The 57,671-nt window shown below is 69.8% G+C and carries 46 protein-coding genes and 1 pseudogene (1 of these 47 running past the window's edge); 22 read left to right on the top strand and 25 right to left on the bottom strand.

The window, feature by feature from the left end; translation table 11 throughout:
• On the top strand, positions 1-133 hold the 3' end of the coding sequence (locus tag VF632_RS17220) for an FAD-dependent monooxygenase (RefSeq protein ID WP_331024165.1). 1,004 nt of this gene lie to the left of the window's left edge; the window shows 133 of its 1,137 coding nt (coding positions 1,005-1,137); the start codon falls outside the window, past its left edge; the stop codon is at positions 131-133.
• A gap of 444 nt (positions 134-577) precedes the next feature.
• Here the strand turns inward: VF632_RS17220 and VF632_RS17215 are convergent, their stop codons facing one another.
• From VF632_RS17215 to VF632_RS17190, 6 genes are all read right to left on the bottom strand, one after another.
• A complete protein-coding gene (locus VF632_RS17215; RefSeq protein ID WP_331024164.1) occupies positions 578-916 on the bottom strand; it encodes a hypothetical protein in 339 nt (112 codons plus the stop codon).
• On the bottom strand, positions 916-1,575 hold the full coding sequence (locus VF632_RS17210; protein ID WP_331024163.1) for a hypothetical protein: 660 nt from the start codon (positions 1,573-1,575) through the stop codon (positions 916-918). The genes VF632_RS17215 and VF632_RS17210 overlap by 1 nt, the downstream gene beginning before the upstream one ends.
• Positions 1,576-1,597: 22 nt before the next feature.
• The gene (locus VF632_RS17205; protein WP_331024162.1) at positions 1,598-3,166 is read right to left on the bottom strand and encodes a bifunctional metallophosphatase/5'-nucleotidase; all 1,569 of its coding nucleotides are present in this window, start codon (positions 3,164-3,166) and stop codon (positions 1,598-1,600) included.
• 627 nt (positions 3,167-3,793) lie between these two features.
• Positions 3,794-4,192 (bottom strand): hypothetical protein, encoded by a 399-nt coding sequence (locus tag VF632_RS17200; RefSeq protein ID WP_331024161.1) that lies wholly within the window; start codon positions 4,190-4,192, stop codon positions 3,794-3,796.
• A 61-nt stretch (positions 4,193-4,253) separates the two neighbouring features.
• On the bottom strand, positions 4,254-4,733 hold the full coding sequence (locus VF632_RS17195) for a hypothetical protein (RefSeq protein WP_331024160.1): 480 nt from the start codon (positions 4,731-4,733) through the stop codon (positions 4,254-4,256).
• 167 nt (positions 4,734-4,900) lie between these two features.
• On the bottom strand, positions 4,901-5,752 hold the full coding sequence (locus VF632_RS17190; RefSeq protein ID WP_331024159.1) for a phosphatase PAP2 family protein: 852 nt from the start codon (positions 5,750-5,752) through the stop codon (positions 4,901-4,903).
• Positions 5,753-5,820: 68 nt separating this feature from the next.
• On the opposite strand from VF632_RS17190, the gene VF632_RS17185 reads away from it, so the two are divergent.
• The 3 genes from VF632_RS17185 (at position 5,821) to VF632_RS17175 (ending at position 10,706) form a co-directional block, all read left to right on the top strand.
• Complete coding sequence (locus VF632_RS17185; protein ID WP_331024158.1) at positions 5,821-6,765, top strand: ABC transporter ATP-binding protein; 945 nt, start codon at positions 5,821-5,823, stop codon at positions 6,763-6,765.
• A complete protein-coding gene (locus VF632_RS17180) occupies positions 6,762-7,481 on the top strand; it encodes a hypothetical protein (RefSeq protein ID WP_331024157.1) in 720 nt (239 codons plus the stop codon). Before VF632_RS17185 ends, VF632_RS17180 begins: the two co-directional genes overlap by 4 nt.
• A gap of 288 nt (positions 7,482-7,769) precedes the next feature.
• Positions 7,770-10,706, top strand: coding sequence for a PAS domain-containing sensor histidine kinase (locus VF632_RS17175; RefSeq protein WP_331024156.1), 2,937 nt, complete (start codon positions 7,770-7,772; stop codon positions 10,704-10,706).
• 234 nt (positions 10,707-10,940) lie between these two features.
• On the opposite strand, the gene VF632_RS17170 is transcribed toward VF632_RS17175, so the two are convergent.
• Entirely contained in the window at positions 10,941-11,351 is a 411-nt protein-coding gene (locus VF632_RS17170; RefSeq protein ID WP_331024155.1) for a DUF5615 family PIN-like protein, read from the bottom strand.
• Positions 11,330-12,034, bottom strand: coding sequence for a hypothetical protein (locus VF632_RS17165; protein ID WP_331024154.1), 705 nt, complete (start codon positions 12,032-12,034; stop codon positions 11,330-11,332). Before VF632_RS17165 ends, VF632_RS17170 begins: the two co-directional genes overlap by 22 nt.
• A 267-nt stretch (positions 12,035-12,301) precedes the next feature.
• Here VF632_RS17165 and VF632_RS17160 point away from each other — a divergent pair, with 267 nt between their 5' ends.
• The gene (locus VF632_RS17160) at positions 12,302-13,645 is read left to right on the top strand and encodes an HD domain-containing protein (RefSeq protein ID WP_331024153.1); all 1,344 of its coding nucleotides are present in this window, start codon (positions 12,302-12,304) and stop codon (positions 13,643-13,645) included.
• The gene (locus VF632_RS17155) at positions 13,642-14,772 is read left to right on the top strand and encodes a sensor histidine kinase (protein WP_331024152.1); all 1,131 of its coding nucleotides are present in this window, start codon (positions 13,642-13,644) and stop codon (positions 14,770-14,772) included. The genes VF632_RS17160 and VF632_RS17155 overlap by 4 nt, the downstream gene beginning before the upstream one ends.
• A gap of 303 nt (positions 14,773-15,075) precedes the next feature.
• Here VF632_RS17155 and VF632_RS17150 read toward each other — a convergent pair whose 3' ends face one another.
• Genes VF632_RS17150 through VF632_RS17140 form a run of 3 tightly spaced genes read right to left on the bottom strand, consistent with a single transcriptional unit; the run spans position 15,076 to position 18,260 of the window.
• Positions 15,076-15,459 carry a response regulator transcription factor gene (locus VF632_RS17150; RefSeq protein WP_331024151.1) on the bottom strand — a complete coding sequence of 128 codons (384 nt, stop codon included), beginning with the start codon at positions 15,457-15,459 and terminating at the stop codon, positions 15,076-15,078.
• On the bottom strand, positions 15,456-16,433 hold the full coding sequence (locus VF632_RS17145) for a HAMP domain-containing sensor histidine kinase (RefSeq protein ID WP_331024150.1): 978 nt from the start codon (positions 16,431-16,433) through the stop codon (positions 15,456-15,458). The genes VF632_RS17150 and VF632_RS17145 overlap by 4 nt, the downstream gene beginning before the upstream one ends.
• A gap of 39 nt (positions 16,434-16,472) precedes the next feature.
• Positions 16,473-18,260 (bottom strand): ABC transporter ATP-binding protein, encoded by a 1,788-nt coding sequence (locus VF632_RS17140; RefSeq protein WP_331024149.1) that lies wholly within the window; start codon positions 18,258-18,260, stop codon positions 16,473-16,475.
• Between the two features lie 118 nt (positions 18,261-18,378).
• Here VF632_RS17140 and VF632_RS17135 point away from each other — a divergent pair, with 118 nt between their 5' ends.
• The 5 genes from VF632_RS17135 to VF632_RS17115 all read left to right on the top strand — a co-directional run bounded on the left by VF632_RS17135 (position 18,379) and on the right by VF632_RS17115 (position 24,907).
• Entirely contained in the window at positions 18,379-19,266 is an 888-nt protein-coding gene (locus VF632_RS17135; protein WP_331024148.1) for a hypothetical protein, read from the top strand.
• A gap of 181 nt (positions 19,267-19,447) precedes the next feature.
• Positions 19,448-20,206, top strand: coding sequence for a Rad52/Rad22 family DNA repair protein (locus tag VF632_RS17130; RefSeq protein ID WP_331024147.1), 759 nt, complete (start codon positions 19,448-19,450; stop codon positions 20,204-20,206).
• A gap of 703 nt (positions 20,207-20,909) precedes the next feature.
• Positions 20,910-22,091, top strand: coding sequence for a hypothetical protein (locus tag VF632_RS17125; RefSeq protein ID WP_331024146.1), 1,182 nt, complete (start codon positions 20,910-20,912; stop codon positions 22,089-22,091).
• Between the two features lie 322 nt (positions 22,092-22,413).
• Positions 22,414-23,817, top strand: a complete 1,404-nt coding sequence (lpdA, locus tag VF632_RS17120) for a dihydrolipoyl dehydrogenase (protein ID WP_331024145.1) — start codon at positions 22,414-22,416, stop codon at positions 23,815-23,817.
• A 145-nt stretch (positions 23,818-23,962) separates the two neighbouring features.
• Entirely contained in the window at positions 23,963-24,907 is a 945-nt protein-coding gene (locus VF632_RS17115) for a tyrosine-type recombinase/integrase (protein WP_331024144.1), read from the top strand.
• 104 nt (positions 24,908-25,011) lie between these two features.
• On the opposite strand, the gene VF632_RS17110 is transcribed toward VF632_RS17115, so the two are convergent.
• The gene (locus VF632_RS17110) at positions 25,012-25,824 is read right to left on the bottom strand and encodes a DUF4105 domain-containing protein (protein WP_331024143.1); all 813 of its coding nucleotides are present in this window, start codon (positions 25,822-25,824) and stop codon (positions 25,012-25,014) included.
• Positions 25,825-26,066: 242 nt separating this feature from the next.
• On the opposite strand from VF632_RS17110, the gene VF632_RS17105 reads away from it, so the two are divergent.
• Together VF632_RS17105 and VF632_RS28275 are read left to right on the top strand one after the other, a co-directional pair.
• Positions 26,067-26,822, top strand: coding sequence for a glycosyltransferase (locus VF632_RS17105; RefSeq protein ID WP_331024142.1), 756 nt, complete (start codon positions 26,067-26,069; stop codon positions 26,820-26,822).
• Positions 26,734-27,270: pseudogene (locus tag VF632_RS28275) on the top strand (glycosyltransferase family 4 protein); the annotation flags it as partial. The gene VF632_RS17105 and the pseudogene VF632_RS28275, both read left to right, overlap by 89 nt.
• Before the next feature lie 1,111 nt (positions 27,271-28,381).
• On the opposite strand, the gene VF632_RS17095 reads toward VF632_RS28275, so the two are convergent.
• From VF632_RS17095 to VF632_RS17075, 5 genes are all read right to left on the bottom strand, one after another.
• Positions 28,382-31,909, bottom strand: a complete 3,528-nt coding sequence (locus VF632_RS17095; RefSeq protein ID WP_331024140.1) for an AAA family ATPase — start codon at positions 31,907-31,909, stop codon at positions 28,382-28,384.
• Positions 31,910-32,081: 172 nt separating this feature from the next.
• Positions 32,082-32,675, bottom strand: coding sequence for a large conductance mechanosensitive channel protein MscL (gene mscL, locus VF632_RS17090; protein WP_331024139.1), 594 nt, complete (start codon positions 32,673-32,675; stop codon positions 32,082-32,084).
• A 46-nt stretch (positions 32,676-32,721) separates the two neighbouring features.
• Entirely contained in the window at positions 32,722-33,144 is a 423-nt protein-coding gene (locus VF632_RS17085) for a hypothetical protein (protein WP_331024138.1), read from the bottom strand.
• Between the two features lie 24 nt (positions 33,145-33,168).
• Positions 33,169-33,681, bottom strand: coding sequence for a DinB family protein (locus tag VF632_RS17080; protein WP_331024137.1), 513 nt, complete (start codon positions 33,679-33,681; stop codon positions 33,169-33,171).
• 103 nt (positions 33,682-33,784) lie between these two features.
• Positions 33,785-34,513: an arylesterase gene (locus VF632_RS17075; protein WP_331024136.1), complete on the bottom strand. Its 729-nt coding sequence runs from the start codon at positions 34,511-34,513 to the stop codon at positions 33,785-33,787.
• Here VF632_RS17075 and VF632_RS17070 point away from each other — a divergent pair.
• From VF632_RS17070 to VF632_RS17060, 3 genes are read left to right on the top strand one after another with little or no spacing between them, the layout of a single operon-like run.
• Positions 34,506-35,183 carry an ABC transporter ATP-binding protein gene (locus VF632_RS17070; RefSeq protein WP_331024135.1) on the top strand — a complete coding sequence of 226 codons (678 nt, stop codon included), beginning with the start codon at positions 34,506-34,508 and terminating at the stop codon, positions 35,181-35,183. The genes VF632_RS17075 and VF632_RS17070 overlap by 8 nt on opposite strands.
• Entirely contained in the window at positions 35,180-37,816 is a 2,637-nt protein-coding gene (locus VF632_RS17065) for an ABC transporter permease (RefSeq protein ID WP_331024134.1), read from the top strand. Before VF632_RS17070 ends, VF632_RS17065 begins: the two co-directional genes overlap by 4 nt.
• Before the next feature lie 40 nt (positions 37,817-37,856).
• On the top strand, positions 37,857-38,633 hold the full coding sequence (locus tag VF632_RS17060; protein WP_331024133.1) for an SDR family oxidoreductase: 777 nt from the start codon (positions 37,857-37,859) through the stop codon (positions 38,631-38,633).
• A gap of 178 nt (positions 38,634-38,811) precedes the next feature.
• On the opposite strand, the gene VF632_RS17055 is transcribed toward VF632_RS17060, so the two are convergent.
• Complete coding sequence (locus tag VF632_RS17055) at positions 38,812-39,687, bottom strand: hypothetical protein (protein WP_331024132.1); 876 nt, start codon at positions 39,685-39,687, stop codon at positions 38,812-38,814.
• Positions 39,688-40,064: 377 nt separating this feature from the next.
• Between VF632_RS17055 and VF632_RS17050 the strand changes: the two genes are divergently transcribed.
• Positions 40,065-42,944, top strand: coding sequence for a 2-oxoglutarate dehydrogenase E1 component (locus VF632_RS17050; protein ID WP_331024131.1), 2,880 nt, complete (start codon positions 40,065-40,067; stop codon positions 42,942-42,944).
• Positions 42,945-42,985: 41 nt separating this feature from the next.
• Complete coding sequence (gene odhB / locus VF632_RS17045; protein ID WP_331024130.1) at positions 42,986-44,260, top strand: 2-oxoglutarate dehydrogenase complex dihydrolipoyllysine-residue succinyltransferase; 1,275 nt, start codon at positions 42,986-42,988, stop codon at positions 44,258-44,260.
• Between the two features lie 130 nt (positions 44,261-44,390).
• Here the strand turns inward: odhB and VF632_RS17040 are convergent, their stop codons facing one another.
• On the bottom strand, positions 44,391-45,488 hold the full coding sequence (locus VF632_RS17040; RefSeq protein ID WP_331024129.1) for an aromatic ring-hydroxylating oxygenase subunit alpha: 1,098 nt from the start codon (positions 45,486-45,488) through the stop codon (positions 44,391-44,393).
• A 557-nt stretch (positions 45,489-46,045) separates the two neighbouring features.
• On the opposite strand from VF632_RS17040, the gene VF632_RS17035 reads away from it, so the two are divergent.
• The 4 genes from VF632_RS17035 to VF632_RS17020 all read left to right on the top strand — a co-directional run bounded on the left by VF632_RS17035 (position 46,046) and on the right by VF632_RS17020 (position 50,108).
• Entirely contained in the window at positions 46,046-47,335 is a 1,290-nt protein-coding gene (locus VF632_RS17035) for an APC family permease (protein ID WP_331024128.1), read from the top strand.
• Entirely contained in the window at positions 47,332-47,826 is a 495-nt protein-coding gene (locus tag VF632_RS17030) for a PH domain-containing protein (protein ID WP_331024127.1), read from the top strand. The genes VF632_RS17035 and VF632_RS17030 overlap by 4 nt, the downstream gene beginning before the upstream one ends.
• A complete protein-coding gene (locus VF632_RS17025; protein ID WP_331024126.1) occupies positions 47,816-49,420 on the top strand; it encodes a PH domain-containing protein in 1,605 nt (534 codons plus the stop codon). The genes VF632_RS17030 and VF632_RS17025 overlap by 11 nt, the downstream gene beginning before the upstream one ends.
• 139 nt (positions 49,421-49,559) lie before the next feature.
• Positions 49,560-50,108, top strand: a complete 549-nt coding sequence (locus tag VF632_RS17020) for a Uma2 family endonuclease (protein WP_331024125.1) — start codon at positions 49,560-49,562, stop codon at positions 50,106-50,108.
• Between the two features lie 281 nt (positions 50,109-50,389).
• On the opposite strand, the gene VF632_RS17015 is transcribed toward VF632_RS17020, so the two are convergent.
• The 6 genes from VF632_RS17015 to VF632_RS16990 all read right to left on the bottom strand — a co-directional run bounded on the left by VF632_RS17015 (position 50,390) and on the right by VF632_RS16990 (position 57,439).
• A complete protein-coding gene (locus VF632_RS17015) occupies positions 50,390-50,599 on the bottom strand; it encodes a cold shock domain-containing protein (protein WP_331024124.1) in 210 nt (69 codons plus the stop codon).
• Between the two features lie 326 nt (positions 50,600-50,925).
• The gene (locus VF632_RS17010; RefSeq protein ID WP_331024123.1) at positions 50,926-51,636 is read right to left on the bottom strand and encodes a hypothetical protein; all 711 of its coding nucleotides are present in this window, start codon (positions 51,634-51,636) and stop codon (positions 50,926-50,928) included.
• Positions 51,633-53,342, bottom strand: coding sequence for a methyl-accepting chemotaxis protein (locus VF632_RS17005; protein WP_331024122.1), 1,710 nt, complete (start codon positions 53,340-53,342; stop codon positions 51,633-51,635). The genes VF632_RS17010 and VF632_RS17005 overlap by 4 nt, the downstream gene beginning before the upstream one ends.
• Positions 53,343-53,433: 91 nt before the next feature.
• Positions 53,434-54,894 (bottom strand): pyridoxal phosphate-dependent decarboxylase family protein, encoded by a 1,461-nt coding sequence (locus VF632_RS17000; protein ID WP_331024121.1) that lies wholly within the window; start codon positions 54,892-54,894, stop codon positions 53,434-53,436.
• A 169-nt stretch (positions 54,895-55,063) separates the two neighbouring features.
• A complete protein-coding gene (locus tag VF632_RS16995; RefSeq protein ID WP_331024120.1) occupies positions 55,064-55,249 on the bottom strand; it encodes a hypothetical protein in 186 nt (61 codons plus the stop codon).
• A gap of 684 nt (positions 55,250-55,933) precedes the next feature.
• Positions 55,934-57,439, bottom strand: coding sequence for a response regulator (locus tag VF632_RS16990; RefSeq protein WP_331024119.1), 1,506 nt, complete (start codon positions 57,437-57,439; stop codon positions 55,934-55,936).
• Between the last annotated feature and the right edge of the window lie 232 nt (positions 57,440-57,671).

Below are 57,671 nucleotides of genomic sequence, written 5' to 3'. Positions count from 1 at the left end.
GGCCTACGGCCGCATCGGGCAGTGGCAGAACGCCGCGGCGGTGCGGCTGCGCGAGACGGTGTTTCGCCTGACGCCGCCGTCCGTCACCGAGGCCTCGTTCCGCCGCCTCTTCGCGTTCGACCCGGTGGGGTGACGGGCGCCCCTCACCCGGCCCCTCCCCGCACGGTACTGCTGTGCGGAGAGGGGAGAACGTCGGGGCGGTGAGGCTGGCTCGGGCGCATGCCGCGTCGCCCCCCATCCCCAGCCCTTTCCCCGCAATGCGCGGGGGAAGCGAGCTACGTCGGTGCGCGCCGCTAATCCATTGACGCGCAAAGGCTTGTCATCCTGAGGCCCAAGCTCATGGCACTCACCCCCACACGCCACTTCGCGGGCCGAAGGATCTAGCGTGGGGCACGTAATCGCTTGGGCGCGGCAGCGGTCACGATTGCGTGGGACTCGGCTAATCAGGGCTGCGGTGGAGCGTTTCGGCTCGATGCCGCGGGTTTACCCGCTTTAGGACCCCTCGGCGAAACCGGCCGCCCTCCCACGTACGGAAGGCGGCCGGTCTCGTCCGATTCGGACCCCGTGGATCCACCCGTCAGCTGCCGCACTTGTGGTCGGCGGTGTAGAGCTTGTGGTCCTTCGGGTCGGCGGGGTTGTAGCACACCTTGTACTTCTTCGCCGGATCGTACCAGGTGATCTCGTCCATCCTGCGGCTGTGCACGTTGTTCTGCCCGTCGACGAACGCAAAGGTCAGCGTGTGCCCCCCCTCGTTCTCGTCGCCGTTGAACCACGTGGCCGGCGTCGCCACGAACCCGACCGCCTCGGCCTCGGCGGTCTGGCGCCGGCGGGCCGCCTGGTTGTCGCGGAGCACGAAGAACACGATGCCGCCGGTGATGGCCGCCACCAGGCCCAGCACGATCACGTAGCTCTTCATCAGTCGCTGTCCTCCGTCATCTTCACCCGCGCCGAGTCGATGGCCTTGTCTACCGCCTTGAACAGCTCCGGCTCCTTCTGCTCTACCTCCGCCAGCAGCTGCTTGATGGGTTGCACCGACTGCCGCGACGCCAGCTCGCGCGTGGAGGCGGGAAGCACGTACCTGATGGAGGTGAACACCATCAACGTCTTCTCCTCCACCACCTCCAGCAAACCGCGGCCGTAAAGCCCCCGCTTCATCAGCCCGATGGCGCGCGCGGGGGGATCGTGCGAGTCCTGGCCGATGAACGCCGCGAGCACGCCATCCAGCTCGTTCTCCATCCCCGCCGCCTCCACCAGGTGCGCCTCCAGCGAGCCCCCGGGATAGCTGGCGGAGGCCGTGCCCCGCACCAGGTGCAGCTTCCGCGTCCTGATCAGCCCGAACAGCGCCTTGCCCTGTCGGATCTCCAGCCGGACGGCGCCCGCGCGCTGCAGCGTCCACACGGCCGCGTGCATGGCCTTTTCCATCAGCGTCTGCGAGTTGACGCGCACGCCGCTGGTGAGGATTTCCTCCTTGCTGGACAGCATCGACGCGTCGGGCACGAACTGGTCGCCGAAGAGCACCACCAGCTCGCTGGAGGAGAACGCGTTGGCAGCGGACGCAGGAGTAGCCTGGCTCACGTTTCGCTCCGGGTGTGGGATGTCATGGACGCGCGGCGCCGCGCTCGGTGATGCGGCCTTCCACGGCCGGGCTGATGGGCTGCCCGGCGGCGTACGCGGCGGCCAGGGCGTCGAACGCCATCAGCCGCAGGTCCGGCCCCGGCGGAATGCTCATGACCGCGCGGTTGTGAAAGGTGTACGTGTCGCCGCCACCCATCAGGTAGTCGGGAACCGCCACCACGTAGACGCGGTTGTCGTCCAGCGGCTCCCACGCGTCGCCGCGCCGGATGTCGACCGAGGTGACCCGCTGCCCAGGCGCGCGCGAGCGGTCATAGCTGAAGCGCATCCCGGAAACCTGCAGGAAGCTCCCCTCGCCCCGGCCGCCCGAAACGCCGCGCTCCAGCACGGCTTCCCGCAGGTCGCGCCCGCGCAGCCACACCAGCCCCACCCGCGTGGGAAAGCCGAAGGTGCGCGCCAGGTGCTCCCAGCGGATGTCGCCCTGGATTCTGTCGTCGATGCGGATGGCGCCGCCGTTCAGGATGCCGACGTCGGCGGGGATGTCGGGGTAGGCGCGGCGCATCACGTCGGCCAGCCAGTTGCCCCAGGCGCTTTCCTCGTTGCGCACCACCTCCTCCGACGCGTCCATCCGCGTGGCGGCGCGCCCGATCACCTGGTCGAAGAAGGGGATCTTGGCGCGCATGCTGTCGGCCCACTTCGCCTGCACCTGGCGCTGGTACGCGGGATCGACGGCCACCGTGGCGTCGAGCACGATGGAGTCCGCGCGCACGGCCGGCGCTCCGCCGCGGCGGCCCAGCACCACCTGCCAGATGCGGCGCGCGTTGCTGTCGCCCTTGGTGATGGCGGCGGTGCTGTCGGTGAGCGGATGGTGGATGAGGAAGTGCTCGTGCCCGCCCGCGATCCACACCAGCTTGGGGTGTGTGGCGCGCAGCGCGGCGATCTGCTGGTCCTGCCCCAGGTCCAGGTGCGTCAGCCCGATGATGGCCTCGGCCCCCTGCGACTCCAGCTCGCGGATCTGGCGCTCGGCGATGGCCACGTACGCGGTGTCCACGGACGCGTACTCGCGGGGCGCGTCCACAAAGGTGAGCGTAAAGATGCCCACGCGCATGCCGCCGGCGTCGATGATGGTGTCGGTGCCCAGGCGCCGGTCGGCCCCCGCGTCGCCGGTGTTCAGGCGGACGTTGGCGGCCAGCCAGGGAAAGCGCGACGCGTTGATGGCGCCGGCCAGCATGCCCGGGCGGCGCTCGTCGAACTCGTGGTTGCCCGGCACGACGATCATCGGCGCGCGGGCGTGAAGGAAGTTCAGCGCGTCGATCATCTGCAGCCCCGCGAAGTACCGACTTTCAATTGAGGGCGCGATGAAGTCGCCGGCGTGCAGCACGCGTACGGGCACGCCCGTCCTGCGACGCGCGGCCTCGGCGGCGGTCACCACGCGGCCCAGCCCGCCCACGCGCCCGCCCTCCACCGCGTCGATGCGGTAGACGTCGTTCACCTGGATGAAGGTGGCGGCGGGGCGAAACTCCTGGGCGTGCAGCGCGGGCGCGAGCAGGACGGCGGCAGCGAGCGCGCGAACGGTCGGTCTGCGGAAGATCATCGGGGCGGACGGGGTCGCGGGGCGTTGCGGATTCCGGGCGGCGGTGAGGATACGCGGAAGAACGGGGAAAACACAAGATCTCGCGCCGCCCCTCCCCGCACAACCGCGTGCGGAGAGGGAGAACGTCGATCGCACGCCGCACCTGCCGCAGCGCGATGTCATCCCGAACGAGCGGCCCCGTCGGAATCCTCCCCTGCGCCATCGCCCGCAGCTACTGAGGGATCCGCCACACCTTCAGGGCGTGCACCACGGTCCTGCCCACACGAGAACAGGCCAGTCCGCGCAGGCGGACTTCGTGTGGTTGTTGCAGCGAATTCATTCGCCCGGCAGAGCCGAGGCCTCGGGCTTGTGACCGCTGCCGCGCCCGGGCTGAAAGGCATCCGCGGCGAGATCCTTCGCCCCGCAGAGACTTGCGTACGGGCAGGTTCGGTGCGCCTGGGGCTGAATAGAAAAAGTCCAGTTCGTCCAAATCATAAACGGCGCCCGCGAGCCCTTTTCATCCCTCAGGGTCGGCCGGAGGACGGTGAAAGACTCAGGATGACAGCCCCGGGGTGAGAGCCCAACGTACGAAGGGCGGCCCCGTCGGAGCCGCCCTCGCGTCTGCTCATCCGCACCCGTCCGAAACGCCTACGCCGCCTCGCCCTCGCCCGCATGCGGCTCCTGTCCCGGGTAGTGGCGGCGCAGCGTATCCAGCCGCTCCATGTCCTCACGCCACACGGACTTGAGAATGGGGTGCCGCTCCATGTACACGCGAAGCCCGTCCACCAGCGCGTCGAGGTTCACGTCCACGAAGTCCTCGGCGAAGCTGGGAGCCTCGTCCGCGGGGTCCGGCGCCAGCGCCGACGTGGGCGCGTCGCCCAGCCACACCACGCGCCCGTCGGTGAACTGGATGCCCACGCGCTCGCCGTCGGTGGCGTAGCTCCGGGCGCCCTCCCACGGCATCACGTCGTGCACCTCGCGGCCGTCGGGGCCGGGGCGCGGCAGGTAGAAGCGGTCCGGAAGGCGAATCTCGCGTGCGGCAGCCATCACTGAAGCTACGGGCGGTGGGTTCAGGATGCGAAATGGGCGCCCGAAGGCGCCCATGGGGTCAAGCGACGAATCCGGCGGGCTCACGGCGGGCCGAAGGAGCGCCGGGCTGCGCCACGGTACCGTCGATGCCTTCCGGGTGAATGCGCTCCAGCTGCGCACGCACCTCCACGAAGCGCTGCGCCTGCGCCACCAGGCCGCGCCGCTCCAGGAACTCGTTCAGGTGGCCGAGCACCGAGCACAGCGCGTCGTACCGCTCTCCCACGCGCCGCAGCCGGCGGATCTCGCGCACCAGGCGCAGCACGGCGTCGGGGTGAAGGGCGGCGATGTAGCGCTGGTCGGCCTCGGCCAGGTCGCGCTCGCGCTCCACCACGTACGTCAGCTCGCCGTCGTCGTCGGGGGCGTGCACCACCACGCGCGCGCTTTCGCCCGTCTGGTAGTCCAGCACCACCTGCGGCTCCCACGGACCGGGCGTGGCATCGCAGGCGAGCGATTCGATCTGGAACAGCTCCTGGTCCGACGGCGGAGTGTGCTTGGCCATGGATGGGGGCAGGGAGTGCGGCGCGTCGCGCGCGCGAAGCCGGGGATGCGGCGGGGTATGGATCGGAAACGATGGAGACGACGGGCACCCTTCGCAAGCCCTTCGGGCTCGTTTCGGGACACAGATGGGTTCCGGAAGGAGGTGCTGCGACGTGCGGAACGCCCGCCCTACTCCGCGGCCGGTGCTGGCGCAGGCGCGTCCACCGGGCCGGCGCCCAGGCCCTTTTCCTCGGCGGCGATCTCCGGGCGCCGCTGGCGGAAGTAGCGCACGGCCTCCATCCCCAGCCCGCAGGTGAACGCCCAAGCGCCCCCCGTCGCGAATCCACCCAGCACGTCCGAGGGATAGTGCACGCCCAGGTACAGCCGCGAAGCCCCCACCAGCAGGATGACGAGGATGGCGATGGCGTAGGTGGCGATCCGCGTGGCGCGGGTGGGCATCAGCCGGCCCAGCAGGTAGCCCAGCGTGCCGTAGATCACGATGGACGTCATCGCGTGGCCTGACGGGAACGATGCGTTGCCCACGTGCGGGGTGCGCCAGGGAAAGACGTCGGGGCGCGGACGGTCGAAGAACTCCTTCATCGTCATGTTGATCAGCCCCGCCCCCAGCATCGACACCCACAGGAGCGCGGCGGACCACCGGTGGCGGTTCAGGAGCAGGAACGCCGTGGCCACCATCACCACCATCCACACCACCAGCCGGGCGCCCAGGGCGGTCACCTCCAGCATGAAGCTGTCGACCGCGGGCGACCCGTTGGCCGACATCCACCGGAGCACCGCCTCGTCCAGCCGCAGGGTGTGCCCCGCGACGACGGCGCGCGCCAGCTCGGCGAAGAGCACCGCGCCGATCAGCACGCACGACAGGCCGATGAACAGGAACGCGCCCACGGCGGCGTAAAAGCCCTCGACGTGGCGACCGATCCACCGCAGCAGCCCGAACAGCAGGTCGCGCAGGCCGTGGATGGGCCCGCGGCGCGGGTCGTTGCGGCGTTCCAGGGGGAGTGTGGGAGGGCGCGTGCTCATGCCGCGGCCCGGGCGCACGATCCATACCGGGGTTGCGATCGGGCGGGGTGGGGCGTACGCTCCCGCTCATGATCCAGGTAACCGACGTGGTGAAGGAGTTCGGAGGCCCGCTGGCGCGCTGGCGCGGCGAGGGGGTGCGCGCGCTGGATGGCGTGACGCTGCACGTGCCCCCCGGCGCGGCGGTGGGCATCGTGGGGCCCAACGGCGCCGGCAAGAGCACGCTGATCCGGCTGCTGCTGGGCTACCTGCACCCCAGCGGCGGCGGCGTGGAGATCGGCGGCATGCTGCCCCGCGACTACGCCGAGCGGCACGGGGTGGCGTACGTCCCCGACCGGGTGGAGATCCCCCGCTCGTGGACGGTGCGCCGGGCGCTGGAGGCCTTTGCCGCACTGGGCGAGGTAGAGGGTGCCCACGCGCGAATCGAGCGCGAGTTGGCGCGGCTGGGCTTGGCCGAGCTGGCGGGCCGCCGCGTGGCCGCGCTTTCCAAGGGCAACCTGCAGCGGCTGGCGCTGGCGCAGGCGCTGCTGGGCGACCGCAAGGTGATGATCCTGGACGAGGCCACGGACGGGCTGGATCCCGAGTGGGTAGCTCGGGTGCGCGAAATCGTCACGGCGTGGCGCGAGGCGGATCCCGAGCGCGTGCTGCTGTTCGCCTCGCACGACCTGGAAGAGGTGGAGCGCGTCGCCGACCAGGTGGTGGTGCTGCAGGCGGGGCGCGTGCGCGAGGTGATCGACCTCGCCGAGGGGCGCGGCCCCGTGCCGGCGTGGCGGCTGGAGGTGCACGACACCGAGTCCGCCCACCTGGTTTCGTCCGCGTTTCCCGGCGCGCTCCCCGTCCACGGGGAGGCGCACGCGTTCCGCGTGGAGGCGGGAAGCGCGCGCGACCTGAGCGCGCGGCTGCGACAGCTGCTGGACCGTGGGGGCGTCGTCCACGCGGTGACGCCCGAGCGGCTGTCGCTGCGCGAGCGGTTCCGCGGCCAGGGCGGCGGGCGGAAGAAGGGAGGCCGCGCATGATCCCCATCCTGCTGCGCGGAATGCTGCCGCGCCTGGCGATGGTAGCGCTGGCCGGGCTGCTGTTCTTTGCCCTGGAGCCCGGCTTCCATCGCCACGACGAGGTGCCCGGCGCCGAGCCCTCGCTCGACCTGGGTTACCTGGGAATCGCGGCCACGCTGGCCAACTACGCCGCGCTTTCCATGCTCATCCTGCTGGGCGGCTTCGTCTCCGGCGACCGGCGGTCCGGGTACTACCGGATGTTCTTTTCGCATCCCACGCGGCCGCTGTCGTTCTACGGGCTGCGCTGGCTGCTCGCGCTGGGCTTCTCCGTGCTGGCCGCGGCCGTGTTCCTGGTGGTGGGGCAGATGGTGGCGTGGGGCGGGTTCGAGGGCGGGTGGATCGGGCTGTACCTGGCGCTGCTGGCGGCCGTGGCGTACGGCGGCATGGTGGCTGTGCTGTCGGTGCTGCTCGTGCGGGGCGATGCCTGGGTGGCGCTGGTGCTGTACCTGGCCAACTACGTGTGGCTGCAGCTGGTCAGCTCGGGAGTGGAGCCGCTTCCGGGGGTGCTGGGCGACGTGGTGGGGCTGCTGCTTCCCCCGCAGCTGGCCCTTTCCGACGTGTACGACGGCATCCTGCGCGGCGAGATCGCATGGGGCGCCAGTGCGTTCGCCGGCGGTTACGGTCTGTTCTGGCTGATCGTGGCCGGCGTGCTGCTCAGGGCGCGCGAATGGCCTTGACGGGTCGTCCGGCCGCATGACCACCGCGGCCGACGCACGCTTCACGCAAAAGAATGTGCGCGCTGCCTGAGGCGCGCGTGCAGGTGAAGCCTCCCGCGGTTTGGGAGGCTTTCTGCCGTTGTTGCGGCGGGTTCACCCGCTCCCGCGCCCTCCGGAGACTCCCCATTACTCCTGTGGCGCCGCCGCACCCCGCCCGGGCACCGGGATTGCACCCGGCACCCCGCCACTCGCGGCAAACCGGCGCGCGTCGGTGATGAACGTTCCTCAGGGCATGGCCTGAATCACTTGATGGACGACGAGCAGGGAGCGGCGCCCGCATTCCACGCGGGAGAAACGCTGCGCCGCGTGGCGGAGCAGGCCCGCGCCGTCGCCGGCGCGCCGGGCGCGTTCATCGCGCGCGCCTTTCCTGGCGCGGACAAGGTGCAGGTGCTGGCGGCTTCGGGCGCCGGGCATCCGGCCGTCGGCGCGCGTGTGTCCGGAGACGAGGCGGCGGGGGCGTGGCAGGTGCCGCTGGAGGTGGACGGCCGCCGCCTGGGCGTGCTCAGCCTGGTGGGGGCGGCACCGCGGCCCGACCAGGAGGAAAGCCTGCGCACCCTCGCGTCCGCGGCGGGGCTGGCGCTCCTGGCCGAAGAGCTGGCGGGCGATGCAGCCCGCTGCCGCGAGTCCCTTCACGAAAACGAGCAGCGCTTCCGGCAGCTGGCCGAAGGCATTCGCGAAGTGTTCTGGATCAGCGACCCGGAGCTCACACGAATCATCTACATCAGCCCAGCCTACGAGGAGATCTGGCGCCGCTCGCGCGAAAGCCTGGTCCACGATCCCCGCTCATTCCTGGAAGCCGTGCATCCCGAGGACCGCCAGCGTGTGGAAACGGCGCTGGCGGGGATGGTCAACGGCGAGTACGACGTGGAGTACCGCATCGTCTGGCCCGACGGGCAGGTGCGCTGGGTGTGGGCGCGCGGCTACCCCGTGCGGCGGGAAAGCGGCGAGATGTACCGGGTGGTGGGCATCATCGAGGACACTACCGACTACAAGGAGGCCGAAGAGCGCAGCAGCCGGCTGCTGGCGCTGGAACAGGAAGCGCGCGCACGGCTGAACGCCATCCTGGAAAGCATCACCGACGCCTTCTTCCACCTGGACCGCGAGTGGCGGTTCACCTACATCAACCGCGGCACCCGCGAGGTCATCCGCACCGTCCTGGAGCGCGAGCCCGACGAGGTGGTGGGCGTGCCGTTCTGGGATGCCGTGCCCGAGTTCCGCGACACGCGCTTCGAGGACGAGTACCGCCGCGCCATGGAGACGCAGCAGCCGGCCCACTTCGAGGAGTTCGCACCCATGTTCGGCGTGTGGTTCGAGGTGCACGCCTATCCCTCGGCCGACGGGCTGTCCGTCTACTTTCGCGACGTTACCCAGCGCAAGCACACCGAGCAGGAGCTTCAGCGCTACGCCGACCAGCTCCACGCGCTGGCCCAGGCCGCGCTGGTCATCAACACCTCCGCGCCCGTGCACGACATGCTGCGCACGGTCACCGAGCAGGCGCGCCGGGTGGTGGGCGCACACCAGGCCGTCGCCAGCCTGTCGACCGACGTCACCTGGTCGCAGGCCATCAACGCCGTCTCCCTCTCCGACCGGTACGCCGAGTGGCGGGAGTACGACGCGGTGCCCGACGGCAGCGGCATCTACCGCCTGGTGGGCGAGGCCAACCGGTCGATGCGGATGACGCAGGACGAGCTGGAGTCGCACCCCGCGTGGAAGGCGTTCGGCGCCGAGGCGGGACGGCATCCGCCCATGCGCGGATGGCTGGCGGCACCCATGGTGGCGCGCGACGGCCGCAACCTGGGGCTGATCCAGCTTTCCGACCGCTACGAGGGCGACTTCACCGCGCAGGACGAGGCGGTGCTGCTGCAGCTGGCGCAGATGGCCTCCATCGCCCTCGAGAACACCCTGCTGTACGGCGAGGCCCAGACGGCGCGCACGGCGGCGGATTTCGCCAACCGGGCCAAAAGCCAGTTCCTGGCCAACATGAGCCACGAGATCCGCACCCCCATCAACGCCATCCTGGGCTACACCGACCTGCTGGAGATGGGCATCGGGGGGCCGCTGACCGACGACCAGAAGGGCAAGCTGGAGCGCGTGCGACTGAGCGGGCAGCACCTGCTGGGGCTGGTGAACGACGTGCTGGACCTGTCCAAGATCGAGGCGGGCCAGATGGAGGTGGAGCACGAACGCACCAGCGCGTCGTACGCCGTCGCCGAGGCCATCGCGCTGGTCACGCCGCAGGCCACCGACCGGGGGCTGAACCTGTCCAGCCAGTGCACCGTCTCGTCCGACGTGCAGTACGTGGGCGACGAAGACCGGGTGCGGCAGATCCTGGTGAACCTGCTGTCAAACGCGGTGAAGTTCACGGAAAGCGGCGGAAGCGTTTCCGTCACCTGCGGCTGCACGGCCCAGGCCGACGAAGAGGCCGACGTGGGGCGCGAGGGCCCGTGGGTGTACGTGCGCGTGGAAGACACGGGGATGGGCATCGCGCCCGAAAAACTGGGCGCCGTGTTCCAGCCCTTCGTGCAGGCCGAAGAGGGGCACACGCGCAAGCACGGCGGCACGGGGCTGGGATTGACCATCAGCCGCCGCTTCGCCCGGCTGATGGAGGGCGACCTGACGGTGCGCAGCACCCTGGGCCGGGGCTCGTGCTTTACGCTGTGGCTTCCCGCGGCGCGCGACGCCGCGGCCGGGGAAGCTGCCTCCACCGCGCACGACTGGCCGTCCCGGCCGGGGCAGGTGCCCGGGCTGGCCGACGTGGGGCACATCCTGGCCGCCAGCGCCGACGCCCTCGTGCGTGACATTGGCGCGCGGCTGCGCGGCGATCCCCGCGTTCCCGGCGCGCACGGGCTGGACCGGGCGCAGCTGGAGGACCACATGGCCACCTTCCTGCTCGACATCGGCAAGTCGCTGATTACGCTGGACGAGGGCGGGGGCGAGCCGGAGCTGATGCAGGACGGCTCCGACATCCAGCGGATGATCAGCGAGCGGCACGGCGACCAGCGGCGGCGGCTGGGGTGGAAGCCCGACGAGGTGCGCCGCCAGTTCGAGATCGTGCGCGACGAGGTCGACACGTTGATCCGCCGCGACATCGCCCAGCGCACCGACGCCGACATCGGCACGGCGTTGGGCATCGTGAAACGCCTGCTGGACGAGGCGGAGCGCGTGACCCTCACCCGGTTCCCGTGAGCGGATGAATCTGCCGCCAGCGCTCTATGCCGCTCCCTCTGTGAGCGAGTGAATCCGCCGCCATTACGCGCCAACCCGCCGAAGCACACGTGTCATCCCGACGGAGCGGCCCCACCGAACCTGCCTGTGCGCCGCGCCCCGCAGCGACCGAGGGATCCGCCACACAACCCTCGAAGGGCACCGACAGCCGAGGCGTGTACTCTCCGTGAGCCGGTGAACCCGCCGCATGCGGCGTCACCGGATGTGGCGGTTCTCCAGGCGCACGACTCCCCGTTCGCGGATCAGGAAGACGAACGGCCGGTCGCGCCCGCGGGCGATCCGCTTGATCTCCGGCCAGTTGTGGATCAGCGCCCGTGCGATGGAGCAGAAGTCGTCGAGGCTGTCCTTCAGGAAGAATGCGCCTGTCCCGAACTGCTCGATCAGTGCTCGCTCCGGGGCGCGGCGCAGGATGCGGCGGTCGCGGCTGACCAGGAACCACCCGTTCTCGCCCACGAACCTCAGCACCTCGGGATCCAGCACCCCGTCGCGCCCGAACTCGTCATACACGTGGGTGGTCCGCTCTCCCATATGCGTGCGCATGGCGGTGGCCAGCCGCTGCGGCATGTTCTCGTCGAAGAGAAACGTCAGGCCGCGCGGCTCTGCCATTCGCGGAACCGGAGAGCCGCCTGCACGTGTTCGGGTTCGATGTCGTACGTCCACGCGACGCGGTTCACGGCCCCCGCGCCAAAAGCCGGAAGCTCGGCGTCGTAGGCGGCGGCCAGCGACCGGGCCCTGATCCCCACCTGCTCCACGACGGGCGCGCCGAACGCCTTCATGGGGTCGACCACGATCCCCGCCGCCTTTCCCATCGGCCACCACCGCCGCGCGACGTCGTTCACGTCGAACTCGATCTGCTCCAGGTACGGCTTCACCAGCTGCGGCATGGCGTGCTGCCCGTGGCCCACCAGCTGGACCAGCGATTCCGAACCGTCCTCCTCGCGCAGCGATCCGTACAGGCTGCCCGGGTCCACGTACAGGTGGCGAAGCGCGAACGGGTGGTCGGTCGAGAACATTCGCGCCGCCACCCGGGCCGCCTCCTTGATCTGGTTCCAGGAGACCCCCGCCCGCTCGAACGCGCGGATGTACAGCAGTTCGATGAGCTCCACGAAGGTGATGGCCTTCTGGCCGTCGACCCGGGGCAGCTCGGTCCTGATCAGCGGCGGATGCGCCTTGTGCTGGTCGTTGCGGGTGCGCGAATACCCCCACGCCCAGCGGTTCACCGTGTCGGGGCGCTCGTTGAGCAGAGACGCCGCCTCGCTGGGCGTGTAGATTCCGGTTCCGATCTGCATGGGCGCCTCCTGCGTTCGGGACGGCCCGCCTTCCACAAATGGACATGCGGGCGAGGTCACAAGGCTAAGTCAATTCCTCAATAAACGCAAGGGTTTTCTTTCACAAAGCGCGTACTCCGTTCACGCCACATGTGGACATTCGCGTACCACCTGTGGCGGATGCTGTATGCCGCTCGTCTTGGCTCGCGAGCGCGACGTGCCCAGTGTGCGCGCCGGGGCTGGGCGCCTTGACACCCCGCCCCGCCCGCCGGTACACTCCCGCCCCTCATGCATTCCCGCACCGATCCCTCGCGCGAGTTCGAGGTCGTTCGCGACCCGCTCTGGAACACCATCCGGCTGGACGCCACGGCCGTCCGGATCATCGACACGCCCCAGTTCCAGCGGCTGCGCCACATCCGGCAGCTGGGCCTGGCGTACCTGGTGTATCCCGGCGCGGTGCACACGCGCTTCGACCACGCGCTGGGCGTGTACCACCTGGCCCGGATGGCGCTGACGTTCCTGGGCGACCGCGGCGAGCTGGGAAGCGTGGACCCGGTGGACTGCCGCCTGGCGCCGTACGCGGCGCTGCTTCACGACGTGGGGCACTACCCGTTCTCGCACGCGCTGGAGGAGCTCGGCGAAGAGCTGGTGAGCAGCGACCACGAGGAGCTGGCGGAGCGGTTCCTGTGCGCGGAGCCCATTCGCGGCACGCTCGAGGCGCTGGCCCCCGACGCCCCGGCCCGCATCGCCGACATGATCCGCGGCCGGTCGGAGTCGCCCCTGCAGGGGCTGGTGTCGGGGAGCCTGGACCTGGACAAGATCGAGTACCTTCGCCGCGACGCGCGCTTCTGCGGCGTTCCGTACGGCGAGGTAGACGTCGACCGGCTGCTGCACGCCATCGCCATCCTCCCCGATCCCCACACAGGGCTCGCCGAGGTGGGCATCCACGAAAAGGGGCTGTCCGCGCTGGAGTCGCTGCTCTTCTCCAAGTACCAGATGTTCCGCAACGTCTACTGGCACCACGCAGTCCGCTCGGCGACGGCGCTGTACAAGCGGCTGGTGCACGACGCGCTGCGGGGCGGCGTGATCGGGGCCGAGGAGCTGGTGGGCCAGTCCGACGAGCGGCTGATGACCATATTGGAGCTGCGCGCGGCGGACATGGACGATCCCGCGGCGCGGCGGGTGGCGGACCGGTGGATTCCCGCGGTACGGCGCCGCCGGCTTCCCAAGCGCGCACTGGAGCTGCCGGCGGAGGCGCTGCGGGGGATGGCGGGGGATACGTGGGTGGCGTCCGACGGGGAGCTGCGGAGCGCGCTGGAGGCCCGGCTGGCGGGCGAGCTGGGGCTCGACGAAGGATGTGTGCTGGTGGACTACCCCGAAAAGCCGCGGATGCTGGGGCTGGACCTGTTGCTGCTCCGCCGCTCCGGCGCGGTGCAGCGCCTGACGGAAAGCGGCCGCGCGGGGCTGATCGGCCTGCCGCAGGTGTCGCACGACCTTTACCTGAGCGCCCGGGCCTTTCGCGTGTTCACCATGGAGCGCCGGGAGATTGCCCCCGACCGCCTGATGCCGCTGCTGTCGATGGATGCCGAAGCCGCGCGTGCCCGCCTGGCCCGGCCGGAGCCGCTGCTGTGACGGAGGGACAGGCGCACGCGCTGGCGCGCGGCGGCGGCGAGCACCTGCTGATCGCCGAGGACGATGCGTCGGCCGCGCGCGTGCTGCGGATGATCCTGGAGCAGGCGGGATACCGGGTGAGCGTGGCGGCCGACGGCGAGACGGCCATCCGCTTCCTCGACGAGCAGGGCGCCCCCGACATGCTGCTGCTGGACTGGATGCTGCCGGGAGTTTCGGGGCTGGAGATCTGCCACTACGCCCGGCAGCGGTGGGACGCGCTTCGCCTGCCCGTGCTGATGGTGACGGCCAAGACCGATCCCGAAAGCGTGTACGCCGCCTTCGACGCGGGCGCCAGCGACTACGTGACGAAGCCCTTCCGCGGGGCCGAGCTGCGCGCCCGCATCCAGTCGCACCTGCGCACGCGGCGCCTGTGGGAAGAGCGGCAGCACATGGAGGAGCACCTGGCCGAGCGCGACAAGCTGTTCACGCTGGGGCTGCTGTCGGGAAGCGTGGCGCACGACCTGAACAACCCGCTGGCGGTGATCAGCGCGCATGCGCAGCTCCTTCAGCGCCGCGCGACGGACCCGCAGATGGCCGACCAGCTGCGCGAGATCGTGGACGCGGTGGATCGCTGCACCCACATCGTCGGCGACATGCTGAACTTCGCGCGGCGGCACCCGGCGGAGCGCTACCCGGTGGACGTGGGCTCGGTGGTGACGGCGACGCTGGGAATGCGCGAAAAGAAGCTGCGGACGACGGGCGTCGAGCTGCAGGTGCAGGTTCCCGACGACCTGCCGGCGGTCAGCGGCGACCGGCACCAGCTTCAGCAGGTGTTCCTGAACGTGGTAGTGAACGCCGAGCAGGCGTTGGCGGAGAGCGGGCGCACGCTGCGCGTCACCGCCCGGGCGGATCATCAGGCGGACCCCGCGGTGGTGCTGGAGTTCTGGAACGACGGGCCGCCCATTCCGGCCGACCAGCTTCCGCGCATCTTCGATCCCCTGTTCACCACCAAGCCGGGGGACGAGGGGACGGGGCTGGGGCTCTTCATCTGCCGCCGCATCGTTCGCGAGCACGGCGGGCGCCTGGACGTCAGCAGCGGCGACGAAGGCACGGCCTTTACGGTGCGTCTTCCTGCCCTGCTGGAGTAGGCGAGGGGATTCCGCGCACGTTTCGGCCTGGTGGGCCGTCGCGTCGGCTGTGCTTGGCCGCTCAGGGCTGGGGGGAAGAGATAGGGACGGCGCATCTGCGGCCAGGAGCGCGTCCGCACTGTGTGGCGGATCCCTCAGTCGCTGCAATTCGTAGTGTACGGGCAGGTTCTTCGGGGCCGCTCCATCGGGATGACATCCGGCGGCTTCGGCAGGTGCGGCGGGCGTGCAGGTGAAGCCCCGGGCGGGACGCGACAGCGGCCCGAGCCGGGGCTTTCCGCTTTCCAGCCGTGGATGTGGTGGAAATCAGGCCGCGGGGGACGCGGTCATGAAGCCGGGGAGGTCGCGCACCAGGCGCTGGGTGTCGACGGGCTTCACCAGGTAGGCGGCGCAGCCCGCGGCCAGGCACGCCTGCCGGTCGGCATCTTCGTCGCGGCCCGTGAGCGCGACGACGGGGATGTCCACCGTGGCGGGATTGGCCTTGAGGCGGCGGACCACGTCCAGCCCCGACATGTCGGGAAGCCCCATGTCCAGCAGCACCAGGTCCGGAGCGTGCTCGCCGGCCATGCGCAGCGCCTCGCCACCCATCCCCGCGCCCATCACCCGGTACCCCGCGTCTTCCAGCAGGATGGTGAAGGCGGTGCGGATGGCTTCGCTGTCCTCGACCAGAAGGATGCTCCGCTCGATCACCCCCCCGCGCCCCCCACGCCGCGGGGCGCTTCGCCCTCCGCCGGAACCGCCTCGGTGGAGGGAAGGGTGAAGAAGAAGCGACTGCCTTCGCCCAGCCCGCTTTCCACCCAGATGCGGCCGCCGTGCAGCTCCACGAAGCGCCGGGCGATGGAAAGGCCCAGCCCGGTGCCGTGGTGGATGCGCGCGCGCGACGAATCCACCTGCGCGAACTCGCGGAAGATCAGCTCGTGGTGCTCGGGCTCGATGCCGATTCCGTTGTCGGCCACCTCGATCTGCAGCCACCCCGGCTGCCCCGGCGCCGCCCGGGCCTGCACCTTCACCCACCCGCCCTCGGGGGTGAACTTGATGGCGTTGCCCATCAAGTTGCGCAGCACGTGCGCCACCTTGTCGCGGTCGGCCCACACGGGGGGGAGGCCCTCGCCCAGCTCCACGCTGAACGTGAGGTTCTTGCGGTCCAGCAGCGACTCGTTCATTCGGCGCACTTCGGCCACCATCTCGCGAAGCCCGAACTCGCCCGGGCGGATGTCGATGGTGGTGGCGGTGGAGCGCGCGTAGGTGAGGATTTCCTCGATCATCGCCAGCAGCTGCCGGCACGAGCCGATCATCGACTCGATGGCGTCGCGCTGCCGGGCGGAGATCTCCCCCAGCAGCCCGTCGCGCAGGATTTCGCCGTAGGTGACGATGGCGGTGAGGGGCGTGCGGAGCTCGTGCGAAACGTTGGTCAGGAACTGCGACTTGGCCACGTCCAGGTTGCGCAGCTCCAGCACGCTGCGCTCCAGCTCCTCCACCCGCGCCTCCATCTCCACTTCCGCGCTGGCGCCGTTGATGCCGTTGGCGCGCACCTGCACGACGATCGCGCCCGCCGGCTTTTCCGGGGGCGGCTCCACGACGCGAAACCCCTCGCGGGCCAGCACCTCGCGCAGGCGCTGCGCGGTGCCGGAATCGCCCTGAAGGTGAACGTGAAGGTGTTCCATGCCGATCGGCGCGGGTGGGAACTGATGCCAGGCCCGAATCTAGACCCCGCCTGACGCGGCTGCAAGGAGATCGTCGCCTTCCACCTGCGCCTCCAGCATCTGGCGCCGCTGCAGGGCGGCATACAGCCCTCCGGCGCGCAGCAGCTCGGCGTGCGTGCCGCGCTCCGCCAGCCGGCCGTCATCCAGCACCAGGATCAGGTCCGCGTCCATCACCGCCGCCACGCGGTGGCTGACGATTACGCTGGTGCGCCCCGCGAAAACCTGCTTCAGCCCGTCCAGGATCTCGTGCTCCGTGTGCGTGTCCACGGCCGAGAGCGCGTCGTCGAGCACCAGGATGGGCGCGTCGCGGGCCACGGCGCGGGCCAGTGCCGCGCGCTGCTTCTGCCCGCCCGACAGGTTTATCCCCCGCTCCCCTAGCACGGTCGCATATCCGCCGGGAAACTCAGACACCGTCTCGTCCAGCCGGGCCACGGCCGCCGCCGCGCGCACGCGGGCCAGGCGGCTGGCCTCATCGGCCTCGTCGAACCCCAGCGCCAGGTTTTCCTCGATGCTGGCCGAGAACAGAAAGGTATCCTGCGGCACCAGGGCCACGGCGTGCCGCAGCCGCGCCAGGGGCCAGCGGTCCACCGGCACGCCATCCACCGTCACCGCACCGCCGGTGGGGTCGAACAGGCGGGCCAGCAGCGACACCAGCGTGGATTTGCCCGAGCCGGTGGGCCCCACCACGGCCACGGTGGAGCCGGCCGGAACGAGGAAGCTGATGTCGCGAAGCACGTCGCGGTCGGCGCCGGGATAGCGGAACGACACGCCGCGGAACTCGATCTCGCCGCGGATGGACTCCGGCGCCGCGGCATCGGGGGCGTCGCGCACCCGCGGCTCGGCTCCGAGAACTTCCGAGACGCGGGCCATGGAGGCGGCGCCCCGCTGGAACAGGTTGGTCACCCACCCCAGGGCGATCATGGGCCAGGCGAGCTGCCCCAGGTACAGCACGAACAGCACGAAGTCGCCGATGGTGATGCGCCCGGCCAGGATGGCGCGCCCGCCCGCCAGCAGGGCGACGGCCATGGCCAGCCCGGCGAGCAGCCCCAGGCTGGGATAGAAGAGCCCCGACGTGCGCGCCAGCTCCACGTTGCGGCGCATCGCCTCGGCCGAAAGCTCGCGGAAGCGCGCGGACTGGGGCGCCTCCTGCCCATACGCCTTGACGATGCGCTGCCCGGCCAGGTTCTCCTGCGCCATCGTGGACAGCAGGCCGATCTGCTCCTGGATGCGGGTGAAGCGGTCGTGGATGATCCGCCCGAAGCCTACGGTCACCGGCGGCAGCAGGAGCATGGGGACCAGGGAGATGAAGGTCATCCACGGGTCGATCCACGCCATCCGCACCACGGCGATCACCCCGAAGACGAGCGTGTTGACCAGGTACATGTACGCCGGACCCGCCACCATCCGCACGGCCTGGATGTCGTTGGTCGCGCGCGACATGATCTCGCCCGTGGGGTGCCGGGCGTAGAACGACGCGTCCAGCGTCAGCAGGTGCGCGAAGAAGTCGTCGCGCAGGTCGGCCTCCACCCGGCGGCTGGTGCCGTTCAGGATGTCGCGCATCCAGAAGCGTCCCAGCCCCGTCAGCAGGGCCAGCCCCACCGAGATGGCGGCCCATCGCGCCACGTCGTTGCGGGTGGCGCCTGGCTCGCTGAGCGCGTCGACGCCGTGCTTGATGGCCTCCAGGCTGAGGGCGGCCACGCCGTTGGCGGCCACGACGGCCAGCAGCCCCAGCGCGATGGACAGGCGATAGCGCCGGAGGTAGGGAACGAGTGCCTTGAGCGCCTTCATGGACCATTGGGTACGGGCGTTGCCCTTGTAACCCGGCAATCGGGGGGCTGACGCGGAACCTGAGCTTAGGGTCGCCCTGGCCGAAACACAAGCAATGACCTGACGAAGGAGCCGTTTCATGACTCACAAGACACTCGCTGCCGCCCTGGCCCTGGCGCTGCCGCTGTCCTCCCTGTTGGTCGCCTGCGGCCAGGGAGAGGACACCTCCGAGCGCGCCGTGCTGGAGCGCCGAGCGCTGGAGCGCGACCTGAGCCTGGCCGCCATCACCCCCGACACCACCATCGAGGTGCGGGGCGAGGACGGCCCGCCGGTGGACTCGCTGGCCACGCCGCGGCCCCTGTCGTTCGCGGCGCCCGCCCCCGCGCCGCAGCCGGCCGGCCAGCCCGCGCCGGCCGCCGAGCGCAGCCAGCCCCGGAGCAGCGCAAAAGCCCCGGCGGAGCGAGGGTCCTCGGGCCCCAGCTACGTGACGCGCACGGCGCCCAGCGGCAGCACCTTCGGCGTGAGCTTCAACCAGCAGGTGAGCACGCGGACGATGGGCGTGGGCGACACCTTCACCGCCACGCTCTCCGAGTCGCTGACGGACAGCGAGGGGCGCACGGTGATCCCCGCGGGCGCCACGGTGCGCGGCCGGGTGACCCGGGCGCGCCCGTCGGGCAACGTGACACGCGGGACGGACCTGGCGGTGACCTTCACCTCCATCCGCCACAACGGGGAGACGTACCCCATCGACGTGACGGTGGTGGGTGAGCCCGGCGTGCAGCGGCGCAGCCGGCAGAGCGCCGGGCGCAAGGCGGCGACCATCGGCGGCGGCGCCGTCGTGGGCGGCGTGGCGGGCCGGGTGCTGGGCGGCGACCGGCGGAGCACGGTCCGTGGCGCCGTCGTCGGCGCGGCGGCGGGGACGGCGGTGGCCATCGGCGGCCAGGACATCGACGCGGTGATCCCCGCAGGCTCCTCGGCCACGGTGCGGCTGGATGCGCCGGTGCGCGTGCGGCGGGAACAGCGGTAACTACGCAATCACGGTCATGAAGGTCACGGCGGGGCAGACGCAGGTCCGGTCTGCCCCGCGCTCGTCGTTGCCCCTCCCCTCCCTTGACGCCCGAACAAAACCCGAATAGATTCCGTAGCAGGATGAGCGGGTCCGGCCGCGCGGTGGCGGCCGGTGCTACGAGAGCGTGGAGGGTAACCCGATGGTGGAGATCGACTTCAAGGCGCTTCAGGACTTCTTCGAGCCCGACGCCATCGAGTGGCGGGTGCAGACCGCAGGCGAAAAGAACGGCCGCGTGTGGGCCATCTGCGTTCCCTACGTCACCAACCGCGCCATCCAGGCCCGGCTGGACAACGTGGTGGGGCCGGAGAACTGGCGCAACGAGTTCGCCCCCGGCCCGGACGGCGGCGTGGTCTGCGGCCTTTCCGTGCGCGTGGGCGGCGAGTGGGTCACCAAGTACGACGGCGCCGAGAACACCGACGTCGAGGGCGTGAAGGGCGGCCTTTCCGGCGCCATGAAGCGCGCCGCCGTGCAGTGGGGCATCGGGCGCTACCTGTACACGCTCGACGAGACCTTCGCCCGCGTGCACGAGGGCGGCCGGTTCCGCGGCAAGACGCGCGATGGCTCGTCGTTCCGCTGGGACCCGCCCGAGCTTCCGGTGGACGTGCTTCCCGCCAGCACCCGCACATCCACACGCGCCGCGCCCCAGCCGGCACCCGCACCCGCGGGCGAGCACGAGGCCATGCTGGAGTTCGTGCGCACCGTGGGGCCGCGCGTGGGCGACACCGCCGAGATCCGCATGAACCGCAAGGCGCGCAACCTCAAGGAGTTCGTCCGCGAGAACTGGGCGGCGATCAAGGAACAGCCGCGCATCGCCCGCGCCGTGGTCGAGGCCATCGAAGCCGCCACGGGGACGCCGTTCGGGCAGGGCACGCTTGCCGAGCAGCGGCAGGCAGCTTAGGCGGTCGGCGGAAGCACGGAAACATCCCAAGGCAGGTCGGAGCGCTTCGGAGAGGGCCGTGCAGTCCCCGGCTGCCCTCTCCCCCCGGCCCCCTCTCCCGCAAGCGGGAGAGGGGGAGAACTGCACCACACTCTGGGCGCGCTCCAAACATCAACTCGCACTGAAGTAAGCCAGTCTGCGAAGGCAGACTTCTGTGGTCGTTGCAGCGACTTCAGTCGCCCGGGCGGAGCCGAGACCTGCACGCGGGTCGTACGCCCCGGAGCGCGCCTGTCATCCCGAGGAGCGGCCACGGGATCCCTGCCCCTACGCCCGTACTCCGCAGTGACCGAGGGATCTGCCACACACGCTGGGCGCGCCACACGGTCCTCCTCGCACGAGAACAAGCCAGTCTGCGAAGGCAGACTTCGTGTGTCTGTTGCAGCGACTTCAGTCGCCCGTGCAGAGCCGAGGCCTCCACGATCGTGACAGCCCGGGGAGCGTAGTTTCCGCCGCGGCATTCCGTTTGCCTCTTCCCGCCATCGCCAGCAAACACGCGGATCTTTTTCGGAAAGTCGACTCGGCCAGTCAGCCGGGGGGCTCACCCGTGCCCTCCGTTCCGACGTTCCCGCTCGACAGGCGCTGACGGTTCCCGTCGCGCCGCTCCGGCCGCTCCCATCTCCCTGCCACACGGTTGAATCCCCCGGGATCAACCGACCGGACACCCATGCCCGACGCCCTTCCCGCAGACCAGCTCGTCCCTGCTTCCGCGCCAGTTCCCAGCGCGCCGCCGCCCGATGACGCCGACGACGACGGCGTGAGCGGCCGGTGGCGCGAGATGGCGCAGGCCGCCGCCGGCGAGGTGCGCGAGCGGCTGGCCCACGTGCGCTTTCCCCAGCTGTCGCCCGGCGACCGCGAGCGGATCGCGCGGCGGCTACGCGAGGCGGTGGAGATGGCCCTGCGCGTTCCCGAGGGCCGGCCCGACGAGCTGGCGGCGGAGATCCGCACCCTGCGTGAGGCCAACCCGGACGTGTCGGCGACGGACCTGGCGTGGCGGCGCACCCGCGAGCGCGCCCGACGCGCCGCCGCGGCGGGCGCCGCGACCACCGTTCCCGCCCTGGTCCCGGGTGTGGGCACCGCCCTGGCCGCGCTGGGAATGGTGGCCGACTGGCACTTCGTCGCCGAGCAGCAGCGCGACCTGGGGCTGGAGATCGCCGCGTTGTACGGGGTGGAGCTGGCGGACCCCACCAGCGAGGTGCGCGGGCTGTTCCTGGCGTCCACCGGGCTGGCGCTGGGCGCGGCCCGCGCGGGCGACGCCGCGGCCAAGGCGGCGTCGGCGCAGGTGGCGCGGCGGTGGATGAGCCGCCTGGTTCCCGGCCTGGGCGCGGCGGTGGCCGGGGGACTGAACTACGTCAGCACGCTGGCGGTCGGGCGCACCGCCATCGCGCGGTTCTCGCACGAGGCAGGGGTGGAGGTGCGCGGCCTGTCACCCGCCGCCATGCACCCCGCGCTTCCCCGCCTGCGGCAGGCTACGGTGACGGCCATCCAGGCCGCCGCGCTCGGCGACGGCACCGTCCCCGTCTACACCCGCGAGCAGCGCGAAATCCTGGAGCACCTTTCCCAGGCCGAGCGCGAAGAGCTGCTGGACCTGGCCGTGCTGGGCGCCGCGGACGAAGGCGTGTCGTCCGAGGAAGAAGCGGTGCTGGCCCACATCGCCGGCGAGCTGGGCTTTGGCCCGGCGGAGCTGGACGAGGCGCTGCGGGGTGCGCGGGAGGGCGTGCAGTCCGTCCGCGGCCGCTTCACCCGGCTGGTCGGCCGCGCCGGGCGCGGCGGCGCCGACACCGCGCGCCATCTGTGGTCTCGCGCGCGGCGCCTTTCCAGCCGCGGAGAAAACGCCCATGGAGACTAATTCCCACTTCCTTCGTGCGCTTCCACGGCTAACGGCCACCATCGTCCAGGCGCCGCGCGCGGACTGGCTGCCTCGCTGGATCCGCTGAAAAGAAGGCCTCACGAAGAGCCGCAGAGACGCAGGAAGAGAAACGACAGAGGGGAGAACTGGATCAGCCCGGTTCTCCTCCTTTTTCTGGTTGGCGGTTGCTCTGTTGTCTCTCTCTGCGGCTCTGCGCCTCTGCGTGAGGCCCAACAAGTTGCTCCCCCGCGCCACACTCCGTACTTTGGTCCCCCCGTCGCTCGCGCGGCGGACTGCGACCACTCGCAACCTGAGGTGAGCGTTGGCGGACAACAGCTTCGACATCGTGGTGATCGGCGCCGGGCCGGGCGGCTATGTGGCCGCCATCAAGGCCGCGCAGCTCGGATACAAGACGGCGTGCGTCGAGGAGACGTTCCTGGGCGGGGTGTGCCTGAACATCGGCTGCATTCCCACCAAGGCCCTGCTGGAAAGCGCGGCCATGATCCAGCACCTGGCCCACGCCAAGGAATTCGGCGTCAACGTGGGCGAGATCAGGACCGACATGGCGCAGGCCGTCAAGCGCTCGCGCCAGGTTTCCGACCGGCTGACCAAGGGCGTGGCCGGCCTGTTCAAGAAGAACAAGGTCACGCACATCCCCGGGCGCGGCCGGCTGGCCGGCAAGGGCCAGGTGGAGGTCACGGCCAAGGACGGCGGCAAGCAGACGGTTTCCGCCAAGCACGTGATCATCGCCACCGGCAGCAAGCCGCGCGACCTGCCGTTCCTGAAGATCGACCACGACCGCGTCTGGGACTCCACGGACGCCATGATGGCCCAGGAGGCGCCCAGGACGCTGGCTGTGGTGGGTGCGGGCGCCATCGGCTGCGAGTTCGCCGACGTGTACGCGGCCTTCGGCACCCAGGTCACCATCATCGAAATGGCTGACCGGGTGCTGCCGCTGGAAGACCGCGACTGCTCGGCCGTGGTGGAAAAGAGCTACAAGAAGCGGGGGATGAACATCCTCACCAGCGTGTCGCTGCAGAAGGCCGAAATCGGCAAGAACGGCGTGACGCTCACCATCACCGACGCCAAGGGCGGCTCGCAGACGCTGGAAGCCGAGCGGGTGCTTTCGGCCATCGGCCGGGTGCCGCTGGTGGACGATCTGGGGCTGGAGAGGGCGGGCGTCAAGCTGACGGACCGCGGCTTCATCGGCATCGACCGGCAGATGCGCACCAACGTCGAGGGCATCTACGCCATCGGCGACGTGGCCGGGCCGCCGCTGCTGGCGCACAAGGGCTCGCACGAGGGCATCGCCTGCATCGAGGGCATCCACGGCGACCCGCACGCGGGAATCGACTACAACAACATCCCCAACTGCACCTACTGCCACCCAGAAGTCGCCTCCGTGGGGCTGACGGAGGAGCAGGCGCGCGAGAAGGGGCTCGACATCCAGGTGGGCAAGTTCCCCTGGATCGCCAACGGCCGCGCGCTCACCGCGGGCGACACGGACGGCTTCATCAAGGTGATCCGCGATACGAAGTACAGCGAGATCGTGGGCGCCCACATCGTGGGGCCGCACGCCACGGAGCTGATCGCCGAGTTCGTGGTGGGCCGGCACCTGGAGAGCACCGTCGAGGAGATGGACCGGGCGATGCACCCGCACCCTACCCTCTCCGAAGCCGTCGCCGAAGCGGCCCTCGCCGCCCTCGGCCACGCGCTGCACATCTAGCGCACGCGCCGCACCGATGAAGACGCCGAGGCCGGCTCCGGGATCACTCCGGAGCCGGCCTCGAAGCATTTGGCCGCGCGTCAGCCGCCAATCTGTCTACGTTGTGCACTTGTTCTGTCCCTCCGCACCCGCACAGGACTAGCCGATGACCGTCGCCGAGGCGATTGAGAGCTTCGTGTTCCACTGCAGGTATGAGAAGAACCTCAGCCCTCGGACGCTTGCTGCGTATGACACGGACCTAGCCCAGTTCGCCCGGGCGCTTCCGCCCCTGGCACTAGCCGATGTCGCGCTGGTGGGGAAGCTCGAACTCCGCGCCTACATACAGCAGCTGTTTGAGCCGTACAGCGAGAAGACAGTGAAGCGAAAAGTGGCGACACTCAAGGCGTTCTTCCGATGCCTAGAGCGCGAAGGAACAATATCCACTACGCCATTCCGTACGATGGACGTGAAGATCCGAGAGACGCGGCGTGTACCTCGTACCATCCCGCTCACTGAGGTGGAGCGCCTCTTCCGGTTCCTGTACGCGCAACGGGGCGTGGGCCCGGCGTCCTCCATGGATGACTTCATCTTGGCACGCGACACCGCCGTGTTAGAGGCAATCTTCGCCACCGGCGCGCGCGTCTCGGAGATCTGTCACCTCGAAGTGGGGGACGTAAATCTACGCGACGGCTGGATGCGCATTCTTGGAAAAGGCGGCAAAGAGCGCGTTGTGCAACTCTGCACTCCCCCGATCATCGCCGCGTTGGCCGCGTACCTCACCAGCCGGGATGCTGTATCGCCACGGGAGTCATACTTCTTCCTCAATCGCTGCGGCCGCCGCCTATCCGAGCAATCAGTGCGCGCCCTGCTGAAGCGTCACGCGATGCGGGCCGGCATAGAAATGCCAGTCCGTCCCCACCTGCTCCGCCACTCTGTCGCCACCCTGCTACTGGAGGAAGGGGTGGACATACGCCATATCCAACACCTGCTTGGCCACAGTTCTATTGCAACAACACAAATCTATACCCACGTCAATGCCCGGAATCAGCGCGAGGTGCTAGCGACAAAGCACCCGCGACGCCGATTACGTGTGGTAGCTGACCTATTCTGATCTGCTGTAACAGCTTAGCAACATCAAAGGCGATGTCAGAGGTGTTCCATGCAGCGATACCCGCCTTGTGTGCGGTTGCCGATGCTTAATGGTCAAGGCAGTTGTTAGGTCCGGATGCGGGTGGAGAAGTCGCGCCGAGTGATAAAGGCGCGAACACGCTCAGTGACGTCAAAGTAATGGCGGGCCTGTTCGAACTTCAGGTCAGTATCCAGCAATCCACACTTGTGGAGGAGGCGGTCGGACAAGCCTGGAAATACCCATCTGGCGGTAGCCGGCACCCGGTTAGGTACGGTGCGGTGGATAGCCCCGAGTATCCGCGTCGTGCAATTATCCGTAATTGTGTTGTAAAAAACGGGCCGCTCCTCAATAGCCCGCGCGGCGCCGACAAGCTCAAGAAAAAGTACGCGAGTGTCCTCAGGGGTGAGCCGCAGAGGATAGAGATGAACGCGATTGCGACCGGCAACAGCTCGCGCACCCATCATGTCTCGCTCCTCTGCGATCAAAATCATAAGCTCGTACGACCGTAGCGCCCCCTCCCAGAGCGAGTACTTCCTGCCTGCGACCTTACGTGCTTCAATGGAGATGCTGACGTACTCACCTCCTGAGATCTCGAAGGTTACAAAGGCGTGTGCCAAGCCTCGCCAGCGATCCCGAAACGGAATGACTGAATACCACACGCGCTGCAGCTGGTCTAGGGAGACAGTCCGTTCACGAAACCGCGGTGTGGGATCTCCCGGGGGGCGGTAGTGAAAGTCGCGCACGTTGCGCACGTGCACCACGCCTTCGCAAATCGTGACCCCTGGTATGGTGGCTTGATCTGGCCGCCACTGGCGATCATGCGAGGGACGCGCTGTAAGCCAACGGCGGAGGTAAGATGTCACCAGCACCGCCACGATAAGAGCAATCAATGACCACATCGAGAAGACACCAATCTTGGAGTTACCCTGGGACAGAATAGCAGCGCCTACGCGCGCGGGGCCCAGGTGGTCGCGGGCACTGGTATAGACGGGACACGCAGCCTACCAGACTAGCCGCACACGACTAGGTGCTTAACGTACCTCACTACAAAGAGAATGCCCAACCTTGTGACACAATGGCTCGGAACCGCAACTGCTCTGCGGACAGGGATTGACACATCTGTGGCTTTCTGGCTGGCAGCATGTTAGATTCTCCCTCTGAGAACGTCCTCTACATGCTCCGGGTGCTCTGTTCGATAACTACTGATTATTCGATGCAGATTTGTGTGCTTTGCCTGACGGACGATCCCTTCGATCCGCCCGGGCACGGGCGGCATGGCGGCTCCCATAGGGTTATGTTCGACATGGGACGTCATTTCGTCCGACGCGGCGCGACCATCACTTACGTCTGCCGCCGCAACTCTACGGACAAGGCAACGTTCGAGCAACTCGGTGCACGGTGCCGAATTCATCGCATTCCGGTCGGACCTCCCGAGCGCATGCCGTACTACGCTTGCGCCGGTCTGCTGGATGAGATGACTGAGGCGGTCGGGGCGACTATCGACCTTACTCCGGGGTCTTTCGACTGTCTGGTCTCCTACAACTGGCTCTCAGGAGAGGTGGCCGCGCGGCTCTGCCCACCTTCAATCAGCCACACCCATTATGTCCTGACCTTGGGGAGAGCAAAGCGGGCAAGCGGCGAATCCAAGGACAAGATCAGCGATTTTTGGCTGGCCTGCGAGGACAACGTGTTCGCGCATGCACGTTACGTCATTACCGGTTCCACGCGCGAGAGGCAGGACCTACTGAGCCTGTACCCCGCGGTGAACCCCGAGAAGATTTTCTGCATTCCGCCCGGAGTGGACCTGAATGTCTATGGCAGAAGACCTCGAAGCGCCGATCATCTTGTTCGCCGGGCGTCCGATCGTTTCAGCGAAGGGCCTAACGACGCTGGCTGACGCACTCCTCCTGCTGGAGGCGCTCCCAGACCTGCCCGCATACATCGTGTGGCTGATTGGGGGAAATGAGCAGGAACGCGCGTTCCTGCGCCAGTTCGCCGCTTGGCATCCAGGAATGCGGCGCCTCCAGCGCGCGGGGCGTTGTGTAGCTTGGGGACACGTGGAAGGAGACTCGCTGGCCGAGATCTACTCGCGTGGGCGGGTGCTGGTGATGCCTTCCCTTTACGAACCGTTTGGGCTGGTGGCCGTCGAGGCGATGGCGTGCGGATGCCCGGTGATCGCAACCCGCACTGGCGGCTTTCAGGACACGGTGGTGCCTGGACTTACGGGCGAGCTTGTCCCGGTCGACTCGCCTCAAGCGCTCGCAAACGCGTTGACGGGGTTCCTGCGTAGCCCGCAGAAGGCAGCTTGGCAGGGTGAAAACGGAGAGGTCTGGATCCGTCGGCGGTTTGACGCCTCTCTCGTATACGACCGCCTATACGAGGTGGTGACCCGCGGGACGGACCCGGGGGACCAGCTGTCCGCGCCGCCAGTAGAGCAGTGGCGTGGATTCGCCGTGGAGGAGGCGGTTCCCGCGTTCGAGGCCCTGCTCGGCAGGCGGATCGAGTGCTTCAGCAACAGCTCAGGGCGGAGCCAGACAGGTGCGAGGCTCATCGTCGGTGGGGACGCGCTGCACGCCAAGATCATTGCTGCGCGGCCGCCCCGGCTCACTACTATCTTTCCGCTCCCCCTTCGCCTTAATCCTCCTACGCGCTCTGCGGAAATCGTGGCGAGATACCGGATCCTAGACGCGTCCGGCCTTGCACCGCGGCTGGTGGCGTCCTGCAACAAGCGCGGATTGCTGGTGACCCAGTGGTGTAAGCCCGCCTGTGACGTAACGCTCGCGACCGGGATGGCGCTGATGAGGGAGTTCAGCGTATTCGGCGCGGGGGTGGCGGAGCCATCCGCAATCGGCCGCTACTTGGACGCGCTCCGCATCCTCGCACATCAAGGCAGCGAGGCTGCCCTAGGCACGCTGGATAACGCCTCGGCCCAAGTTAACGCGCCGCTCACTGGGGGGATCGCGCGGTTCCAAAGGACACATCCCCAAGCGGAACTGATGCGGATCGCCTTCCACGTTCGGCGCCGCACGTGGGCGCTGCCGACCGACGTCGCCGCCCGCGTGGAGGGGGTTGTCGAAACCTTTCTTCATGCTTGTCCCTTTATTGTAGCGCGGCCGGAGCTTTGCCACGGAAGCTTGAAGCCTATGCACGTGCTGCAGGGACCGTCGCGGCTTGTCACCTGCGACTTGGACACGGCCATGTTCGCGGTGGGGCCGATGGACCTGATCCACTGGCTGTACAGCGACGGCAGGCTCTTCGAACAGAGCCTGCCGTTCGCCTTGGTCCACCTCCGCAGGCTCATGCCCGAACAGCGCGATTTCGTGCTCGCCGCGACCTGGCTGCTGGTGTTCATCCTCCACCACCTGCTGGACCGGACGGTGAAGGGAGATGCCGAGCGGGTCGGCGACTACGCCCGGTACCTCGCGGGATGGCCGGAGGCGGTGTTCCGCAGCGGGCTTACTCGGTCACCAGCGCACGGAGACGGGTACGGACCTGCTTGAAGTGATACTCGAGCTTGCCTGGAAGCGGATCGTGGCCCCGATCGGCTGCTGCGCACGCCAGACGCTCCACCTCTACCCTCGCCTCGGCCGGGAGGATGGAGAGCAGCTCCTCATGCTCAAGTGAGCCCTCCCGCGCGCGCAGTGCAACGTTTATCGCGGGGAGCACGTGCCGCTGAGCAAGCCAGGGCGCCTTCGCGCCAAACCCACGCTCCTGCTCAGCGCGTACACGTACGCCCTGTAGGCTCCTACGGTCGTAGGACAGGACGCGATCCGGCTCGCCGAGCGCCTCAAAAAGCGTCGACAAATTCGCGTCCACCCGCCACAAGCGCCGGAAGGTCCCGTACTTCACCCCCAGCCGCGCCCCCTCCTCCAGGCTTAACCGAGCATCAGCCAAACGGCCGTGGAGGAGGTGAAGGAGCCCCCGGTTGAGGTGAAGTCGCACGCGGAGCACCTCCCGGCTGACCGTCGCGAGTTCGGCCTCGCACCGCTCTAAGTCCGCCTCCGCCTGCGGCAGATCGTCCAGGAGCAAGGCCAGATAGCCGCAGCTAATGAGGTACTTGACGGGGGTGTCCCTCCCCGCGGCGCCCAACGATATGCGATGCGCATCGCGCCAGAACGGCATCGCGCTAGGCGGATCCACGTAAAGGAGGGCATAGCCACGGTAGTCCAGCAGGCGTGCGGACTCGGCGGGGGTCAGGCGGCTGCCGCGCGTGCGCTCCACGTAGTCCAGGATCTCGTTTGCCCGGCTAAGGTCGCCGCTCTGGCGCGCGCAGAGGAAGAGCCGGAACAGGTTCTCCAAACGCTCTGGTCCGTCCTCGTTTGCCCGCGCGTACCGGGCCTCGGCCTCCTCGTGGTGGCGCGCGGCCGAAGTGAAGTCGTCCCGCTCCAAGTCGGAGAACCCTTGGAAGTACTCTAGCCGTGCCCGGCCCAATTCGTCGCCCAAGTGCCGCGCCAGCATGGTCCCCTCGGTGAAGAGCGGCTCGAACCCGTGCTGGCGCCCCACGCCGATACGTGCCAGCCGCGCCATGCACTCCAGGATCAAGGCGAAGGCGCGGTGCATCCGATCGGGGCGGTAGGACGCGGCGAGGGTGCGCGGCAGATGGCGCATGCCCTCGTCGATAGCCACCAGCCCGAACAGGTCTTCGCTCCCGGCAAGGTCGCCGAAGCGGTCGGGGTCCACCACGGCCAACTCTAGCAGCCGCGCCTGAAGCGCATCCCAGTGCTGGCCCTCCTCCGTCGCGCGCTCCGCCGCCTCGCCAGCCATCCGTTCGCACGCGGTCGCATCACCTGCGCAGTAGGCGAGCCTAGCGCGCGAAACCGGCGGCAGCCGCCCGCCTTCCGCATGCAGCAGCCCGCGCGAAAGCCGCTCTAACTGTGGCGTGTCGACCCTGTCGAGGAGTGCCGTGCGGATCAGATCGTGGGCGAACTCACCAACAACCTCGCCCTCCTCCCACGCGGTGCGAAGGATCTCCCAGCGGAAGAGCTCCCGCTCTAGCTGCACGTCCAAGAACCCTTCGTCGCCACCGCTAGCCATTGCGGCGGCTTTCAACGGGAAGGTTCGCCCCCACACGGCACCCGCGCCGAGAAAGTTGTCCAGCGCGGGATAGCCGACCTGAAGCTTGGTGATCAGGAGTGCCAGCCGGTTCCGGGTGGCACCCGTTAATGCTTGGGTGCTGATGCGCCTGCGGAACGCGTCCAAGTTTTCAATCGCGAATACCGCTCCTTCGCCGGGGCGGACCCGCTGGATCCACCCCTTCTGCTCCAAGAAGATGACTGCTTCCTTCAGCGCGAAGGGCGTGGACCCCACCTGCCCGATAATTAGATCAGCGAGCGGCGCGTCCAGCCCGTCAACCGTTGCACGCAGGAGCGCCCGCGCGTCCGCGGCACCTGGCGCGGGTAGATCCACCAGTCCACTGCCCAAGAATTCAAACACGGACTGAAGTGGGTCGGAGAGCGGCTCATGCGCGCTCAGCCCGCCTGATTCGATCAGCGGCCGGGAGGTCGCCACGAAGAGCACTCGCCCTCGCGAGCCGTGGCGGAGGAGTTGCAGCGCGCCTAGGAGCAGTTGCAGCCCCGAAGGTTGCAACTCGTGCAGGTCCTCCACCACAAGCACCACCGGCCGGTGCGTCGAGGCGAACGACAGCACAGCCATGAGCGTCTCGGCCAAGTCTTGGGGAACCGTTCCCGATGTGCCCCCCTCCCAAATCGCCAGCAGCAGCCCGGCCATCCGGTCAGCCGCGCGTTCGTGCAACCCCCCTTTTACCAGGAGTTGGCGCACCAGCGCGCCCGCAGCATCGGCTGGTTCAAAGGAAGGGAGGGAGAGCGCCGCCCTCGTAACCCGCCTAAAGATGCCGGACGCGTCCCGGAAAACCCCTCCCCGGACGGTGATCTCCAGAGGCCCTGCCGTCAGCCACCGCCGCCGCAGCCGTTGAATAAGGTGCGACTTTCCTGTCCCGGCTGCGCCGCGGATACCCACCAGCCCGATCCCGCCGTGTTGCAGCCACTGGTCCACCTGGTCGCAGACCGCCGCCGTCCGCAGCCGCTGCGAGGTCAGGTCAGTGGGGAAGAGCACCTGCTCTCCCACCAAGGCGGACCCGGTACAGTCCAAGGTGACCTTCCGCCGCCCGCCGCGCACGCCCACTTTGAAATCACACGCGTCCAGGCTTGCCCCAGGCTCCGGGTACGCCACGTACACGGTGCGGCACCGCTCGTTGGCCAACAGCGGTGGAAGGCACGTAGTGGAGTAGATGCTGAGCCGTCCGGCGTACGGGGGAGACGAGAGAATTCCGCAGTGCTCACCGGTCCGAAGGGGGGGGTCCCCCGCATCATAATCGGCAATGATGAAGAGCGGTTCGCCGGGCTCAAGCTTCACCACGGCCGCATTGAGTTCGGCATCCGTCGTGAAGAGGTCCGCGGAAAGACGCAGCGAAACCGCCGGTCGGCGGCGGACCGCCCCCGGCGCCAGAGCCGAACCAGGGGCTCGGACGGGCGTCGTGACCGCCGTGGCAGGCAGGTGGGCAGTGCTGTTCAGCGGAAGCGTCGTAAGCCGCAGCAAGCGGCGCCCGTCCACGAAGGCGCAGGAGAGCCGGTTGTTGAAGCAGAACGTTCGCATCTCGCGAATCACCCGCTCAGCAAAGCGGGTGTTCGTAACGAGGACTAGCTTGTTTACCTGCTGGTTACTGGCGAGGATGACGTGGCCGCCCACACGGTTCATGTTGATGCTGCCGCGGCCTGTGTGCTTGACCTCCACCCAGATGCGGAGCACTAGATTAAGATCGTCGCCGTTCTCCGTGTAGCCCGACTGGAAAATGTAAATCCCTTCGCCATCGCGTCCGCCATCGTGCTGAAATGCTGTGGGCTCAATGGTGATTCCCGAAGCAGCGTAGCAGCGGCTTAGCACGTCGACGGCAAAGCGCTCGAACTCCTGCCACCCCCACATGCGCAGGGCGCTAGCATCAGGGGGCGGATCGGCGGGCGAAGACATTATTGTATTGTCGGAAGTGGAGGCCACGGAGCGGCGCCATATAGCGGATAATCAGTAGTTATCACCGCAGATTCACGCCGGACCAAAATCTCCGGATTGTTGCCTTGAGACTGAGCATCCAACGGAGCGCGGCGCGCTCCAGAGCCGCCGTCAAGAAATCTGGACGATTAAATCATGCTTGCTGGGATGGGAGCCCCGACACGTCCGACGTGCAATGCGGGCAACGGATGGCAGCTAAATGAATGCTGGAGTAGCAGAACGGGCACTGCTTCTCGGCGGCGGCGGGCGGCGCTTCGGGCGGGCGGGTGCGCTGGTAGGCCTTGATGATCAGGAATACGGCGAAGGCGGTGATCAAGAACGCGATCACGTTGTTGATGAACAGGCCGTAGCTGATGATCGGCGCGCCGGCTTCCACCGCCGCCGCGCGGGTCGGGAACGCGCCGCGGCCCAGGTGCAGGTACAGCTCCGAGAAGTCGACGCCGCCGAGCACCAAGCCGATGGGCGGCATCAGCACGTCGTTCACGAACGACTGCACCACGCCCGTGAACGCGGCGCCGATGACGATCCCGACGGCCAGGTCCAGCACGTTGCCGCGGGTGATGAACTTCCGGAATTCGTCGACCATGAAATGCCCGGGGTGCGGGTGAGTGGGATGCGCGGCGGAATGGAGAGCTCGAGTCGCGCGTGATACAAGCATGGCGATCCATGGATTTCCAACGAGAAGCCGCGCAGCCAGTTTCGCCGCGCGGCTTTCGTATTCATGCACCTACGCTCCGGCCCCCCCGGTCCATGCGGGGAATCCGGCGCCGTCGTCATTGTTTCCGGTACACCCAGGTGGATCCGAGATCCACGACGGTCATCTGGTTGGCGGAAACGACTCCTCGGAACGTGCCGGTCAACGGGCCCGTAGCCGTAAACACCACCGTGTCGGCTCGTTGGATCACGGTGCCTGCCTCTTCGTAGCGCTCCGTGGTCACGCTGGCTCCGTCGGTCTCACGAAAGTCGATCGTGTACGTGTACGAGCTGTCACGCTGGATCGCCATTTCCGCCCCGGCGACTTCGACCTTGTACGTGGGCCCCTGCTCCATCCAGGGCGCAGGCAGGCTTGCGCCGTCCACGCTCTGCAGTGCGTAACGACCCGCGGCCGACATTCCCTTCGGCCCGGCTGGGTCACCGTTGCAACCGGCGAGGGCTGCCGCGAGCACCAGCGCGGCCACGCGGATCGTCTTCATCATCTTCGGTAGTGCAGTGCGCCTGTCCTACTGCTCGTCGGCGGTGGGGCCGTAGATGGAGGGCACCGGCACGTCCAGCAGGCGCAGGTACACGCTCAGCTGCCCGCGGTGGTGGATCATGTGGCTGAGGCAGAAGCTGCGCAGCACCGCCAGCCGGGGCATCGACAGGATCACATGGTCGCCGGCGCGCAGCGTCCAGCGATCGCCGAACGTGGACTCGTCTGCGTTCTGCAGCGCCTGGCGCGCCTCGGCCGCGTTGTCGTCGAAGCGGCGCATGATCTCCGCGGTCGTCGCGGGCGGCTCGGTGCGCGGGGCCCCGGCCACATCCAGCTCGTTCTGCCTGATTGTGGTCGTAACCCAGAACGGCATCTGGGTAAGGTGCGTGGCCAGCTGCCCCAGGCTGAACGACTTCGCGTGCGGCTTCCAGTCCAGGTGCTGCTCGGGCACGCGCTCCAGCACGCGGCGCGTGGTCTCCAGCTCGTGGTCCAGGTCGCCCAGCGCGAGCTGCTTCAGCGACGGGGCGGATGCGGTATCGGTCATCGACGGATCGGGCGGTGAGGGTGGCTCGGATCAAGACGCGGTCAGCCATCCAACCTGCCGAGCGCGTCCCCCGCTGACAAGACCCGCATCCACGCGGTCCGCCTCACCCTCCGCGCTGACTCGTGCCCGCGTCGCGCAGCACCGGCTCCAGCGCCTTCCACACCGTGCGCGCGAGGACGTGGTGCCCCTGCGCATTGGGATGGATGGCGTCGGCGATGTTCAGGTCGCGCTCCGTGGCCACGCCCTCCAGCAGAAAGGGGACGAGCGGAACGTCGTTCTCCTCGGCCAGGTCGGGATACACGCGGTTGAAGCGATCCACGTAGGTGCGCCCCAGGTTGGGCGCGGCCAGCATCCCCACGAGCACGATGCGCGTGTTGGGCTTGGCGGCGCGCACGGTGTCGATGATCCCCTGGATGTTGGACCGCAGCGCGGTGACGGGCAGGCCATTGAGCATGTCGTTGGCACCTGTCTCGATCACCAGCACGTCGAAGGGCTGCTTCAGGAGCCAGCCGCGGACGCGCTGCAGGGCCCCGGCGCTGCGCTCGCCGCTCAAGCCTGCGTTCACCACCTCGAAGGGCAGCCCGGCGGAGTCGATCTTCTGCTGGATCAGCGCGGGATACGCCTGCTCGCGCTCCAGCCCGTAGCCGTCGGTAAGGCTGGTGCCCAGGAACATCACCACGCGCCGGTCGGCCGCCATGTCGTCCTCGGCCGAGCCGGCGGGGTTGGACGAACTTTCGGCGGAGCCGTTGCTTTCGGGGGCGCCGCACCCGACAATCAGGGCCGCCAGGGCCACCACCGGCCCGGCACGGCGCAGGGAAGACAGAATGCTCATCGCTGACAATCTCCAGAAAACGTACCGCAGCGGCGGACATCCGCTGGCGGCGCTCAAAAACGTAAACTTCACCGTGAATCCCGGCGAAACGGTGGCCATCGTGGGTCCATCCGGCAGCGGAAAGACCACGCTGCTGGGGCTGCTGGCCGGCCTGGACCGCCCAAGCGCCGGCCGCGTGCTGCTGGACGGCACCGACCTGGGCGCCCTTACCGAGGACGCGCGCGCCCGGCTGCGGCGCGAGAAGATCGGCTTCGTCTTCCAGTCGTTCCAGCTGATCGCCATGCTCACCGCCCGCGAGAACGTGGCCATTCCCCTGGACCTGGCGGGCGAGCGGGGAGGCGCCGCGCGCGCCGACGAGCTGCTGGAGCGCGTGGGGCTGGCCGGGCGCGGGCACCACTATCCCGCGCAGCTTTCCGGCGGCGAGCAGCAGCGCGTGGCCCTGGCCCGTGCCTTCATACACCGTCCGAGCATCCTGTTCGCCGACGAGCCCACGGGCAACCTCGATGCCGCCACGGGCGAGCGCATCATCCAGCTGATCCTGGAGCTGAACCGCGAGCGCGGCACCACCGTGGTGCTGGTGACGCACGACCCTGCCCTGGCCGGGCGGATGGGCCGCGTGGTGCGCCTGGCCGACGGTGCCGTGGTGAGCGACGAGCGGAGCGGCGCGTGAAGGCCCTCCGCCCGCAGGCCATCCGTCCGCTGTTCGCGCTGGCGTGGCGGGAAAGCCGCTTCGCCCGGCGCCGGCTGCTCCTCTTCCTTTCCTCCATCACGCTGGGCGTCGCCGCGCTCGTCGCCACGCAGTCGTTCGCGGCCAACCTGCTGGCCGGCGTCCGCGACCAGGCGCGCGCCCTCGTCGGGGCGGACGTCAGCCTGAGCAGCAACCGCGCGCTCGGGCCGAAGACCGAGGCGCTGCTGGATTCGCTGCGGCGCGCCCGGGTGCCCGTGGCGCGGGTGACCGCGTTTGCGTCGATGGCGCTCGTGGAGCGCACGGGCGCCGCGCGGCTGGCGCAGGTGCGCGCGGTGGAGCCGGGCTATCCGTACTACGGCGAGATCGTCACCGCGCCGGCGGACCGCTATCCCCAGCTGCAGTCGGGCCGCAATGTGCTGGTGGACCCCGCCATGCTCACCGCGCTCGACGCCCGCGTGGGCGACGTGCTGCGGCTGGGCGAGTCCGCCTTCACCATCATCGGCACGCTGGAAAAGGTGCCGGGCGCCGTGGGCGTGGGCGCGCTCTTCGCCCCGCGCGTCTACATCCCCGCCCGCTACCTGGCGGAAACCAGGCTCGTGCAGCCGGGCAGCCGGGTGGACTACGAGGCGTACGTGCGCCTTCCGAATCCCGCGGCGGCCGACCCGCTCGTCGAAGGACACCGCCCCATCTTTCGCGCGGAGCGGGTGAGCGCCAACACGGCCAGCGAGCAGCAGGCCGACATGGCCGAGGCGCTGGGCAACCTGGGCTCGTTCCTGGCGCTGATCGGCACCTTCGCGCTGCTGCTGGGCGGCATCGGCGTGGCGAGCGCGATGGGCGCGTACATGGCGCAGAAGCGCGACACCGTCGCCACGCTGCGCTGCCTGGGGGCCACCGCGCCGCAGGTGATCGTCATCTACCTGCTGCAGGCGGGGGCGATGGGGCTGATCGGCGCGGCGGCGGGTACGGCGATCGGCGTGTCGGTGCAGTGGGTGCTGCCGCGGCTGCTGGCCGACCTGCTCCCCGTGGACGTGGAGACCGCCGTCAGCCTGCCCGCGGTGGCGATGGGAATCGGCATCGGCGTGTGGGTGGCGGTGGCGTTCGCGCTGCTGCCGCTGCTGGGAACGCGACGGATCTCGCCCCTGGAGGCCATCCGCCGCCGCGTGGAAGCGGAGCCGACCCGCCGCGGGCGTGACCCGTGGACGTTCGGGGGATGGCTGCTGCTGGCGGCTAGCATCGTCGCGCTGGTGCTCTTCCAGGCCCAGGACGTCCGCACCGGGCTGGGCTTCGCGGCGGGGATCGCCCTCACCCTGGCCGCGCTGTGGCTGAGCGCCTGGGGGATGACGAAGCTGGCCCGCCGCGCGCCGACCCGCGCGCTCCCCTACCCCGTCCGCCAGGGCGTGGCGAACCTGTACCGCCCGGGGAACCAGACGGCCGTGGTCGTCCTCGCGCTCGGGTTCGGCGTGTGGCTGCTAGCGACCGTGTACCTGGTCCAGCGCAACCTGCTCGCGCCGCTCGCAATCAACGCGGAGAGCCAGGGCAACCTGCTGCTGTTCGACATCCAAGCAGACCAGGAGCAGGGCGTCACGAGCGAGCTGGGGCGGTCGGGAACGCGGGTGATGCAGCGCGCGCCCATCGTGCCCATGCGCATCCACGCCATCAACGGCGTCCCCGCGTCGCGCCTGGCCCCGGACGATCCCGATGCGGACGCGGAGGGCGCGCCGGAGCAGCGGCGTCCGCGCCAGGGCGAGCGCCGCGCGTCGTCCGACGGCGACCGGCCGGAGCGCTGGGCGGTGCGGCGCGAGTATCGATCGACCTTTCGCGACGACCTGATCCGCTCGGAGCAGGTGATGGAGGGGCGCTGGTGGAAGCCGGGGGCTGGCGGCGCGGATCGCAGCGGCGTGGCGGAGGTGTCCATGGACATCGCCGTGGCCGAGGACCTGAAGCTCGAGCTGGGCGACACCATCACCTGGGATGTGCAGGGCGTGCGTATCCCCACGCGCGTCACCTCCATCCGCGAAGTGGACTGGGGGCGGCTGGAACCAAACTTCTTCGCCGTCTTTCCCACGGCGGTGCTGCAGGGCGCCCCGCACACCTGGGTAATGCTGGCGCGCGCGCCGTCCGCGGATGCGCGCTCGGCCGTGCAGCGCGACGTGGTGCGGCGGTTCAGCAACGTGGCGGTGCTGGACCTTACGTCCATCCAGGCGGCCATCGACGAGGTGCTGGGGCGCGTGGCGGCGGTCATCCGCTTCCTGGCGGGCTTCAGCGTGGCGACGGGGTTCATCGTGCTGCTGGGCGCGGTGCTGGCGGGCCGGCTTCAGCGCATCCGCGAAAGCGTGCTGCTGCGGACGCTGGGCGCCACGCGCCGGCAGATCGCGGGCGTGCTGCTGGCGGAGTACCTTGCGCTGGGGCTGCTGGCCAGCGCCGCGGGAACGGTGCTGGCGATCGGCGCGGGGTGGGCGCTCGCGCGGTGGCTGTTCGAGACGGACTTCGCGGTGCCGGTGCTGCCGCTGCTCTGGCTCTCGCTGGGGGTGACGGCCATCTCCGCCACGGTGGGCATGCTGGCCAGCCGCGAGGTGTTCCGCCACACGCCGCTGGAGGCGCTGCGCGAGGAGTGATGGCGATGATCAACAACCTGAATCGTGAGATGCTGATCCCATGAAGCTTTCCGGAACCGTCCTGATCACCGGCGCCAGCGCGGGGATCGGCCAGGCGTGCGCGCGCGCGTTCGCGGCCGTCGGCGCGCGGCTGGTCCTTACCGCGCGTCGCTTCGAGCGCATCGAGCGCCTGGCCACGGAGCTGCGCGAGGAGCACGGCACCGAGTGCCACCTGCTGGAGCTGGACGTGCGCGACCGCGAGTCCGTCTTCGGCGTCATCGGTGGCCTGCCTTCGGAATGGGCGGAGATCGACGTGCTGGTGAACAACGCCGGCCTGGGCCGCGGCGTCGACAAGCTGCACGCGGCCGATCCGGACGGCTGGGACGAGATGGTGGATACCAACGTCAAGGGCCTGCTGTACGTTTCGCGGGCCGTCACGCCGGGGATGGTGCAGCGCAGGCGGGGGCACGTGATCAACCTGGGCTCCGTAGCCGGCCACGAGGTGTATCCCGGCGGCGCCGTCTACTGCGCCACCAAGCACGCCGTCGGGGCGATCACGAAGGGGATGCGGATGGACCTGCTGGGGACGGGCGTCCGCGTGAGCACGGTCGACCCGGGGATGGTGGAGACGGAGTTCAGCGTGGTGCGTTTCGGGGGCGATGCGGAGCGCGCGGCGAACGTGTATCGCGGCATGACCCCGCTGACCCCCGCCGACATCGCGGATACGGTCGTGTGGGTGGCGACGCGCCCGCCGCACGTGAACATCGACGAGATCATCATCAAGCCCACCGACCAGGCCAGCGCCACGCTCGTGGATCGGCCGGGTGCGAGGGCCTGAACGACGCACCCGCGGGCAGAGCTGAACCCCGTTTCACGCAGAGGTCGCAGAGGAAAAAGAGAGGACGCAGAGGGCAGCCCACCCCTCTGCGTCCTCTCTGTCTTCTCTGCGACCTCTGCGTGATCGCTTTTGGCCGTTTACGGAGTCGGCGAAGAGAGCAGCTTGGGGGCGGGAGCCATCAGGGTGCGCGGGTTGGCATAGGCGCGCTCCTGCAGCTCGGGGATGGTGGCGCCGGACACCAGGAACTTGCCCGTGCCCTCCACGATGCGGCGGCGCAGCAGCTCGGCTGCTCGGGTGCGATCTCGCCCGCGTCCAGCCGCTCGCGCACCAAGTCCAGCACCGGCAGGCTCTCGGCGGCCTGGCGGTATCGCTGCGCGGCAGGCAGCGCGCGGAAGAACACCACGCGGTCCCACACCGACACGATCAGCTCGCGCACGGCGGCGATCACGGGGGCGGCGCCCATCAGCTCGAACGTCTTGTCGCTCCCCGAATCGCACCCCACGACGCTCAGGCCGTTCGGCTGCACGCCGTGAAGGGTGGCGCAGGCGCCGTACAGCAGGTCCAGGCTGTCCAGCAGCGTCGCCAGGCGCGCGGGGGTGGAAAACCGCCGCGGCGCCTCGATCACCTGCACCACCAGCAGCGCCTGCCCACCGGCCTCGTCCCCGCGGCGAAGCGCGTCGAGCACGGGGATCCCGCCCTGCCCCAGCAGCTCCGAGAAGGCGGGCAGGTGCTGGGTGGCGAACCGCACCCGCTCCGCGAACGAAAACGCCTCCTGTGCACGGTTCTCCGCCGCGATCAGCAGCGACCAGGTGTCCGCCTGCTCCAGCGCCGTCACGCCCAGCGCCTCGGCCACCAGCCGCCCGGGACGGGTGAAGCGGCTGGCGCGCAGCCCGTAGTCGCGCAAAGCCCCAAGTAGGCGAGTCAGGAGCTCGCCGGGAACGGGTTCGCGCCGGTATCCCAGCCGCGCCACCTCCACCAGCGGCAGCTCCAGCCCGCTCTCGGACAACGCGCGGACCACCTGGTCTACTCCGTTGATCAGATCGGCTTTGCGCATGGACGAACCGCGTGGGAGGGATGCCGGGGGAGCCCTGAGAACGTACCGGGAAGGGCTGAAGTGCGAAAGTGCGAAAGAGAAGTGCGTGAGTGCGGAAGTGCGGAAGTAATGAGCCGCCACTCTCATCCTCCCGTTCCTCCTCCGTGTCCTCCGTGCCCTCCGTGTGAGGCTCTTCCGTGTCTTTCTCCACGTCCTCCGGGCCTCCGCGTGAGATGACCCGTACGCGGCGCGCGCCGTGCGTACACCCCGGGGCTCCCGCGCGCGAGGTAGCGGGTTGCAACGACGCGGCTTAAGTTGTCGGCGCTGTGCCCTCCGCCCCGAGCGGCGGAAGGGCTTACGGGCGCATCCGGCGGCGTGCGCCACCACGAGGGTGTACCATGGCAGATCTTCGCGAGTTCACAGGCCCCAACGCGGCCTACGTGCTCGAACAGTTCGAGCGTTTTCAGCACAATCCCCAGTCCGTGGACGAGGGGCTGCGCGGCTGGTTTGCGTCCATCGACCCCGCCCAGCTGCGGGAGATCGAAGCGCCCACCCCGGCCGGGACCGCCGCGCAGCCCGCCCAGGCGGATCTTGAAAAGGCGTTCGCCGCGCGCGCCCTGGCGCGCTCCATCCGGGCTCGCGGCCACACCGGCGCCCGGCTGAACCCGCTGGGCCCCGGCGCCGGCGCCGACCCCGTCCTGGACGCGGCCACGCACGGCCTGACCGACGACGACCTGGCGGCGCTCCCCGCGTCGGTGGTGTTCGGCCACCTGCCGGAGTCGCCCAACGCCCTGGCCGAAGTGCAGCGCCTGCGCTCCATCTACGCCGGGACCATCGGGTGGGAGTTCCTTCACCTTCCCAACCCCGACGAGCGCACCTGGATCCGCGAGGCCATCGAGTCGCGCCGCTACACCCAGCCGCTTCCCGCGGAACGCAAGCGCGCGCTGCTGGACCGGCTGTCGCAGGTGGAAGGGTTCGAGAAGTACCTTCATCGCGCCTTTTTCGGGCAGAAGCGCTTTTCCATCGAGGGAACCGACCTGATGGTTCCCATGCTGGACGAGATGGTGTCCGAGGCGGCGCGCGCGGGCGCCGGTGACGTGATGATCGGCATGGCGCACCGCGGCCGCCTGAACGTGCTGACGCACGTGCTGAACAAGCCGTACGCCATGATGCTGTCGGGCTTCGCGAGCGCGCAGGCCGCGCCCGCGCTGGATGCCTACCAGAACAGCGACGAGCCGTCGGGCGACGTGAAGTACCACATGGGGTGGACGGACGAGCGCCAGGTGGACGGACGCACCGTTCGCGTGTCCCTTTCGCCCAACCCCAGCCACCTGGAGTTCGTGGACCCCATCGTCGTGGGGATGGCGCGCGCGGCCCAGGACGACACCTCGGCCCCGGGCGTGCCCACCATCGACCATGGCCGCGCGGTGGCCGTGCTCATCCATGGCGACGCCGCGTTCCCCGGCCAGGGGGTGGTGCCCGAGACGCTGAACATGCAGTCGCTGCCCGGCTACACGGTGGGCGGCACCATCCACCTGATCGCCAACAACCAGGTGGGCTTCACCACCGACCCGCAGCAGGGCCGCAGCACCCGCTACGCCAGCGACCTGGCCAAGGGGTTCGAGATTCCCGTCGTGCACGTGAACGCCGACGACGCCGAGGCCTGCCTTGGGGTCGCCCGCTTCGCCCTGGCCTACCGCGCCCGCTGGGGCAAGGACATCGTCATCGACCTGGTGGGCTACCGCCGCTGGGGGCACAACGAGGGCGACGAGCCGCTCTTCACTCAGCCCGTGATGTACGGGGTGATCAAGGACCACCCCACCGCCCGCGAAGCGTTCGCAGCCCGCCTGGTGGAAGAGGGCGTGCTGACGCGCGACGAGGCCGACGCCTCGCTGAAGCGCGTGCTCGACGAGCTTTCGGCCACGCTGGAGGGGCTGGGCGGGGACGCGGGCGCGCACGGGCACGACCACCCCTCGCCCAACGGGCGGCAGGGCCCGCGCGAAACGGCGGTGCCGCGCGACCGGCTGCTGGAGTTGAACGCAGGGCTGGTAGGCCGGCCCGAGGGCTTTCAGGGCAACTCGCGCCTGGAGAAGGTGCTGCAGAAGCGTGCCGAGGCGGGGAGTGGCGAGCCGGTGATCGACTGGGGGCACGCCGAGGCGCTGGCGTTCGCGTCGCTGCTGGCCGAGGGCGTTCCCGTGCGCATGACGGGGCAGGACGTGGAGCGCGGCACCTTCAGCCATCGCCATGCGGTGCTGCGCGACGCGCGCACCGGCGAGCGGATGAACGTGTTCCACCTGCTCCCGCAGGCGCGCGCCTCGTTCGAAATCCACAACTCGCCGCTCTCGGAGATGGCGGTGGTGGGCTTCGAGTACGGCTACAGCGTGGGGCACCCGCAGTCGCTGGTGCTGTGGGAGGCGCAGTTCGGCGACTTCGTGAACGGCGCGCAGGTGATGATCGACCAGTACCTGGCCGCGTCCTACCAGAAGTGGCAGCAGCGGACGGGGCTGGTGCTGCTGCTGCCGCACGGCTACGAGGGCCAGGGGCCGGAGCACAGCAGCGCGCGCCTGGAGCGCTTTCTTCAGCTGTGCGCCGAGAACAACATGCGCGTGGCCAACTGCACCACCTCGGCCAACTACTTCCACCTGCTGCGCGGCCAGGCGGCGCTGCTGAATTCCGAGCCGCGGCCGCTGGTGGTGATGAGCCCCAAGAGCCTGCTGCGCCACGCGCTGGCGTCGTCGACCATCGACCAGCTGGCGACGGGCACCTTTCAGCCGGTGATTCCCGACGCCTCCGCCGCGGACCGCGCCGACTCCATCACCCGCCTGGTGCTGTGCTCGGGCAAGGTGTACGTCGATTTGGTCGGCGGCACCGAAGACCAGCGCAAGGAGCGCGCGGCCGTGGAAGGCATCGAGCGCGTCGCCATCGCCCGTGTCGAGGAGCTGTATCCCTTCCCGGGGCACGAGCTCGCCGAGGTGGTCGCCGGCTATCCCAATCTCCAGGAAGTCGTCTGGGTGCAGGAAGAGCCGCGCAACATGGGCGCGTGGAACTACATCGCGCCGCGGCTGCAATCCATTCTGGGCGAGCTGCCGCTGCGCTACGAGGGGCGCCCCGACCGCGCCAGCCCCGCCGAGGGGTACATGCACCGGCACCTGGCCGAGCAGCACCGCCTGGTCTTCGCCGCCCTTTCCGGCGCGCCGTCGGTGGATGGGGATGCTGCGATGGCGGATTCGGTGGGAGCCGGCCGGATGGCCGCGAGGTTCATCGGAAAGCGAAAGTAGGGGAAGGCTGATGGAGCTAACATCTGCTGCGGAGCAACAGCATGGCCGTTGAAATCCGGGTGCCGCCTCTGGGCGAGTCCGTCGTAGAGGCGACGGTGGGCCGGTGGACCAAGAAGGAAGGGGATCGCGTCGAAAAGGACGAGATCCTGGTGGAGCTTGAAACCGACAAGATCACCGTCGAGGTGGCGGCGCAGGCGGCCGGCGTCATCGCGAAGATCGTGAAGGCCGAGGGCGACACCGTGAGCGTCAACGAGCTGCTGGGCTCGCTGTCTGCTGCCGACGGAGCCACCCCGGCCGACGAAACGGGGCAGGCGGCGGCGCCGACTGACCAGAAGCCGCGGGCGCAGTCTGAGGCCGCGCCCGCGGCCGAAGGGGCCGGATCGGCGGATGCGCAGACGTCGCCCGCCGTCCGCTCGCTGGTGGCGGAGCACGGCCTGAACGTGGCCGAAATCCGTGGGAGCGGCCCCAACGGCCGCGTCACCAAGGAAGACGTGCTGGCGTTCATCGAGCGCGGCCGGGCCAAGTCGGCCGAGCCAGCGGCGGCTCCCGCGGCTCCGCCCGCACCCGCGTCCGCCCCGAAGCCCGCGGCCCCAGCCCCGGCCGCACAGCCCGGTGGCCGTGCGGAGACGCGCGAGCGCATGTCGCGGCGGCGCAAGACCATCGCGCGGCGGCTGGTGGAAGCGCAGCAGACCACGGCCAGCCTCACCACCTTCAACGAGGTAGACCTCAAGGTGGTGATGGAGCTGCGCAAGGCGCGGCAGGACGAGTTCGTGAAGAAGCACGGGGTGAAGCTGGGCTTCATGTCGTTCTTCACCAAGGCCGCCATCGGCGCGCTGAAGCAGTTTCCGCGGCTGAACGCCGAGATCCAGGGCGAGGAGATCGTCCTGAAGCACCACTACGACATCGGCATCGCGGTGGGCGCCGAAGAGGGGCTCGTGGTCCCCGTGGTGCGCGACGCCGACAAGCTGGGCTTCGCCGAGATCGAAAAGCGCATCGGCGACCTGGGCCAGCGCGCGCGCGACGGCAAGCTGACGCTGGACGAGTTGCAGGGTGGCACGTTCACCATCACCAACGGCGGCACGTTCGGCTCCATGCTGTCCACCCCCATCCTGAACCCGCCACAGGTGGGCATTCTTGGGATGCACAACATCGTGGAGCGGCCGATGGTGGTGAACGGGCAGATCGAGATCCGCCCGATCATGTACGTGGCGCTCACGTACGACCACCGCATCGTGGACGGCAGCGAAGCGGTGAGGTTCCTGGTGGCCATCAAGCGCATGCTGGAAGACCCCATCTCGATGCTGCTGGAGGGGTGAACGGCAGTGCGGTAGTGCGGTAGTGCGTGAGTGCGGTAGTGAACGTCACTCCGCTTCGTGAGGGTGGAGAGAGCCTGTCCCCGTGCGGGGGCAGGCTCTCTTTATCAGCTCCACCGAGCTGGCCGCATCTTCATCCCCCCGTGCAGTCGCCCGTCTCGCGCGCCAGCAGCGTATGGAAGTGGTGCGTGCCCACTTCGCGGCGCGGCGAGTAGCGGCCGCGGTGGTACAGGCGCGACCGCACGCCCTTCTGCACCGCTTCCACGACCTCCTCGTCCTCCATCTCCACGCGGTGAAGCCCGGCCCCGGCACCTGACTCGCGCCTGCTTTCGTCCCACACGTACGACAGGAACGAGACACGGGTGCGGTCGTGCCCCAGCGGCTGCACCAGGTTCACCGACAGCCCCCACGGATAGAAGTTCAGCATCACGTTGGGGAAGAGCCACCAGTAGTAGGCGGCCACCAGCGTGCCCTCGTCCGGATGGCCGGGCGGCAGGGTGAACGCCTCGTCGCGGTTCTTCGTGGTCCCCAGCTGCAGGTTGCACCAATCAAAGGTTTCCGTGCGATAGGTGGCGTAATCCAGCGTCTCCGACAGCGACGCGTGGATGAACGGGATGTGGAATTCCTCCAGGTAGTTGTCTACGTACAGCGCCCAGTTGGCGCGGATCAGGTAGTCGCGCGAGGTACCCGGGTCGAAGTGGAACTCGTCGAGCGGCAGAAATCCGCAGCGCTCGCGCACCGGTCCGATCCACTCGTCGAAGCCGCACGCGGGCTCGATCCCGGTGAACGCCAGCGGCCCCCAGTGCCGCAGGGGCAGGCCCGGAAGATTGTCGGCCAGGGATGGAAAGTTTTCGACGCCGTCGAACTCGGGCATGTGCGTCATGGTGCCATCCAGCGCGAACCGCCGGCCGTGGTAGCGGCAGCGCAGGTGCCGCGCGTGCGTCTCGCCCTCGCAGACGACGGTGCCGCGGTGCGTGCAGACGTTGCTCAGGCAGCGGGTCTGGCCGTCCTCGCCCGCGGCCAGCACCAGCGGCTCGTCCAGGCACCCCTCCAGCAGGGTGAACGGCAGCAGGTGCCCGGGCGCCTTTACCCGCTCCGCCCCTCGCACCATCTGCCAGCTGCGCGCGAACACCCTCTCCTTCTGCACCTGGTACCAGGCCGGCGACGAGTACACCTCGGCGGGCAGTGTCTGCGCGCGGTGGATTTCAGGGTGGATGGTGAACGGCTGCATGGGGGAGTGCGTCAGTGCGTGAGTGCGTGAGTGCCTCGATGGGGATTGAGGAAAGTAGGGGATGGGGCGCGATGGGCAAAGCTGCTCGGCCGCAATGGGCGGGTTCACCCGCTCCTGGATGGGTGCGCGGGGCCGATCTCGATCCTGTGGGCCCGGCTCTGCTGGGGCGAATGAATTCGCTGCAACAAACACACGAAGTCCGCCTTCGCGGACTGGCTTGTTCTCGTGGGAGGAGGACCGTGTGGCGCGCCCGGGCGGCGGGGGTCACCCGCTCCTCGGTCGGTTCGGATGGTGATGCAATCGTGCGGGCCGTGGCGGGTCGTGTTCGACCTGTCGCGCAGGCGATTCGAGGCCACGAACACCTCCGAACGTGAGGCTGGCGCTGGGGCATCGGGCGCGGCTACTATCGGGAGACTTCCCCACCCTGCGGCCGCGGTTTGGCCTCGCGGCATCATCGACACCAGACCCTTGTGACCCCCATCGCCGCACCTCCAGCCGACGGTACGAACGCCCTGAGCCCAGCCGGCCAGAGGCGCGGCCTGCTACGCGTTCTGGGCGTGACGTTCGGGCTGGCGGTGACCATTGGGAACACGATCGGCGCGGGAATCCTGCGTGCCCCCGGCGAGATCGCCGCGCAGCTGCCCTCCACCGGGCTGTACCTGGCCGTGTGGGTCGCGGGGGGACTGTACGCGCTGCTGGGCGCGGTTACGCTGGCGGAGCTGGGGGCCATGCTGCCGCGCTCCGGCGGCATGTACGTCTTCGCGCGGCACGCGCTGGGCCGCTACGCCGGGTTCCTGGTGGGGTGGAACGACTGGGCTGCCACCTGCGGCAGCGCCGCGGCCGTCGCGGTGGTCATCGGCGAGTACGCGGGGGCGCTGCTGCCCGCCCTGCAGGGGCGCGCGGTGCCCGTGGCCATGGGGGTGACGGTGGCGTTCGCGGCGCTGCAATGGCGGGGCGTGAGGATGGCGGGCGCGGCGCAGACGGTGACGAGCGCGGCCAAGGCGCTGGTGCTGCTGGCCATCGTGAGCGCCTGCTTCCTGCTCCCCGCCACCCGTCCCCTCGCGGCGGCGGTGCCGTCCGCCGTCCCCGCCGGGGGCGCGCTGCTCGTGGCGGTGATCGTCGCCATGCAGTCCGTGATCTACACGTACGATGGCTGGACAGGTGTCATCTACTTTTCCGGCGAGGTGCGCGATCCCGGGCGCGACATCCCGCGCGCCATGATCGGCGGCGTGCTTTCGATCACCGCCCTCTACCTGCTGCTGAACCTGGCGTACCTGTACGTGGTGCCCCTACGCGCGCTGGCCGGCGAGCCGCTGGCGGCGGGCGCGGCGGCCCGCGCGGTGCTGGGCCCGGCGGGCGACACGGCCATTCGCGTGGTGCTGATCGTGGCGCTGCTCAGCACCGTCAACGCGCTGGTGCTGATGGCGCCGCGGGTGCTGTACGCCATGAGCGCCGACGGCCTGGTGCCCGGGGGCGCATCCAGGGTCAACGAGGGCGGCACGCCCACGGGCGCGCTCGTCGCCAGCACCGCCGTTTCGCTGGCGTTCATCGCCACGGGAACCTTTTCGGCCATCATCGCCGTACTGTCTTTCTTCTTCGTGGCCAACTACGTCCTGGCCTTCGCCAGCGTGTTCGTCCTGCGGCGGCGCGAGCCCGGCATGCCGCGGCCCTATCGCGCCTGGGGCCACCCGTGGACCACCGGGCTGGCGATGCTCGGCTCGCTGGCCTTCCTGGCGGGGATGGCCGCGGGCGATCCGGGCACCAGCCTGTACGCGCTGGGGCTGCTGGCCGCCAGCTATCCCGTCTACCGCGCCCTGACCGCCCTGATTCCCAGACCCGCCCCATGACCGTTCTCGACGAAGCCCCCGCCCCCGTGGCGGACGCGCCCGCGCAGCCGCTGCACCCCCGCGTGGTCGCCCTGTGGCGCATCGGCGCGTTGCTGTGGTGGGCGTTCCTCACCGCCGCCGCTGTCGTCGCGACGTTCATTTTCGAGAAGTCGCCGTGGCTGGCCCTGCCCGTCGCCATCATCGGAGCGGCATGGGTGATCGTGGTGCCCCCCTTCCAGTACCGCCACTTCCGGTACCGGATGAGCGACGTGGACCTGCGCATCATGCACGGGTGGCTGTGGCGAAGCGTGAGCGTGGTGATGCACTCGCGCATCCAACACGTCGACACGCACCAGGGGCCGGTGGAGCGCATGCTGGGGCTGGCCACGGTCGTGGCGTACACGGCGGGAAGCGTGGGAGCCCGGGTGGCCATCCCCGGATTGGCCGCCTCCGAAGCCGACGTGCTGCGGGAGCGGCTGGCGGCGGTCAGCGGGACGGACGATGGCGTCTGATACCGCCGCGCTCGCCGGGTCGGACGCACGGCGGCTTCACCCGCTGACGTTCGGGTTCGCCTCGTTCAAGATCGCCCGCAACATGATCTGGCCCGCCCTGGCCGGCGGCTTCAGCATCGGCGGGCAGTTCGGCGGGTTCGTCCCGGTGTTCGTGGGTGTGCTGGCCGTACCGGCGCTGATCGGCGCGGCGCTCACCTACGCGCGCTACCGCTGGCTGCTGACGGGTGACGAGCTGCTGCTGCGCTCCGGCGTGCTGAACCGGCAGGACCGCGCGATTCCACTCGCCCGCGTGCAGAACGTGGAGGTGCGCCAGAGCCTGGTACAGCGCGTTTTCGGCGTGGCGGAGCTGCGCGTGGAGACGGCGGGCGCCGGCGCCGAGGCCGAGGCCGTGCTCTCCGTGCTCTCGCTGGCCGACGCGCAGTCCGTGCGCGCCGATCTGCTGGCCCGCCGCCGCGGCGTGCGCGCGGTCGAGTCCGTCGAAGCGGACGGGATCCCCGCGGTGATCGACCAGGAGCTGGCGGACGCGCCGCCGCTGGCCCGTCTCTCCACCGCCTACGTGCTGGCGGCGGGCGCCACGGCGAACGAGACGGGGGTGATCGCGGCCGCCATGGCCGGCCTTCTCCAGTTCGCCGACGACCTGCCGTCGCCGTTCCTGGACCAGGCGGTAGACCGGATCATGGTGGAAATGGGGGGCGGGTTCGCGGCCATCGCCGCCCTCGTCCTGGCGGCGATGCTGGTGTTCGGCTGGCTGATTTCCATCGTGGGCGCCGTCGTTCGCTACCACGGCTTCACCCTGTGGCGGGTGGGTGACGAGCTGCGCAAGCGCTACGGCCTGCTGACGGTGCACGAGGCCAGCATTCCCCTGAAGCGCGTGCAGGCGGTGCGCGTGGAAGAATCCATCATCCGGCGCGCCTTCGGGCTCGCCTCGCTGATGATCGAGACGGCCGGCGGCGCGCCCGGGCAGCGGGGCGGCGCGGAGGCGTTCGTCCCCATCGCACGCCGCGACGCGGTGGGGCCGCTGGTGGGCGGAATCTTCGGCGGGATGGACCTCGATGGGGTGCGGTTTGAGCCCGTGCACCCGCGGGCGCAGCGGAGGATCGTTCTGCGCTACCTGCGGACCCTGCTCATCCTGTGGGTGCCGTTCTGGGCCGCGCGGTGGCTGCAGGTGGAGCCGATGGGGTCGATGGCGCCCTGGATCGCCCTCCTGCTGCCGCTGCCGTGGGTCGCCGCGCGCCTGCAGTACCGCAGCCGGGGCTGGGCGTTGGCGCCTGGGTACGCGGTCGCACGCAGCGGCGTGCTCCGGCGGGTGACGTGGATCGTGCCGGACGCCAAGCTGCAGACGCTTCACCTGTCCGCGTCGCCCTTCCAGCGGCGGCTGGGACTCTCGACGCTGGTGCTGGACACCGCCGCGGGCGGGCGCGCCGCCGCCGTGATCGACCTGGGTGAGGAAACCGCGCGCGCGCTGCTGGAAACGCTCTCGGAGCGGATGGCGCACCGGCCGGTCTGCGCGCCGGTGCAGGTTGCAGAGGCGGATACACCCGCGATCGTGGAAGCAGGCGAACCCGCCGTGGCATCGCGGGAGTCCGGCGAGTGACCTGCGTCGTGCGGCGGTGCGGACTGTGCGGCTGGTGGGCGGGAGATGTCCAGACTTGCCGGTTTTACGTCCGCTTTGTAAGTTTAGGAAGCGCGTCGGATCACCACACCGATTCCTTCACGCACCCACGGAGGCAAGGATGAAGATCGCACCTTTAGGACGTGAGGCCACGATCGATGACCTCTACAAGGTCGAGGGCAAGGCGGAGCTCGTGGACGGGAGGATCGTCCTCATGAGCCCGACGGGAGGCGCGCACGGCCAGGCGGCCAAGAACATTCTCTTCAGCTTGACGGCGTACGAGCGGAGCATCGGAGGCGGGACGGCGTTCGGCGACGCCGTGGGTTTCATCTACTCTCCGCGCAGGTCGTTTTCGCCGGACGCCTCGTGGTACGTGGGTCCCGAGCCTACCGAGAAGATGCTCGATGGCGCGCCGCTCCTGGCCGTGGAGGTGCGCAGCCCGGAGGACTACGGCCCGGCCGCGGAGCGGCGAATGGCGGCGAAGCGTGCGGCCTACTTCGACTGTGGCACCCAGGTGGTGTGGGATGTCGACGGGCTGCGCGCGGAGGTGATCCGCGTCTATCGCGCCCCGGACCCGGAGAGCGCCGACGTCTACAAGCGCGGCGAGGTGGCCGACGCGGAGCCGGCGGTGCCCGGATGGCGGTTTCCCGTGGACGAGTTGTTCCTGTAGGAGCCGTAGAGAAGCGAACCTACACGGACGAGACCGGCTGCCGGCGCATGCCTCGGCCGTAGACGCGCTTCGGTGACTGTGTGGCGGATCCCTCGGTCGCTGCCGATTGCGGTGTGCGGGCCGGTTCGCCGTGGCCGCTCCGTCGGGATGACATCGCGTGCCGGGACGCATGGGCGAGGAGCCGAAGATACACGCAGAAAGGCCGGAGCGGCGGGGAGCCGGTCCGGCCTTTCATCATGCACCAGGGCCGCCCGGGGGGACGGCCCTGCACCCGCAGCAAATCAGGCGACGCGCGAAACGTTCTCGGCCGCCGGGCCCTTGGGACCGTCCACGATGTCGAACTCCACCGTCTCGCCTTCGGTCAGCGTCTTGAAGCCTTCCTGCTTGATGGCGGAGAAGTGAACGAACAGGTCCCTGCCGCCCTCGCGCTCGATGAAGCCAAAGCCCTTGGCATCATTGAACCACTTTACCTTCCCGGTCGAACGTTCCATCTCCTACTCCTGCTGCTGCGGTGAGAGCATGTACATGGCGCGGTGTGCGCCTGGGGTCCGCCGCCGGACCGTCCGGCGTGCGGCAATCGCTCCTGGGGGGGAGCGCATTCGGGTGCGGCATGAGCGCCGGCGCGGGCGCGCCGGGGCCAGGACTCCGTTTTGTGGGCGTGGGGTATTCCTGCGAACCAGGGCGCGGGAAGAAACCGGGAGTGTACAGCGCTCGCCAGCGGAGCCACGTGCGGAGGATGTGCCGTCGATGAACGCCTAAATAAGCGCGCCCCGTACGTTTGTCAAGAAAAACTTTCTCCGGCGCACACGAACGGCCGTTAGGGGACAATGGCCGGAAGGCGGATGTCGAGCCCCGAGCCGCCGGGCGCGCGGGCCGGCCGGCAGCGCACCTCGCCCCCCAGCTGCGCCACCAGCCACGCGACGATTCCCGGCCGCCAGCCGTCCTCGGCCGAGGGACGCGGGTGCGGGGCGGGCGCCCCCTCGCGCGGCGCCTCGCCGTCGTCGGCCACGGAAAGCACGATGCCGGGCCCGTGGGCGTCCAGGCGCAGCTCCACCAGGACGTGCCCGTGCGAGCGGCGCGCGGCGCCCGCCAGAAGGTGGCCCGTCAGCCGGGCCAGGAAGCTTTCGCGGCCGGGCACCACCGTGCCGGGGGGCAGGTCGGCCGTCATCCGCACCTCTACGGCGCGGGCGGTGGGCAGGAACCGGCGCACGGCACGCTCCACCGCGGCGCCGGGGTCGAACACCACCTCCGGAGAGAGCGCCGCGCCCCGCGTCACCTCCACCACGTCGCGCACCATCAGCCGCAGGTCCGCGCAGTCCTCGACGGCGCGGTCCAGCTCCCCCGCCGGCGCGCGCCCCATCCGCGCCTCGCCCGCGGCCAGGCGGGTGCGCTGCTCCAGGGCGAACAGCGCGTCCTGCAGGTCGTGCAGCAGCTCGGCCGACACCTGGCCAATGGCTTCCATGCGCTCGCGCACCGCCACCACGGGGCGGGCGCCATTGCCCTCCGGGCGGGGCGCGTCGGGGCTCACGCGGGCCTCGGCTCGGCAACCAGCCGCGGCGGGACGAGGGCCACGGCTCCGTCCGCCACGGGCGCGTCCGCCGGCTCCTCGGCCGGTGCGGCATCACCGGCGCGGAACTGCGCGGCCAGTCCGCTGAGCGTTCCCGCCGTCTCGGCCGTGCGGGCGCTGGTGGCGGCAAGCTGCTCCATGGCGCCGTGCTGGTGCCCCGCGGCGGCGGCGGCCAACCTGGCGCGGTCCTGCGCCGCGCCGGCGATCACGCGGATGCGCGACACGTCGCCGCGCAGCGCCTCCATGGCCCCGGCCTGCTGGTCGACGTCGGCGGTGATGCGGTCGATGAACTCCACCGTGCGCTCCAGCCCCTGGATGATGGACCCCAGCGACTCCGAACCCGCCCCCGCCACCGCGCCCACCCCGCCGATGCGCGCGCTTCCCGCGTGAAGCCGCCCGCGCACCTCGGCCAGCGCCGCCGACGTTTCTCCCACCACCCCCGCCACCTCGGCGGCGGAGGCCGCGGACTGCGCCGCGAGCTGCCGGACCTCGCCCGCCACCACGGCGAAGCCGCGCCCCTGCTCGCCCGCGCGCGCCGCCTCGATGGCCGCGTTCAGCGCCAGCAGGTTGGTCTGCTCGGCGATTTCCTGGATGGCCTCGACGAAGACGCTGACCCGCGCGCCCGCCGCCTCCAGCGCGTCAACCGCGCCGCCCAGCCGGCGGTAGTCGTCGCTCAATTCCACCAGCAGCCCGCCCGCCCGGTCCACCCGGCGCGCGTGCTCCTGGGCCTCGCCGCGCAGGCCGTGCGCGGTGTCGGCGGAGCGCGCCGCCTCGGCCCGGAGCTGGGCACTGGCGCCGGCGATGGCGGATACCGACTCTTCGCCGCGCGCCACCAGGGCCAGCTGCTGGTCGGCCTCTTCCGCCGCGGCCGACGTCGCCTCGCCGATCACCCGGGCGGCGTCCTGCACCCCGGCGGCGGTGGAGGCGAGGGTGTCGGAAAGGGAGGCGAGCGAGGCGGAGTGCTCCTGGATCTGGCGGACCATGTCGCCTACCGTCTGCGACATGGCGTTGACGGAAACCGACAGGAAGCCGATGTCGTCCAGGTAGCGGTCGGGAAGGCGGCCGGTGAAGTCGCCCTCCTGCGCCCGTGCCAGCGCCTTGCGCACGCGCTGCAGCCGGCGCGTGTAGGCCAGCGGTCCCTGCATGGCCAGCCAGCTGATGCAGAGCAGGAAAAAGGCTTCCACGGCGATCACCGCCCGGGCGGCGGCGGGCTGGTCCGCCATCCCCACCCACCGCGCGAGGGGATAGGCCACCAGCGACTGCAGCAGCAGCACGCGCGCGGCGACCGGCATTCCCAGCGCGTAGGCGCCGGTGGCGAACACCAGGAAGGGGAGCACCAGGTAGCCGTGCGTTCCCAGGAACGCCGCCAGCAGGGCGATCATGAGCGTGTCGGACGACAGCATGACCCAGAACTGCCAGGGAGCGAACCGGTTGCGCCACGCGGCGAGCACGGCGGCGCCGTTCAGGACGGCCGAGGTGCCCGCCAGGATGGCGGCTTCCGTCAGGGTGATCTCCAGCGCGCCGGTATAGTGTCCGACCGCGGCCAGGCCAAAGGAGATGCCCACCATGATCCAGCGCGTGCCGATGGCCTGGCGGTGGCGCTCGCGCAGCACCGTCCAGCGCTCGCGCGCAAAAAGCTCGTCGAAATCCAAGGAGGTCGTGCGCACGGGTACCACGGGGGCGGGGTCGCTGCGGGGTGCGCGCCCCCACCGTGGAGGGCGCCGCCGCCCGTCATTGTGCGTGCGGAGCCCTGTCGTGTCAAGAACGTGCCGCTTCAGTGGATGCGGCTTGGCGCAGCAGGTTCCACGCTTCGCGCACGTGCTCCTCCGTCGTCCCCAGGTTGCCGATGGCGAACCGCAGTGCCAGCCGGCCGTTCACCCGCGTGTGGCTGAGGTAGGCGCGTCCCGTGGCGTTCACGGCGGCCATGATGCGCTCGTTCAGGGCATCCACCTGCTCGTCGTTCATCCCGTGCGGGCGGTGGCGGAAGACGACCAGGCTCAGCGGCACGGGGGCCATCACCTCCCACCCTGGCTCCGCGCCGATCCACCCGGCCAGCCCCCGCGCCAGGCGGCAGTGCTCGCGGATGCGCTCCGCCATCCCCTCGGCGCCGAAGTAGCGCAGCACCATCCACAGCTTCAGCGCGCGGAACCGCTTGCCCAGCGCGGGGCCGTAGTCCATCAGGTTGGTGACGGACTCGCCCTCGGGAGTCAGCAGGTACTCGGGGACGACGGAAAAGGCGCGGCGGACGACGTCGGGGCGGCGCGTGTACAGCACGGAGCAGTCTACCGGAACGAACATCCACTTGTGCGGGTTCACCACCAGCGAGTCGGCCAGCTCGGCGCCGTCCAGCACGTGCCGCATCTCGGGGACCAGCGCGGCCGATCCGCCGTACGCGGCGTCCACGTGAAGCCACACGTCCAGCCGCCGGCACACCTCGGCGATGCGGCGGACGGGGTCGATGCTGCTGGTGGAGGTGGTTCCCGTGGTGGCGACCACGGCCAGGGGGCGGATTCCGGCCGCGCGGTCCTGCTCGATGGCGGCTTCCAGCGCGGCGGGGTCCATCCGGAACTCCCCGTCGGTGTCGATCTTCCGCGTTCCCTGCATCCCGATCCCCAGCGTGACCCCCGCCTTGTCGATGGACGAGTGCACCTCGCGCGAGGCGTACACGCGCAGCCGGGGAAGGTCGCGCCCGCTCAGCCCCTCTTCGCGCACGCCCAGCCCGGCGGCCTCGCGCGCGGCGGCCAGGGCGATGAGCGTGCTGATCGAGGCCGTGTCGTGAATGGTGCCGTGCAGTCCCTCGGGCAGCCCCATCAGCTGCCGCAGCCAGTCGAGTGTCCGTTCCTCCAGCTCCGTCTGGGCGGGGCCGGTGCGCCAGAGCATGGCGTTGGTGTTCAGCGCCGCCGTCAGCATCTCTCCCAAAATGCCGGGGCCGGAGCCGGTGATGGCGAAGTAGGCGAAGAAGGACGGGTGGTTCCAGTGGGTTACGCCGGGAACGATGACGTCGCGGAAGTCGCGCAGGATGTCTTCCACCGCCTCACCGTGCTGGGGCGCGGAGGGCGGCAGCTTGGCGGCGATTTCGCCCGGGCGCACCGGCGACAGCACGGGAAGGTCGCCGACGTTGGCCAGGTAGTCGGCCATCCAGTCCACGGCGGCGTGCGCGTGCCTGCGAAACTCCTCGGTCGGCATGTCGGCGCCGCGCGGGCGGGCTTGATCGGTCATCGGGCGTCCTGCGTGGATCGGGAGAGCGCGGGCCGTGGCCCGGGGTTCCACGCACAATCTCGGCTGGGGGGCGCGCCCGCAAGGCGCGCGGTGGACGGGAGGATGAAAAAAGGCTCTCCCCCTCACTCCGCGGCGGGCGCGGGGCGAGGGGGAGAGATGGGCGCGGGCGTCACGCGGCCTTCGCGAGCGGCCGGACGGGAGCGACGTCTTCCACGCGGCGCGGACCGCGGGGGTTGATGATGTCGTCGATGCTGAACGACGTGGCGGCACCGGTCGTCGGCGTGGTGGTCGGCGCGCCGGAGCGGTGGATGATCTGCCAGAGCAGGTGCGAAGCGATCGGGTTCATATCGTTCATCTCCGTTGGAGTCAGGATTCCAGGTGAGGCCGCCGGGGAAGTCCACCGGTCCGGCTCACGGAGATGAAGCTAAACGGGCGCACCGGGGTGTGCGTGGGTCAACTCACCCATCGTCCACCCACCCCGCGGGAACCTAAACCTGCAGATGCGCACCTGTCATCCCGACGGAGCGGCCACGCAAAACCTGCCCGTACGCCGTCGACGGCAGCGACCGAGGGATCCGCCACACATCGATCGAAGCGCCTCTGCCACCGCGGCGTGCCCCCACCAAGGGCCGGGTGCGGCGTGGACCGGGGCAGGGTCGCGGATGACGGCGGCGGTAGCACGACGGCAGTCCAGTCCGCGAAGGCGGACTTCGTGTGGTTGTTGCCGCGAATTCATTCGCCCGACGAAGCCGGGGCTCACACCACGGCTGCGGCTCCGCGACTCAGGCTCGCGTGTCGCTGCCGCGCCCAAGTTGAGGGACGCCCAGGCAAGATCCTTCGGCCCGCGAGGGGTGTGCTGCGGGACAGTGCGGTGCGCCTGGGCCTCAGGAGGACAGGCTATGGCGTTGCAAAGAGTTATGCCGATGCCCCACACTAGCTCCCTTCCCCCGCGCAGTTTGCGGGGGAAGGGCTGGGGATGGGGGGCGCCCGCCCGAGCACCGGGTCATCCTGACGCTCCCATCTCAGGGGTGTACCCCCCTCAGCGGCGGCGGTCCAGGCGGTTGCGGATGCGCGACACCAGCTCGGGCCCCACGATGGGCTTGCTGAGGTAGTCGTCGGCGCCGGCGGCAAAGACGCGGTAGATGGTTTCGCGGTCCGCGCGCGCCGTGAGAAAGAGGATGGGCACGTGCCGCCACGCCGGGTCGCTGCGCACCACGCGGCACAACTCGATGCCGTTCAGGTGGGGCATGTCCACGTCCAGCACCAGCAGGTCGGGCTTGATCCCGCGCAGTTCCGTCCAGAAGCGCAGCGGGTCGTTCAGGGTATGGACGCGAAAGCCCTGCGGCTCCAGCAGCGCGCGCAGCCCCTCGGTGATCGTGGAATCGTCGTCCACCGTGAGGATGGTGTGCGCCTCGGCGCCGGGGGCGGGCAGAACTTGGGCGAACGCGTCGGCGATGGCGCCGCGGGCAAGCGGCGGCTGCAGGATGAACCGCGCACCCATCTTCAGCGCACGCACGCGGTCCAGCAGCGTGTCTCTATCGGTATACGCCACCACCGGCACGCCGGGCGCCCGGCGCGTCACGCTGGAAAACGTGTCCCACTCCGCGTCCAGGCTCTCGGCGCGCAGGTCCAGGAACACCGCGTCGGGGCGCACGGCGAGGTTGGTGTCGCCCTCCGCCACGGTGACGCCCAGCCCGGCCAGCTCCGCGCGCGCCGTTTCGGCCAGCCCCCAGTCGCGGGCCATCACCCACACCACCGGCGGGTCGTTGCGGACCGGGGGAGCCGCGGCGGGGGCGGCCGGCGCGGAGGTGGGGCGCCGGTCCACCTCGTTCCTCAGGTCCGCGGCGATGCGGGCGAGCCGCGCCCCGTCCGCCGGGGCCGGCGAGGGATTGCGGAGCGCGTCCTCGGCCTCGCGGGCGCGCACGGAGCCGTGGTCCAGGCCAAAGGTGCCCAGCGCGCCGGCCAGCCGGTGCGCCTCACGCAGCGCCTCTTCGCGCAGCGGCTCGGAAAGCCGTCCCGCGCCCAGCGCCGCCGCGGCGCGCTCGAGCACGGCGATGCGCTCCAGGACGGGCGCGCGGGCCCGGCGCCACACCTGCGCGAGCGCGTCGCCCAGCCGCTCCGGGGCGCTCTCGGCCGGGCGCGGTGTCGAGACGGCCTCGCCCTCCGTCAGCGGCATCCCCAGCAGGGTGGCGACCGCGCGCAGCAGCTCGGAGCGGTCCACCGGGTGAAACAGGAGCTGGTCCACGTGAAGGTCGCGGACCAGGTGCCGCAGCTGCTCCTCGTTCACCGTGGACGCATCCAGCTCCATCGTGTAGACCAGGGGCACCGAAGCGGTCTTCGGATCGGCCCGCAGCCGGCGCACCACCGCATCGGCGGAAGGATCCTCGAGCGACGCATCCAGCACCACCAGCCGGGCCTCGTCGGAACGCACGGCATCCAGCGCCTCCTGCCCGGAAAACGCGGCCTGCACGACCACGTTGTCCAGGCGCTGGGCCAGCCAGGTGCCCAACTGGCCGGGGAGCCCGGCAATGAGAATTCCAGCCATCTTCACTGAACACGGGAACGAAGAACAATACGATACACGACACCGCTTGTATTAACGATTCCGCTCGCCCGGCGAAAGGCAACTGCATGGATCACGGTAGAGTAGACGCCAGGGCGAGGTTACAGCTTCGCCCTGGTCGCCCCTCTTCGAACCGGACGTGCGGATTTCCCGCATCCGGCTCACCCGGCAGGTTCACCGGTTGGCTATCGGAGAGTTGCGCGCATTGGCCTAC

It is taken from the genome of Longimicrobium sp. (genome assembly GCF_036388275.1).
Lineage (GTDB): Bacteria > Gemmatimonadota > Gemmatimonadetes > Longimicrobiales > Longimicrobiaceae > Longimicrobium.
This window is presented reverse-complemented; position numbering and strand designations above follow the sequence as displayed.

Excerpts from the sequence above, each read along its gene's own strand:
- VF632_RS17215 (WP_331024164.1), bottom strand. The coding sequence starts at position 916 with ATGAAGAGCTACGTGATCGTGCTGGGCCTGGTGGCGGCCATCACCGGC.
- VF632_RS17205 (WP_331024162.1), bottom strand. The coding sequence starts at position 3,166 with ATGATCTTCCGCAGACCGACCGTTCGCGCGCTCGCTGCCGCCGTCCTG.
- VF632_RS17200 (WP_331024161.1), bottom strand. The coding sequence starts at position 4,192 with ATGGCTGCCGCACGCGAGATTCGCCTTCCGGACCGCTTCTACCTGCCG.
- VF632_RS17195 (WP_331024160.1), bottom strand. The coding sequence starts at position 4,733 with ATGGCCAAGCACACTCCGCCGTCGGACCAGGAGCTGTTCCAGATCGAA.
- VF632_RS17190 (WP_331024159.1), bottom strand. The coding sequence starts at position 5,752 with ATGAGCACGCGCCCTCCCACACTCCCCCTGGAACGCCGCAACGACCCG.
- VF632_RS17185 (WP_331024158.1), top strand. The coding sequence starts at position 5,821 with ATGATCCAGGTAACCGACGTGGTGAAGGAGTTCGGAGGCCCGCTGGCG.
- VF632_RS17180 (WP_331024157.1), top strand. The coding sequence starts at position 6,762 with ATGATCCCCATCCTGCTGCGCGGAATGCTGCCGCGCCTGGCGATGGTA.
- VF632_RS17175 (WP_331024156.1), top strand. The coding sequence starts at position 7,770 with ATGGACGACGAGCAGGGAGCGGCGCCCGCATTCCACGCGGGAGAAACG.
- VF632_RS17170 (WP_331024155.1), bottom strand. The coding sequence starts at position 11,351 with ATGGCAGAGCCGCGCGGCCTGACGTTTCTCTTCGACGAGAACATGCCG.
- VF632_RS17165 (WP_331024154.1), bottom strand. The coding sequence starts at position 12,034 with ATGCAGATCGGAACCGGAATCTACACGCCCAGCGAGGCGGCGTCTCTG.
- VF632_RS17160 (WP_331024153.1), top strand. The coding sequence starts at position 12,302 with ATGCATTCCCGCACCGATCCCTCGCGCGAGTTCGAGGTCGTTCGCGAC.
- VF632_RS17145 (WP_331024150.1), bottom strand. The coding sequence starts at position 16,433 with ATGGAACACCTTCACGTTCACCTTCAGGGCGATTCCGGCACCGCGCAG.
- VF632_RS17140 (WP_331024149.1), bottom strand. The coding sequence starts at position 18,260 with ATGAAGGCGCTCAAGGCACTCGTTCCCTACCTCCGGCGCTATCGCCTG.
- VF632_RS17135 (WP_331024148.1), top strand. The coding sequence starts at position 18,379 with ATGACTCACAAGACACTCGCTGCCGCCCTGGCCCTGGCGCTGCCGCTG.
- VF632_RS17130 (WP_331024147.1), top strand. The coding sequence starts at position 19,448 with ATGGTGGAGATCGACTTCAAGGCGCTTCAGGACTTCTTCGAGCCCGAC.
- VF632_RS17125 (WP_331024146.1), top strand. The coding sequence starts at position 20,910 with ATGCCCGACGCCCTTCCCGCAGACCAGCTCGTCCCTGCTTCCGCGCCA.
- VF632_RS17115 (WP_331024144.1), top strand. The coding sequence starts at position 23,963 with ATGACCGTCGCCGAGGCGATTGAGAGCTTCGTGTTCCACTGCAGGTAT.
- VF632_RS17110 (WP_331024143.1), bottom strand. The coding sequence starts at position 25,824 with ATGTGGTCATTGATTGCTCTTATCGTGGCGGTGCTGGTGACATCTTAC.
- VF632_RS17105 (WP_331024142.1), top strand. The coding sequence starts at position 26,067 with ATGTTAGATTCTCCCTCTGAGAACGTCCTCTACATGCTCCGGGTGCTC.
- VF632_RS17095 (WP_331024140.1), bottom strand. The coding sequence starts at position 31,909 with ATGTCTTCGCCCGCCGATCCGCCCCCTGATGCTAGCGCCCTGCGCATG.
- VF632_RS17085 (WP_331024138.1), bottom strand. The coding sequence starts at position 33,144 with ATGATGAAGACGATCCGCGTGGCCGCGCTGGTGCTCGCGGCAGCCCTC.
- VF632_RS17080 (WP_331024137.1), bottom strand. The coding sequence starts at position 33,681 with ATGACCGATACCGCATCCGCCCCGTCGCTGAAGCAGCTCGCGCTGGGC.
- VF632_RS17070 (WP_331024135.1), top strand. The coding sequence starts at position 34,506 with ATGCTCATCGCTGACAATCTCCAGAAAACGTACCGCAGCGGCGGACAT.
- VF632_RS17075 (WP_331024136.1), bottom strand. The coding sequence starts at position 34,513 with ATGAGCATTCTGTCTTCCCTGCGCCGTGCCGGGCCGGTGGTGGCCCTG.
- VF632_RS17060 (WP_331024133.1), top strand. The coding sequence starts at position 37,857 with ATGAAGCTTTCCGGAACCGTCCTGATCACCGGCGCCAGCGCGGGGATC.
- VF632_RS17055 (WP_331024132.1), bottom strand. The coding sequence starts at position 39,687 with ATGCGCAAAGCCGATCTGATCAACGGAGTAGACCAGGTGGTCCGCGCG.
- VF632_RS17050 (WP_331024131.1), top strand. The coding sequence starts at position 40,065 with ATGGCAGATCTTCGCGAGTTCACAGGCCCCAACGCGGCCTACGTGCTC.
- odhB (WP_331024130.1), top strand. The coding sequence starts at position 42,986 with ATGGCCGTTGAAATCCGGGTGCCGCCTCTGGGCGAGTCCGTCGTAGAG.
- VF632_RS17040 (WP_331024129.1), bottom strand. The coding sequence starts at position 45,488 with ATGCAGCCGTTCACCATCCACCCTGAAATCCACCGCGCGCAGACACTG.
- VF632_RS17030 (WP_331024127.1), top strand. The coding sequence starts at position 47,332 with ATGACCGTTCTCGACGAAGCCCCCGCCCCCGTGGCGGACGCGCCCGCG.
- VF632_RS17025 (WP_331024126.1), top strand. The coding sequence starts at position 47,816 with ATGGCGTCTGATACCGCCGCGCTCGCCGGGTCGGACGCACGGCGGCTT.
- VF632_RS17020 (WP_331024125.1), top strand. The coding sequence starts at position 49,560 with ATGAAGATCGCACCTTTAGGACGTGAGGCCACGATCGATGACCTCTAC.
- VF632_RS17015 (WP_331024124.1), bottom strand. The coding sequence starts at position 50,599 with ATGGAACGTTCGACCGGGAAGGTAAAGTGGTTCAATGATGCCAAGGGC.
- VF632_RS17000 (WP_331024121.1), bottom strand. The coding sequence starts at position 54,894 with ATGACCGATCAAGCCCGCCCGCGCGGCGCCGACATGCCGACCGAGGAG.
- VF632_RS16995 (WP_331024120.1), bottom strand. The coding sequence starts at position 55,249 with ATGAACGATATGAACCCGATCGCTTCGCACCTGCTCTGGCAGATCATC.
- VF632_RS16990 (WP_331024119.1), bottom strand. The coding sequence starts at position 57,439 with ATGGCTGGAATTCTCATTGCCGGGCTCCCCGGCCAGTTGGGCACCTGG.